Raw genomic sequence first — 56,584 nt, forward strand, 5'->3', positions numbered from 1 at the left:
AGCGAGGTGCCGACAGGCGGGGCAGAGCGTTTTGGTTACTTTGCCGCTTTTGCAAAGTGACTCGCTGTAAGAGCGAAACCCTAAGTAGCCGTTACCGCAGCAACGGATATGTACACCGCCAGCCGTAAAAAACCCGTATAGATTCAACCCAAGCCATAACGTTTACGTCGTCTCTATTGAGCAACTAATCCCCCCTAAACTACTGTGAACTCCACACCAATCACCCCCGCAGGAAGTCATCGTGGAAAGTTCAACTTTAGGCATGATCGTCCTCTCAATGATCGCCCTGTTCGGCGCCGCCGCCTTTTGCTTCGAACAACTCGCCACCCGCGAATCAAAGAAAAAGAAAGCCAAATAAGCTGATCATCAAAAGCAGCAGAACCCCAGACTTTCAAGGGATACCCCACCCCCGGGCTATCCCTTGTTTTCGTTCGCCCACCACAAATCCATCTATACACCGTCTTAATACCCGCACCGGCAATCAGTGCCCGAACTTGATACCCAACCTCTTAACCTCCCCGCGTCCGCAATCGCGGCTTATTAATCAGGGGAGTTCCACCGTGCTCACACTCAAGTTCATCTATATCGCCAGCGGCTTATGCGCCGTCGGGCTGTTCGCTTATCTGGGCTACGCCCTCATCCGCGCCGAAAAGTTCTAGGGAGCCCGCCATGTTAGACGTGATTTTTATCGCCCTCTCCCTGGTGTTTTTCGCCGCGACAGCCATGGCCATTGTCGCCATGGGCAAGATTTGAACGGAGCCTCGACATGCTAAGCACTTTGCTGGAATTTGCGCTGGTCCTGGCCTTGATGACCGGGCTCGCCGCGCTGATGGGCAAGTGGCTGACCCGGGTCTTTACCGGGACCCACCATGCCCTGCCGGAACGCTGTACCTATCGCCTGCTGGGCATTGACCCGCACGAAACCATGGGCTGGGCCCGCTACGGCTCCGCCCTGCTGCTGTCGAACGCGGCGATGATGCTGCTCGGCTACCTCATCCTGCGTTTGCAGGCGGTGATGCCGATCAACCCCCTCGGGCTGGCCGCGCAAACCCCGGACCTGGCGTTCAACACCGCCGCGTCCTTTATTACCAACACCAACTGGCAGGCGTACTCAGGCGAAACCAGCCTGTCAAACTTCAGCCAGATGGCGGTGATCACCTTCCTGATGTTCGTCGGCGCCACCTCGGGCGTGGTCGCGGCCGCCGGTTTTATCCGTGGCCTGAGTCGCTCAAGCTCGGCGGATATAGGCAACTTCTGGGTCGACTTCACCCGCACGCTCTACCGCGTGATGCTTCCACTGTGCGTGGGCATGGCGCTGGTTTATGTGTGGCAAGGCATGCCACAGACCTTTGCCTCGCAAGCCCTGGCCACAACGCTTGAAGGCGTACAACAGCAGTTGATTGTCGGCGCCGTGGCGAGCTTCGAATCGATCAAGCATATCGGCACCAACGGCGGCGGCTTCTTCAGCATGAACGCCGCGCACCCGTTCGAGAACCCCACACCGCTGACCAACGCGCTGCACATCCTCAGCATGTTGCTGATCCCGTCAGCACTGACTTACACCTTCGGCAGCATGCTGCTGCAACGCCGTCAGGGCTGGGTGTTTTTCGGCACGTTCCTGGTGATGTTCTTAGGCTTCCTCGCGCTGGTGTATGGCGCCGAGCAAAACGGCAACCCGCTGCTGACCCAGGCCGGTGCCAACCAGACGCTGTCCATCGAGCAAAGCGGCGGCAACATGGAGGGCAAGGAGCTGCGTTTCGGCATCGCCGACAGCAGCCTGTTTATCGCCACCACAACGGCTGCCACCACCGGCTCGGTCAACGCGATGCACGACTCATTGACCCCCATGGGCGGCTTCGTGCCCCTGGCGCAGATGATGCTCAACTGCGTGTTCGGCGGCGACGGCGTGGGCTTTATCAACCTGATCCAGTACGCGCTGCTGACGGTGTTCCTGGTGGGCATGATGATCGGCCGCAGCCCGGAATTCCTCGGCAAGAAGATCGAGGCCCGGGAGATGAAACTGGTGATGCTCTCGGTGCTCGCGCACCCCATCAGCATCCTCGGTTTCACCGCCCTCGCCGCCCTGTGGCCCGACACCATGGCCAGCCTCAACAACCTCGGCCCTCACGGCTTCAGCGAGGTGCTCTACGCCTACACCTCGGGCACCGCCAACAACGGTTCGGCGTTCGCCGGGTTGAACGCCAACACGCCGTTTTTCAACACCACCATTGGCCTCGCGATGTTGATCGGGCGCTTCTTCACCATGCTGCCGATGCTGGCCGTGGCCGGTTCCCTGGCGATGAAAAAGACCGTGCCTGCCGGTGCCGGCACCATCCCCACCGCGACCCCATTGTTCATGGTGCTGGTGGTGTTTGTGGTGCTGGTAGTAGGCGGCCTGACTTTCCTGCCGGCCCTCGCGCTCGGCCCGCTGGTGGAGCAACTGCAGTTGCTGTCCGGCCAGACGTACAACTAAGGACACCTTGATGACGACTCAATCGATATTCAAAGGGCTGTTGCGCCCGGTGCTGGTTTCGGCGGTGTTTTTCATGGCGCTGACCGGCCTCGCGTATCCGGCCTTCACCACCTTGGCTGCGCAGTTGCTGTTCCCGTTCCAGGCCCAGGGTTCGCTGATTGAACGTGACGGGCTGGTAATCGGCTCAGCGTTGATCGGCCAGGATTTCAACCAGCCCGGCTACTTCCATGGCCGCCCGAGCATGACCCTCGGCGCCGACCCGCAAGACCCAAGCAAAAGCGTGTCGCAGCCGTACAACGCAGGCTCAAGCGGCGCCAGCAACCTGGGCCCTACCACCCAGAAACTAGTGGACCAGGTCGCCGCCCGAGTCAAAGCGTATCGCCAGGACAACGGTCTCGCCGCCGACGCCCAGGTACCGGTGGATGCGGTCACCGCCTCCGCCTCCGGCCTGGACCCGCATATCTCGGTGGCCAACGCGCGCATCCAGCTGGCCCGGGTCGCCCGCCTGCGGCAGATCCCCGAAGCCGAACTGCTGCAACTGGTGAACGAAAACACCGCCGCCCGCACCCTCGGTTTGCTCGGCGAACCACGGGTCAATGTGCTGCAACTCAACCTCGCGCTGGACGCTCGCCTGCCTCTGCGTCAGCCCCCCTATTGCGGCCAGTGAGTAAGAGATTCCCCCATGATCAAGAATGCTCGTTTACCTCTGTTTGACCGCGCCATCGTGCTCACTGCCTGCGCCGATGCGTTCAAGAAACTGCTGCCCCAGGCGCAGTGGAAAAACCCGGTGATGTTCGTGGTGTACCTGGGCAGCCTGCTCACCACGCTGCTGTGGTTCCAGTCCCTCGGTGGCCAGGGTGAAGCGCCCAGCGGGTTTATCCTCAGCATCTGCTTGTGGCTGTGGTTCACCGTGCTGTTCGCCAACTTCGCCGAGGCCCTGGCCGAGGGCCGCAGCCGGGCCCAGGCCGCCAGCCTGCGGGGGATGAAACGCCAGACCCTGGCCAAGCTGCTGCAACAACCCAAGCACGGCGCGGCCTGGCTGCCCACCGAGGCAACGCTGTTGCGCAAGGACCAGGTGGTGCTGATCGAAGCCGGCGACCTGGTGCCGCTGGACGGCGTGGTGATCGAAGGCGTGGCCTCGGTGGATGAAAGCGCAATCACCGGCGAATCGGCGCCGGTGATTCGTGAAGCCGGTGGCGACTTTTCCTCAGTCACCGGCGGCACCCGCGTGCTGTCGGATTGGCTGGTGGTGCGCATCAGCGTCAACCCGGGCGAGTCGTTCCTCGACCGCATGATCTCCATGGTCGAATCCGCCAAGCGCCAGAAGACGCCCAATGAAGTCGCCCTGACGATTTTACTGGTGGGCCTGACCCTGTTGTTCCTGCTGGTGATCGCCACCCTGAGCCCGTACTCGATTTTCGCCGTGGCCATGAGCGGCAGCGGCAGCGTGGTCAGCGCCACGGTGCTGGTGGCGCTGTTGGTGTGCCTGATCCCCACCACCATCGGCGGCCTGCTCTCGGCCATCGGCGTGGCGGGCATGAGCCGGATGATGTCGGCCAATGTGATCGCTACCTCGGGCCGGGCCGTTGAGGCAGCGGGTGACATCGACGTGTTGCTGCTGGACAAGACCGGCACCATCACCCTGGGCAATCGCCAGGCCAGCAGCTTCCTGCCTGCACCGGGCATCAAGGAAGCCGAGTTGGCCGACGCCGCGCAACTGGCCTCCCTGGCCGACGAAACCCCGGAAGGCCGCAGCATCGTGGTATTGGCCAAGCAGAAATTCGACATCCGCGCGCGGGACATCAACGCCCTGGGCGCAAGCTTTGTGCACTTCACCGCACAGACCCGCATGAGTGGCGTCGACCTGCCCGAAGGCCGAGGCATCCGCAAGGGCGCCGCGGATGCCATCCGCAGTCATATCGAAGCGTTGGGCGGTAGTTTTCCGACAGCCCTGCAGGCCAAGGTCGACGAAGTATCGCGCCGCGGCAGCACCCCACTGGTGGTGTCCGACGGTGCAAAAGCCCTGGGCGTGGTGGAGCTCAAGGACGTGGTCAAGGGCGGCATCAAGGAGCGTTTTGCCGAACTGCGGCGCATGGGCATCAAGACCGTGATGATCACCGGCGACAACCGGCTGACCGCCGCCGCGATTGCGGTGGAAGCCGGCGTGGATGACTTCCTCGCCGAGGCCCGCCCGGAAGACAAGCTGCAACTGATCCGCGACTACCAGGCCCAGGGCAAGCTCGTGGCCATGACCGGCGACGGCACCAACGATGCACCGGCGCTGGCCCAGGCCGACGTGGCGGTGGCGATGAACAGCGGCACCCAGGCGGCGAAAGAGGCCGGCAACATGGTCGACCTCGACAGCAACCCGACCAAGTTGATCGAGGTGGTCGAGGTCGGCAAACAGATGCTGATGACCCGCGGCGCGCTCACCACCTTCAGCGTGGCGAATGACGTGGCGAAGTACTTCGCAATCATCCCGGCGGCGTTTGTCGCGACTTACCCGCAACTCGGCGCGCTGAACGTGATGCACCTGACCAGCCCCAACTCGGCGATTCTCAGCGCAGTGATTTTCAACGCGCTGATCATTGTCGCGCTGATTCCGCTGGCACTGCGCGGCGTGACCTATCGCGCGATTGGCGCGGCGGCGCTGCTCAATCGCAACCTGCTGATCTATGGCCTGGGCGGCGTACTGGTGCCGTTTGCCGGGATCAAGCTGATTGACATGGTGCTGACCGGGCTGGGCCTCGTGTAGCACCCGATCCACTGTAGGAGCGAGCTTGCTCGCGAAGGGCGTCAACGATAACGCGGGAAACCTGACACCCAACGGCGCTCTCCTGTTTTTCGCGAGCAAGCTCGCTCCTACAGTCCATTTGAGGAATGACATGCCCGCATTAAATGAAGAACGCCCCGACCCCGACGCCCTCCTCGCCCGGGTCCAGCAGGAAGAACAGGCCGCCTTGCGCGGCAAATTGCGTATCTACTTCGGCTCCAACGCCGGCGTGGGCAAGACCTGCGCCATGCTCGACGCAGCGCAACGGGAAACCAGCCTCGGCCGCGACGTACTCGCCGGCGTGGTGGAAACCCACGGCCGCCAGGAAACCGCCGACCTGCTCGACGGCCTCGAACAACTGCCCCGCGCCCAGCGCCTGCACCGCGACTTTGCCCTCACCGAATTCGACCTCGACGCCGCCCTGCAACGCCATCCCGCCGTGCTGCTGGTGGATGAACTGGCCCACAGCAACGTGCCCGGCTCGCGCCACCCGAAACGCTGGCAAGACGTGGAAGAGCTGCTCAGTGCCGGCATCGATGTGTGGACCACTCTCAACGTCCAGCACCTGGAAAGCCTTAACGATCTGGTGAGTGGGATCATTGGCATTCGGGTGCGGGAAACCGTACCCGACCACGTGTTCGACAACGCCCACGAAGTGGTGGTGGTCGACCTGCCGCCGGATGACCTGCTGCAACGCTTGAAGGACGGCAAGGTGTACCTGGGCCTCCAGGCCGAGCGCGCGTCGCGGCACTTTTTCCGCAAGGGTAACCTGCTGGCTCTGCGGGAACTGGCCCTGCGCCGTACCGCCGACCGGGTCGACACACAGATGCGCGTGTACCGTCGCGAACAGTCGATCAAGACCCTGTGGCCCGCCCGCGAGCGGTTGCTGGTGGGCGTGGCCGGTGACGCCGGGGATGAGCGCCTGGTGCGCGAAGCAGCGCGCCTGGCGCAAAAGCTTGAGGCGGACTGGATCGTAGTGCACGTCGCTGCAGCCCAAGGTCGCGGCGCCAAGCGTTACCTCACCGCGATGAAAACTCTGGCCCTGGCCGCCGAATTCGGCGCCGACACCGCAACATTGCCGGGCATGGACGTCGCCGAAGCGCTGGCCGCGTGTGCCCGGGAACACAACGCCAATCGCCTGGTGCTCGGCCATCACCCGCGCCGGGCGTGGCGGTTCTGGCATCAGTCGGTGGGCGACCGGATCAGCCGGCACCATCCGCAGATCGACCAGATCGTGATCGCCCATGGCGTGTTGCCGGGCACGGCTCCCGTCATTGAAAAAACCGCGCCCGCACCTGGCCGAACCCTGGCCTATATCTGGGCCACCCTCGCCTGTTTCACCGCCAGCGCCATCGCCTCGCTGCTGCTGCAAGTGTTCGAGCTGGCCAACGTGGTGATGCTGTTCCTGCTCACGGTGGTGCTGGTGGCCCTGCGCTTTGGACGCGGCCCCGGCGTCTGGGCGGCAATGCTGGCGGTGCTGTGTTTCGACTTCTTTTTCGTCCAGCCACGCTACTCATTTACGGTCAATGACACCCAGTATTTCTTCACCTTCGCGCTGATGCTCGGCATCGCCCTGATCACCGGGCAACTCACCGCCCGCCTGCGCCACGAAGCCCGCACCGCCGCCGCCCGGGAGCGTCGCGCCACCTCACTGGCACGGCTGGCCCGGGACCTGTCGGCGGCGCTGACCGTGGAGCAGATCAGCGAAGTGGCGCTGCGCACCTTCAGCGGCGTGTTCGAGGCGCGGGTCGGCCTGGCCTTGCCGGACGCCGCCGATGGCGTGCACAGCGTGGGCGCGGGCGGGCTGCCGATCGACGACAGCATCGCCCAATGGACCTACGACCACGGCCAGTCAGCCGGCCAGGGCACCGACACGTTATCCGCCGCCAAGGGTTGCTACCTGCCGCTCAAGGCACCGATGCGCGTGCGCGGCGTGCTGGTGCTGGAACTGGCGCAAAGCGAACGCTTGAACGAGCCCGAAGAACGCCGCCTGCTGGAGGCCTGCATGAGCCAGTTGGCGATTGCCCTGGAGCGTGTGCACTTCGTCGAAGTGGCGCAAAGCACGCTGGTGCAGATGGAAGGCGAGAAGATGCGCAACACCCTGCTCGCGGCGATTTCCCACGACCTGCGCACACCGCTGACCACCCTGATCGGCGCTGCCGACACCGCCCTGCCCCATGCGCCGCCAGGGCCGCTGACCGAGTTGCTGCACGGCATTCACGAGCAGGCGACCTCAATGCAACGCCTGATCGAAAACCTGCTGGACATGGCCCGCATGCAAGAGCGTGGCGTGCGGCTCAACCGGCAATGGCATTCCCTGGAAGAGATCGTCGGCAGCGCCCTGCGCCAATTGCGCGAACCACTGGCCCGGCATGTGCTGCATGCCACGCTGGACCGGCAGTTGCCACTGGTGGAAGTCGACGCGCTGCTGATCGAACGGGTGCTGGTCAACCTGCTGGACAACGCCGCCAAGTACACCCCGGCTGGCACGCTTATCACCGTGGCCGCCAGTGCCGTGTCGGACAGCATCCTCCTGGAAGTCAGCGACACCGGCCCGGGCAGCGCGCCGGCCAATCTGTTCGAACCGTTTGCCCGTGGCCAGCAGGAATCCTCCGTCGCCGGGATCGGCCTGGGCCTGGCCCTGGCCAAACGCATCGTCGAAGCCCACGGCGGGCGCATCGAAGCCAAGCCTGGCCGCGAGCGCGGCATGCATTTCGTCATCACTTTACCGGCGGGCACCCCGCCCTCAATGGACGCCCTATGAGCACTGCACGCATTCTGATTGTTGAAGACGAGGCCAATATCCGCCGCTTTGTCGGCATCGCCCTGCAGGATGAGGGCTTCCAGGTGTTCGAGGCCGACAGCGTCAAGCGCGCGTTGATCCACGCCTCCAGCCGCCAGCCGGACCTTGTGATTGTCGACCTCGGCCTGCCGGATGGCGACGGCAAGCAGTTGATCAGTGAGCTGCGGGGCTGGCTGGCGGTGCCGATCCTGGTGTTGTCGGCACGGGATCGCGAAGAAGAAAAAGTCGCCGCCCTGGACGCCGGCGCCGACGACTACCTGACCAAACCCTTCGGCGTGCCCGAGTTGCTCGCGCGCATCCGTGCGCAGCTGCGTCGACACGGGCAAACCGGTACGGTGGCGGCCACCAGCAAAGTGGCGTTTGGCGAGATTGAAGTGGACCTGGCGACCCATGAAGTGTGGCGCCAGGGCCAACCGGTGCACCTGACGCCTATCGAATACCGCCTGCTGTGCGCGATGATCCGCGGGCAGAGCCGGGTGCTGACCCATCGCCAATTATTGCTGGAAGTGTGGGGCCTGGATTACGTGGACCGCGCCCACTATCTGCGGGTGCATATGGCGCATCTGCGGCAGAAGCTGGAGGCGGACCCGGCCCAGCCGCAGTACTTCATTACCGAGTTGCAGGTGGGCTACCGGCTGGTGGGGTTGTGAACAGATGCGCGGCGGCGAAGTCGACAAATACGCGGATTTTCGGTGACAGGTGCCGGCTGGAGGGCCACAGGGCCCAGAACTGGCCCTGGTCGTCGGAGTGGCCGTCGAGCACGGTTTCCAGTTGGCCCTGGGCGAGGGCCTCGCGGGCCAGGAAGTCCGGCACGTAGGCAATGCCATGGCCATCCATTGCAGCCCTGAGCATGGCCTCCATATTGTTCAAGGTCAGGGCGGTGGGCAGGCGCAATTGGGTGATGGCCGGGTTGGCGGACAAGGTCCAGTCCATGATTTTTCCGGTGGTGGCGAAGCGGTAACGCAAACACGGGTGGTGCTCCAGGTCGCCCAGGGATTGCGGCCGACCGTTGGCGCGCAGGTACTCGGGCGACGCACACAACACAAACCTGAACGGCCCGAGCTTGCGGGCCATCAAGGTCGAATCCGCCAGGCCCCCGCTGCGGATGACCACGTCGAACCCCTCCTCGATCACGTCCACCAGATGATCGTTGAAATCCAGCTCCAGCTCGATCTCCGGGTAGGCTTTGCGGAACGCCACCATGTGCGGAAAAAGGAACCGATAGCCAATGGTGGGCAGGCTGACCCGCAGCTTGCCCCGGGGTGCCTGCATCGCATGGGAAAGCATGGCGCGGGCGTCTTGCAGGTCGTCGAGAATTTTCCGACAGCGTTCGTAGAACAACTGGCCTTCGGCGGTGAGGCTGACCTTGCGCGTACTGCGGTGCAACAGCCGCACATTCAGCGACGCCTCAAGCTTGGCGACATTCTTGCCCACCGCCGAGGCGGAAATCCCCATCGCCCGGGCCGCGCCGGTGAAGCTCAAGGCTTCTGCCGTTTTTACGAAGGCGAGCACACCGCTCAGGTTATCGGTCACGTCATTGCATCCATCAAGTCCGTTATGAACGGAATGTAAGCCCGTTTATCCACGATTGCATCCTGATTAGAGTCTTTGAATCTTCAGACCTGCGGGAGTGCCCCATGAACACTGCAACCGAATCCGCGCCCGACCATGGCCGCTATTCCATCCTCGCGGCGATTTGCCTGGCGGCCCTGGTATTGCCCATGAGCTTCACCGGCGGTGCCGTCGCCACGCCCTTTATCGGCCAGGCCTTTGCGGCCCAGCCAAGCCAACTGGCGTGGATCACCAACGCGTTCATGCTGAGTTTCGGCAGCCTGTTGATGGCCGCCGGCACCCTCGCCGATCTTTATGGGAGAAAGCGTCTGTTCCTGTGGGGCATGGCGCTGTTTGCTGTGGTCTCCCTGCAGCTGGCAGCGGCGCCGGGCATTTTCTGGCTGGATGTATTGCGCGGGGTACAGGGCGTGGCAGCGGCCACCGCATTGGCCAGTGGCTGCGCCGCCCTCGCCCAGGAGTTTGACGGCCACGCCCGCACCCGCGCCTTCAGCTTGTTGGGCACGACGTTCGGCGCCGGCCTGGCGTTTGGGCCGTTGCTCTCGGGGTTGCTGATCGAACACTGGGGCTGGCGCGCGATTTTCCTCGGCACCGCCCTGCTCGCCGGCCTCTCGCTGCTGTTTGCCGCGCCGAAAATGCGCGAAAGCCGTGACCCGCAAGCATCGCGCCTGGACACTCCTGGCGTGCTGACGTTTTCGGCGATGCTGGTGGCCCTGACCACGGCGGTGATCCTGGCCCCGGAGCATGGCTGGGCGTCGCCGCTGGTTGATTCACTGCTGGTGGCGGCGGCAGTGTTTTTGCTGGTGTTTATCATCGTCGAAAACCGCTCAAGCCAGCCGATGCTGGACCTGCGGCTATTTCGCTTCCCGCGTTTTCTTGGCGTGCAACTCCTGCCAATCGGCACCTGCTACTGCTACATCGTGCTGATCGTGTTGCTGCCCCTGCGGTTTATTGGTGTGGAAGGCACCAGCGCGCTGGAGGCGGGCCTGATGATGCTGGCGCTGTCGGCACCGATGCTGGTGGTGCCGATGATTGCGGCTTCGCTGACACGCTGGCTGTCGGCCGGTGTGTTGTGTGCCATTGGCCTGCTGATCGCGGCGGCGGGCCTGTGGGGGTTGAGCCTGGCTGAGCAGCCCGGGCAAACCGTCGCTGCGATGCTGGTGATCGGGATCGGCACCGGGCTGCCGTGGGGCTTGATGGATGGCCTGGCGATCAGCGTGGTGCCGAAAGAGCGCGCGGGAATGGCGGCGGGGATTTTCAATACGACGCGCGTTGCCAGTGAAGGCGTGGCGCTGGCGATTACGATGGCGGTGTTGGGGGCATTGGTGGCGCATCACCTGAAGGGTCGCGCGGGGGTCGACGTTTCAGTGATTGCCCAAGGCTTGGTCATGGGTAACGTGCAACTGGCCTCGGCGGTCATCCCGCTGGAAGCACTGCGCAGCGCCTACATCGCGGGGTTCAACACCTTGCTGCAACTGCTCGCGGGACTCACCGTGCTGACGGCGATGGTGGTTCTGGTCTTCATGGGGCGAAACAGCATGGCGACAGTGCAAACCGAGCCGGGGGTTCAGTCGTTGAGCTGAATCCCGGGCACAAAAAAGCCCGCTCAATGAGCGGGCTTTGCGTGGTACCTGGCGTTCAGCATTCCAGGTGACCGAATATGGCGCAGCGGACGGGACTCGAACCCGCGACCCCCGGCGTGACAGGCCGGTATTCTAACCGACTGAACTACCGCTGCGCGTAACACTAAGAAGCGAATGGTGGGTGATGACGGGATCGAACCGCCGACCCTCTGCTTGTAAGGCAGATGCTCTCCCAGCTGAGCTAATCACCCTTCACTTTCGGTGTGGGGCGCATTCTATAGCAATTTTTCGTAATGTCATGATTTAAATGCAATTTATTTAAAATATTTTGCCTGTGACTGAGCGCACCCCGCAAAACCGGTGCTTTGGGTGCAAACGCGAGTCTATTGCGTTTGCCCAAGCCTTGGCCCCACAATTAACAATTATTCTCAATAACACCTGGGTCGCGCCTTATGTCTGTGGGTGAACCGCCGTTCCAACGGGAGATTACCGAGTTGTACAGCGAGCATCACAGCTGGCTGTTCACTTGGTTGCGCCGAAAACTGGGCTGTACCCACAACGCCGCCGACGTAGCGCAGGATACCTTCGCGCGGATTCTGCACACACGCGAATCGGTGACCGGCATTCGCGAGCCCCGGGCCTATTTGAGCACCACTGCCCGGCGGCTGATCATCGACCAGGCCCGGCGCAAGCAGATTGAGAACGCCTACCTTCAGGAACTGATGCTGACGGTGGAGACCCTGGAAGGGTTTCAGTCGCCTGAACGGCTCCACGCCACCCTGGAAGCCCTTGAGCACATCGCCTTCATTCTTGAAGGCATGCACGACAACATGCGTCAGGCGTTTGTGCTGTATTACCTCGAAGACCTGACCCAGCAACAAATCGCCCGCCAACTGAAACTGTCGGAGCGTACGGTGCGCAAATACCTGATCCAGGCCCTGCTGCATTGCAGCCACAGCGTGGACATCTGAGCCGCGCATGACTGATTCCCGCCAACAGATCGACGAACAAGCCGCCGAATGGATGATTCGCCTGCACGAAGGCGAATTGACCGAGGCCCAGCGCCAGGCGTTCGAACGCTGGAAGCAGCAAGGCCCGCAACACGCGGCCTCAGCGGCACGCATGGAGGGCGTGGTTGCGCGGATGCAGGCCCTGCGCGGGCAAAAAGCCCCGGCGCGGGCGGCCTTGAATGCGGCGTTTCCACGGCACGGAAAAACCCGCAAGCACTACGGCCGCGCACTGGTATTGGCCGGCAGCCTGGCCCTTCCCGCCGCGGCGCTGCTCTATAGCCCTTACCCACAACAGTGGATGGCCGATGTGCACAACGGCCCCGGCGAATGGAAAACCCTGCGCCTGGCAGACGGTTCCACGCTGAAGTTGAACGGCATCAGTGCGGCAAACCTGCACTTCGACAGCCGGCAGCGGCGCATCGAGTTGCTGCAAGGCGAGATCCTGGTGGAGGTGGCTCATGATCGCGAGCGGCCGTTTGTGGTGCAGACCGCCCAAGGCACCTTGCGCGCGCTGGGCACACGGTTTGTGGTGAAGCGCGAGGGTGATGTCACCGTATTGAGCATGCTCGAATCCCGCGTTGCCGCCCAAAGTGCGAATGGCCAGCAGACCCTGAAAGTGGACGCGGGCTCACAGGCGCGGGTCAGCAAGGATGCAGTGAGCCTCTCGGGCAGCGTCGATACGGCGAGCGTCAATGACGCCTGGCATCGCCACCAACTGGTGGTGGATAACCGGCCGCTGCCGGAAGTGCTGGAGGAGATCGCCCGTCACCGTTCGGGGCGCTTGCAGTTTGATCGGGCCGCACTGGCGAACCTCAAGGTCTCCGCCGTACTCCCTCTGGACGACACCGACCGCACCTTGCAGATGCTGGCCCAAACCCTGCCGATCACACTCAAAACCTTTACGCCGTGGCTGATGATCGTCAGCCCGAGTGCCGAGAGCAAAAAATAATTATTCGCATTGCTTCCGCTTTTTTTCGGGCTGCCCGTCAAGGAAGGTATATCGATCACTAAAGGACTGCCCTCGCCATGCCCGCCCGTTCCCACCCTCGCAGACGCCTGCTGAGTTGCGCACCGCTGACCCTTACATTGCTCGCGACGACGTTGCTGGATATCCACCTGGCCCAGGCCGACACGGTAAACGTTGCGGCACACGCCTACGACATCCCCGCCGGGCCGCTCGGCGCCACCCTCAATCGGTTTGCCCAGCAGGCAGGCGTGGCGATTGTGTTCCAGTCCCACAACCTGGAAGGGCTGAACGGGCCTGGGCTGAAAGGCACTTACAGCGTGGACGCAGGGTTCGACAGGTTGCTTCAGGGCAGCGGCTACCGGGCGATCAAAGGCGACCAGGTGTACGCACTGGAAGCCATTCCTGCGGCCACTGGCGCCATGGAACTGGGCACCACTCAAGTCAGCGCCAACCAACTCGGCACGGTTACGGAGGGCACCGGTTCCTACACCCCAGGTACCATCGCCACCGCCACCCGCCTGGTGCTGACGCCACGGGAAACACCGCAATCGATCTCGGTAGTGACCCGCCAGGTGATGGACGATTTCGGCCTGACGGCCATCGACGATGTGATGCGCCACACACCCGGCATTACCGTATCGACCTATGACTCCGAGCGGACCAACTACTATTCCCGCGGTTTCTCCATCGTCAACTTCCAATACGATGGCATCCCGACCCTACGTGACACCCAGTACTCGGCAGGCCAGACCCTGACCGACATGGCCATTTATGACCGCGTCGAAGTGCTCAAGGGAGCTACCGGCCTGCTCACCGGTGCGGGCGGCGCCGGCGGCACCATCAACCTGATTCGCAAGAAGCCTACCGCCGACTTCCAGGGCAACATCGAACTCGGCGCCGGGACCTGGGACAACTACCGCACACAGGTTGACGTCAGTGGCCCGCTGACCGAAACCGGAAACGTGCGCGGCCGGGCAGTAGCGGCCTACCAGGACAAAAAATCTTTCCTCGACCACTATTCACGCAAGACCGGCGTTTACTACGGCATTCTTGAAGTAGACCTGGACGAAGATACCCTTCTGACGCTGGGCGCAGACTATCAGGACAGTGATCCAAAAGGCTCCAGCTGGACGGGCTCGCGTACCGTCTTCGACCCCATGGGTAACCGCCTTAACCTGCCGCGCTCATTCAATAACGGCCCGAAATGGAGCTCCTGGGCACAGTACAGCCGCACGGCGTTCGCCACCCTCGAACACACCTTCGACAATGGCTGGGTGACCAAAGGCCAGTACCACCATCAGGTCAACGGCTATGACTCGCCCTTGGGCTACATTTCCCAGGACAGCGCAACCGAGAGTTCGATCTGGGCGCAAAAGTACACCGGCGAAACCACCGCCGATAGCCTGGATGTCTACGCTTCGGGGCCATTCGAATTGTTAGGCCGCGAACACCAACTGGTGGTGGGCCAGTCACTGTCCATCTCCAAATGGAAAGGCAAGGACTATGGCAGAGCGACCTATTTTGATAACTCCTATGACTTTTACCAGTGGCATGGTGAAGCGATTGAGCCGCTGTGGAACCAACCCACCAAGATCAATGATCTGACCACCCGCCAGACGGGGTCGTACATCACGGGACGCTTCAGCCTGATGGACGAACTGCACCTGTTGCTGGGAGGCAGGGTCGCCAACTACCAAGTCACAGGCACCCGAGAGAGCCAGGAGAGCGGCAAGGTTGTGCCCTATGCCGGCCTGGTGTATGACCTCAACGACAACTTCTCCACCTACGCCAGCTACACCGAGATCTTCCAGCCCCATACCGAGTACACCGACCGTACAGGCAAAATGCTTGACCCCAATGAGGGCAAGAACTATGAACTGGGTATCAAAGGCGAGTTCTTCGGCGGGCGCCTGAACACCAGCCTCGCCTATTTCGAGGTGCATGAAAAAAATCGCCCGCTGGCCGACACACTCTTCAACTCGATTCCGGGAAACGACCGAGCTTATGTAGGCACCGAGACCAAGACCAAAGGCTACGAAGCGGAAATCTCCGGAGAACTTAAACCCGGCTGGCAGCTGCAGGCGGGCTATACCCACAAAATCGCACGTGATGCCGAAGGCGAGAAAGTCTCCACGTGGGAGCCGCAAGACCAGATCAGCTTCTACACCAGCTACAAACTCAAAGGCAGCCTGGACAAACTCACCCTCGGCGGGGGCGCACGCTGGCAAAGCGCTGGCTGGCAGACTCTCTACAACAGCGGCAAACAGGCGTCCGAGAAATTCACTCAAGACCCGTACTGGCTGGTGGATCTGATGGCACGCTACCAAGTCACTGAAAACCTCTCAGCGACCCTCAACGTCAACAACCTGTTCGATAAGGTGTACTACACCAATATCGGCTTCTACACCTCGGCCTACTACGGCGACCCGCGCAATGTGATGGTTACCACCCGCTGGGATTTCTGAACCCAATAAAAAACGCCCCCGATCACTGCACGTGATCGGGGGCGTTTTTATGGCCAAGGCTTTTTACAAACCCCAGACAGCAAAAAGCCCGCTCGATGAGCGGGCTTTGCGTGGTACCTGGCGTTCAGCATTCCAGGTGACCGAATATGGCGCAGCGGACGGGACTCGAACCCGCGACCCCCGGCGTGACAGGCCGGTATTCTAACCGACTGAACTACCGCTGCGCGTAACACTAGAAGCGAATGGTGGGTGATGACGGGATCGAACCGCCGACCCTCTGCTTGTAAGGCAGATGCTCTCCCAGCTGAGCTAATCACCCTTCACTTTCGGTGTGGCGCGCATTCTACGGAGCGACCCAGGGTCTGGCAAGCACTTTCTTAAATAATTTTTTTCAGGCCTTCCAATGGCTTAGCGAGGGTTGGCCTATGGCGCCATGAGGAGAATAATGCCCCCCTTTGTATATAAGGAGAGACTCACCCCATGTGGTTCAAAAACCTGCTTATCTATCGCCTGACCCAAGATCTGCCTGTTGATGCCGAGGCGTTGGAAACTGCACTGGCCACCAAACTGGCGCGCCCTTGTGCAAGCCAGGAGTTGACCACTTACGGTTTCGTCGCCCCTTTCGGTAAAGGCGAAGACGCGCCTCTGGTGCACGTCAGCGGTGATTTCCTGCTGATCGCGGCGCGCAAGGAAGAACGTATCCTGCCGGGTAGCGTGGTGCGTGACGCGGTGAAGGAAAAGGTCGAAGAGATCGAAGCCGAGCAAATGCGCAAGGTCTACAAAAAGGAACGCGACCAGATCAAGGATGAAATCATCCAGGCTTTCCTGCCGCGCGCGTTTATCCGTCGCTCGTCGACCTTCGCCGCCATCGCGCCGAAACAGGGCCTGATCCTGGTGAACTCGGCCAGCCCGAAACGTGCCGAAGACCTGCTGTCCACCCTGCGTGAAGTGATCGGCACCCTGCCGGTTCGTCCGCTGACCGTGAAGACCGCGCCAACCTCCATCATGACCGACTGGGTCACCACCCAGAAGCCGGCCGATGACTTCTTCGTGCTCGACGAGTGCGAACTGCGTGACACCCACGAAGACGGCGGCATCGTGCGCTGCAAGCGCCAGGACCTGACCGGCGAAGAGATCCAGCTGCACCTGACCACCGGCAAAGTCGTGACCCAATTGTCCCTGGCCTGGCAGGACAAGCTGTCCTTCATGCTGGACGACAAAATGACCGTCAAGCGCCTGAAGTTCGAAGACCTGCTGCAGGATCAGGCTGAACAGGACGGCGGCGACGAAGCCCTGGGCCAACAAGACGCCAGCTTTACCCTGATGATGCTGACGTTCGGCGACTTCCTGCCCGCGTTGGTGGAAGCCTTGGGCGGTGAAGAGACCCCACAGGGCATCTAAACACCAGCCTTATGTGGACACAGTCAATGTGGGAGCTGGCTTGCCTGCGATGCGGGCACCTCGGTTTATCAGGAGAAACCAGGTGATGCTATCGCAGGCAAGCCAGCTCCCACAGTTGATCGGGTTAGCACTTCCAGCATTCTAATAACAAGGACCCTCCCCATGCGTGCACTCGCCGCCTTGAGCCGTTTCGTCGGCAACACCTTCGCCTACTGGGTGCTGATTTTTGCCGTGCTCGCGTTCCTGCAACCGGCCTGGTTTATCGGCCTCAAAGGCGCCATCGTGCCGCTGTTGGGCCTGGTGATGTTCGGCATGGGGCTGACCCTCAAACTTGAAGATTTCGCTGAAGTCGCGCGCCACCCGTGGCGCGTGGCATTGGGTGTGGTCGCGCATTTCGTGATCATGCCTGGCGTTGCCTGGCTGCTATGCCAGGTCTTCCACCTGCCGCCGGAAATTGCCGTCGGCGTGATCCTCGTCGGCTGCTGCCCAAGCGGCACGTCCTCCAACGTCATGACCTGGCTGGCCCGGGGCGACCTGGCGCTGTCGGTGGCGATCGCCGCCGTCACCACCCTCCTCGCCCCACTGCTGACGCCCGCGCTGATCTGGCTGCTGGCTTCGGCCTGGTTGCCGGTGTCGTTCATGGAGTTGTTCTGGTCGATCCTGCAAGTGGTGTTGCTGCCGATCGTGCTTGGCGTGGCGGCGCAGCGACTGCTGGGCGCCCGAGTGCGGCATGCGGTGGAGGTATTGCCGTTGGTGTCGGTGGTCAGCATCGTGGCGATCGTTGCCGCGGTAGTGGCCGCCAGCCAGGCGAAGATTGCCGAGTCGGGCCTGCTGATCATGGCGGTGGTGATCCTGCACAACAGCTTTGGTTTCCTGCTGGGCTACTTCACCGGCCGCGTGTTCGGGCTGCCCCTGGCGCAACGCAAATCCCTCTCGCTGGAAGTGGGCATGCAGAACTCCGGCCTGGGCGCTGCCTTGGCGAGCGCGCACTTCTCGCCACTGGCCGCAGTGCCGAGTGCGCTGTTCAGTGTCTGGCACAATATTTCCGGGGCATTGCTGTCGACGTACTTCCGGCGGATGAGCGAAAAGGAAGACCGCGATCAGTTGGCGCACAAGTCCGAAACTTGATCACCTGATCAATATTCGGCACTCTAGCGACCTTCGCGGGGACGACCTCGCGACGCCATCAAGCGATTAATCAGGGGACGACCCCACCTTGCAAGGGAGGTCATCATGTCCTGGATCATTCTGTTTTTTGCCGGACTGTTTGAAGTCGGTTGGGCCGTCGGACTGAAATACACCGACGGTTTCAGCAAGCCACTGCCCACGGCCCTGACCATTGCCGCCATGGCCATCAGCCTTGGCCTGCTGGGGCTGGCCATGAAGGAGTTGCCGCTGGGCACCGCCTATGCCATCTGGACCGGTGTCGGTGCAGTGGGCACGGTGATTGCCGGGATTATCCTGTTTGGGGAATCCATGGCACTGTTTCGGCTGGCCAGTGTGGCGTTGATCATTTGCGGGCTGATCGGGCTCAAGGTCAGCGCTTAGGCCACTACCGCTATCGCGGGCAAGCCCGCTCCCACAGTTGGAATGTGTTCACACATCAAAATGTGGGAGCTGGCTTGCCTGCGATGGGGCCAGGGAATCCAACAAAAAACTACCTGACACTCCCACGTAACTTCCCCACCACCCCATGCAACGCCTCGGGCGTCGCCGCCTCCACCGTCACCGGCGCGCCGGCCACCAGCGTCACCCGTGACCAGATGCGGTGAAAGAAACCCTTGTTCGGGTCACGACTGAAGAAACTCCCCCACAACCCCTGCAACGCCATCGGAATCACCGGCACCGGCGTCTCTTCAAGAATCCGCGTCACCCCGCTCCGGAACTCGTTCATCTCGCCATCAGAGGTCAACTTGCCTTCCGGGAAGATGCACACCAACTCGCCGTCTTTCAAATACTGGGCAATCCGCTGGAAGGCCTTTTCGTAGATCTGGATATCCTCATGCCGCCCGGCAATCGGCACCGCCCCGGCGGTACGGAAAATGAAGTTCAACACCGGCAGGCGGTAGATCTTGTAGTACATGACAAAGCGAATCGGCCGACGCACCGAACCGGCAATCAGCAGCGCATCGACAAACGACACGTGATTACACACCAGCAGCGCCGCGCCCTCGTCCGGAATCAGCTCAAGGTTTTTATGCTCGACGCGGTACATGGAGTGGCCCAGCAGCCAGATCATGAAACGCATGGTGAACTCGGGCACGATCTTGAAGATGTAGGCGTTGACCGCGATGTTCAGCAGCGACACCACCAGGAACAGCTCTGGGATCGACAGCTTGGCCACGCTCAGCAGCAGGATCGACACAATCGCCGAGACCACCATGAACAGCGCGTTGAGAATATTGTTGGCCGCGATCACCCGCGCCCGCTCGTTCTCGGCAGTACGCGACTGGATCAGCGCGTACAACGGCACGATATAGAAGCCGCCGAATACGCCGAGGCCGAGGATATCGAACAACACCCACCACGCCTGGCCGTAGCTCAGCACCTCGATCCAGTCGTTGGCCTGGACGTTCTGCGGGAAACCGCCGGAATGCCACCACAGCAGCAGGCCGAACACGGTCAGGCCGAAGGAACCAAACGGCACCAGACCGATTTCCACCTTACGCCCGGACAACTTCTCGCACAGCATCGAGCCCAGGGCGATGCCCACCGAAAACACCGTGAGGATCAGCGTCACCACGGTCTCATCGCCGTACATCCACTCCTTGGCGTAGGCCGGGATTTGCGTCAGGTAGATCGCGCCGACAAACCAGAACCACGAGTTGCCGACAATCGAGCGCGACACTGCCGGCGTCTGCCCCAGGCCCAGCTTCAAGGTAGCCCAGGACTGGCTGAAGATATTCCAGTTCAGGCGCATCTCGGGGCTGGAAGCCGCCGCCCGCGGAATGCTGCGGCTGGCCAGGTAGCCCAGCACCGCAATCCCCACGATGGCCGTCGAAACCACCGGCGCGTAATGGGTGGAGGACATCATGATCCCGGCGCCGATGGTGCCGGCCAGGATCGCGAGGAACGTGCCCATTTCCACCAGGCCGTTGCCGCCCACCAGCTCATCCTCATGGAGCGCCTGGGGCATGATCGAGTACTTCACCGGCCCGAACAGGGCCGAATGCGTGCCCATGGCAAACAGCGCCAGCAGCATCAGTTCCAGGTGGTTGAACATGAAGCCCACCGCGCCCACCGACATGATCACGATCTCGCCGATCTTGATCACCCGGATGAGCGCGTCCTTGTTGAATTTCTCGCCAAATTGCCCGGCCAGGGCCGAGAACAGGAAGAACGGCAGGATAAACAGCAAGGCGCACAGGTTGACCCAGATCGAGCGGTCGCCCTCGATGGTCAGCTTGTAGAGAATCGCCAGGATCAACGACTGCTTGAAGATATTGTCGTTGAACGCCCCGAGGGACTGGGTAATGAAGAACGGCAGGAAGCGCCGTTTGCGCAGCAAAGTGAATTGCGAGGGGTGGCTCATCGTCCGTGTTCCTGCGTGGCCTGAGACTGTTATTGCCTTTAGGCTGTTATAGAAAGTCAGGCCACGACTTTACCTAATCCCGATTACTTATTCGCTAGTCCTGCAATGCAGGGCGATACAAAAAGCTCGCCTTTATAGGCGCCCTGCACAGTGCGCTTGGCCACGATCAACCACATCAGCGCCAGCGCCGCCACCAACCCACAGCCTGCGATGCTGAAAAAATTCAGGTGCAGGGTGCTCGCCAGCTTCAGCGTGGCCAGCGAGTACACGCCCAACGGGAAGGTAAATCCCCACCAGCCGAGGTTGAACGGAATGCCGGCCCGCAGGTAACGCACGGTGATCAGCACCGCGATCAACATCCACCACAAGCCGAAGCCCCACAGGGTTATGCCGGCGATCAGACCAATACCATTGGCCATTTCACCGACGCCGGGCAAACCGTTCGCCGCAAAGATGGCCGGCGCATCACCGCCCAGCACCAGCATGCCCAGGGCGCCGGTGCCGATAGGGCCGAGCGCCAGCCAGCTCGACGCGGCCATATTGGCGTGGGGCAGTTTATGCAGGGCCATGCGCAGCATCAGGATGGTCAGGATGCTGAACGCCACCGGCAGCGAAAACGCCCACAACACGTAGCTGGTCACCAGCATCACCAGTTGCGAATGAGCGTCGGCCAGGTGCGGCGCCAGCAGGCCACCGCTGGCGGCGGCCACTTCGGCAGCCACCACCGGCAACAGCCACACGGCAGTCATCTGGTCGATGCTGTGTTCCTGGCGGGTGAACATCATGAACGGGATCAACACTCCGCAAGCCAGTGCCATCGCCACGTCCAGCCACCACAGCACTTCGGCCAGGTGCACCACGCCGCCGCCCCAACGTGGGAGACCGAACAGCAGGAAGCCATTGATGATGGTCGCCAGGCCCATGGGGATGGTGCCGAAGAACATCGATACCGTGGAATGCCCGAAAATGCGCCGGGCCTCGTGGAAGAACATCACCCAGCGCGCCGCATACAGCACGCTGAACAACACAAACAGGCCGATGGTAAACAGCCACAGCCCTTCGGCCACGGCATGCAAGCCCGGCACGTTGACCGGCAATTGCGCCAGCGCCAACGCCAGCACCCCGGTGCCCATGGTGGCGGCGAACCAGTTGGGGGTGAACTGGCGAATCACTTCCCGGGGACGGGTCAGGTGACTGAAAGGTTTCAAGCGGCTGTGAAGCGTATTCGGGCAAGTCATGGTGAATTCCTCTTCCTCGCATGAGGTTGAGACCATGGTAGAACCGAATCGAATATCTATATAACGGGTAATATCTCTAACTGTTATCTGTTTTGCAGATATACAGTTAAACGCTGCCTTCAGATTCAATCACCAGGATCCGCGCCGGGCCCTGTGGATGAGCCACATGCTCGGTGCCGACGCTGGCATAGAAGATGTCGCCTACCTGAAGCAAGGCCATCTGTTCGGCGCCATTTTCGCGGTAGTGCATCTGCACCTGGCCATCGAGCACAACGAACACCTCTTCCCCATCGTTGACGTGCCAGCGATAGGGCTGGTCGGTCCAGTGCAAACGGGTGGTGATGCCGTTCATGTTGGCGATGTCCAGCGCCTCCCAGGCGCGGGTGCCGGTGAAGTCTTTGCTGCGGATGATCTTCATGGATGAATCCCAAGGCATACAGGTGGCGGATTATTACCGAATCAACTGCCCGCCGTCGCCCTGCTCCTGGCCAGATCCTGCAACAGCAGCGCCACCAAAGCGCCGAGCGCCAGTACGATCAGCACTACGCCATAACCGTCCGTGGTGGCGATCAAGCCGAAGCTGCGGGTGAGGTTGCCCGCCAGCAGCGACGGCACACAGAACGCCAGGTAACTCAGCACATAGAACGCCGACATCAAACCGGCCCGTTCATGGGGCAAGGCCAACGGCAAGACGCTGCGCAGTGCGCCGAGGAATCCCGAGCCAAAGCCGCCGCCGGCAATCAGCGTGGCGACAAAAAACAGCGGCAGGCTGGCGCTGTGGACGGCTGTGAGGATCAGCGCAACCCCCACCGCCAGCAGTACCGCGCCCAAGCGCAGGACCTTGTCCGCCGGGCGGTTGCGCAGGCTGAAGATCATCACCGCACCACTCAACGTCAATACCGCGACAAGCCCGCCACCGATCAGGTTCGAGGTGGAGCCGGTCGCCGCCCGCACCAGCGAGGGCGCAAGGGACAGGTAAAAGCCGCCCATGGCCCACACCGCCACGTCCACCGGCAACGAGATCCACAACGCACGCCGCGCCTGGGGCGGCACATGCAAGGTGGGCCACAGCGAGGCCAGCGCGCCGGGAATCCGGCTGACCGTTTCCGGCAGGCGCCAGACGTAGAGCGCCTGGGCCAGCATCAAGCCGAGCAAGGTCCAGTAGATCAACGTGGTCGGCATCGGCGCGAACTCCACCAGCAGGCTGCAGCCCATGGCGCCACAGGCCATGCCCAGCAAAGGCGCCACGCTGTTGACCAACGGGCCTTGCTGGCGGTCGGTGTCGAGCAGCGCGGCGCCCAATACGGCAGTGGCCATGCCGGTGGCAAAGCCTTGTACCGTGCGGGCTGCAATCAGCCAGCCGACGCTGTCGGCATTGATAAACAGCAGCATCGCCAGCATATCCAGGAGCAGCGCGGCGAAAATCACCGGCTTGCGTCCCAGGTGGTCCGACAAAGAACCTACCGTCAGCAACGCAGCCAGCAGGCTCAAGGCGTAGATGCCGAACACCAGGGTCAGCATCGCAGCCGAAAAGTGCAGGCCTTCCTGATAGAGGTGGTACAACGGCGTCGGCGCGCTGGAGGCGGCGAGGAACGTCAGCAAGGTGATCGCCAGGAACACCAGGCTGGAACGATGGGAAGTAACGCTGGACATGGGCACGCTCCGCTAAAGCTAATATTTTGCTTTTGCTGAGTGTGCTACTGGAGGGCGCTTAAAGCAAATTCTTTGTGTTAAGGTTTTACGCATGGCGATAAAAGAAGGCCTCCGCCCGGGGGGCCGTAGTGCCCGGGTACAAGAATCCGTTCATTCTGCTGTGCGTGAATTGCTCGAGGAGCAGGATCGCTCCAGCGTGACTGTGCCGCAGATAGCCACGCGCGCCGGCGTCACACCTTCGACCATCTACCGCCGCTGGGGTGACCTGGCTGCGCTGCTGGCTGATGTCGCCATGGCTCGTCTGCGTCCGGACAGTGAGCCGGCCAACACTGGCAGCCTGCGCGGTGACCTGCGGGCCTGGGGTGAGCAATATCGCGATGAAATGAGTTCGGACCTGGGTCGCGAGATGATGCGTGATGTGCAATGCAGCCAGGCGCCGGGGTATTGCGTGGGGATTCTCACCGGGCAGTTGGAGATGATTCTGGATCGCTATCCGGGCGACGCTGAAACTGCGCCCAGTGTGGACCGGCTGATTAACCTGATCGTGGCGCCCACCGTGTTTCGCAGTCTGTTTTCTACCGTGCCGCTGCAGGTGGAAGAGCTGCATGAGTTGATTGAGTTGGCTTTGCGGCGGTGAGTGGGGGTTGTGGGTTGGGTGTATATCCGTTTTTTGGGTGATGGCCGCCTATGGTTCCGCTCTTACAGCGGCTCACTTTTGAACAGCCGGAATGCCGGCCCAGTCAAAAGTAAGCAAAACGCTCTTGCCCCACCACTCGGCACCTCGCCTAGGCTCGGTGTGCCCGAACGCAGGCAGCGTGGTTTAACGGGGCGCCTAAGATCAAGATCAAAAGCTACAGCGGGCACGATCCCCTGTAGGAGCTGGCTTGCCGGCGATGGTCGTTAACGATGACGCTGGCGTCCTGAATGAACGCGGCGTTCTCAGGTTCTTCGCCGGCAAGCCAGCTCCTACAGAAAAGCGGCTTTTGATCTGGCTTTTAACACTCAGGTCGGCTTTCAGGCCGCCGTGCTTGTGATCTTGATCTTGCTCTTGATCTGACTGCCCCACTCAGCCCGAGGCCGAACGCAGGGATTGAGAGCGGGTAAACCGGCAGGACGCCGGTTTAGCCGCGACGGGGCAGAGCGTTTTGGTTACTTTGCCGCTTTTTTGCAAAGTGACTCGCTGTAAGAGCGAAACCATAAGCTGCCGTTACCTAAACAACGGATATGCCCCCAACCAAACACAAAAAAAACGGCCTCATCTGAAGGCCGTTTTTCATTACACCTCAACGCTTAGGTGCGCATCCCACGCCCACTCACCAGCAACCGCGCACAGCCCACATACAGCACCACAGTTGCCACCAGCATAAACGTAATCGCCACACTGATCTTGATATCCGACACGCCCAAGATGCCGTAACGGAAGGCGTTAACCATGTGCAACACAGGGTTGGCCAACGACACCGTCTGCCAGAACGGCGGCAACAAGGTGATCGAATAAAACACCCCACCCAGATACGTCAGCGGCGTCAGCACAAACGTCGGAATAATCGAAATATCATCAAAGTTGCGCGCAAACACCGCGTTGATGAACCCCAGCAACGAAAAAATCGTCGCCGTCAGCACCACCACCAGCAGCGTGATCCCAAGGTGATGCACCTGCAAATGGGTAAAGAACAGTGACAGCAGCGTCACGATCACCCCGACCATCAACCCGCGCAGCACGCCGCCCAGGGTGTAGCCGATCAAAATCGTATGAGGTGACACCGGCGATACCATCAATTCCTCGATGGACCGCTGAAACTTGCTGCCAAAAAAGCTCGACACCACGTTGCCGTAGGAGTTGGTGATCACCGACATCATGATCAACCCCGGCACGATGTACTCCATATAGGTGAAACCACCCATGTCACCAATCTGCCGGCCAATCAGGTTGCCGAAGATCACGAAGTACAAAACCATGGTGATCGCCGGCGGCAGCAGAGTCTGCGGCCAGATCCGGGTAAAGCGCTTCACTTCGCGGTAGACGATGGTCTGCAGCGCGACGAGGTTGGGTTGCAGTTCCGAACTCATACCGCCACCTTCGCCAGATTTTTCTCCACCAGGGACACGAACAACTCCTCGAGGCGATTGGTTTTGTTACGCAGGCTCAGCACTTCGATGTTCTGGGTGGCCAACTGGCCGAACAACGCGGTGATGCCCACGGCTTTGTCTACCTGGACTTCCAGCGTGTGGCTGTCCACCAGGCGGTTCGGGTAGCCGATCAACTGCGGTGGCACGGACATGTTGTTTTTCAGGTCGAGCAGGAAGGTCTCGACGTGCAACTGGCTCAGCAAGTTACGCATGCTGGTGTTTTCGACGATGGTGCCGTGGTCGATGATGCCGATGTTGCGGCACAGCTGCTCAGCCTCTTCCAGATAGTGCGTGGTGAGGATGATGGTGATGCCTTTCTGGTTCAGTTCGGTGAGGAACGTCCACATCGAGCGACGCAGCTCGATATCCACGCCCGCCGTCGGTTCGTCGAGAATCAGCAGGCGCGGTTCGTGCACCAGGGCGCGGGCGATCATCAGGCGACGCTTCATGCCGCCGGACAGCGAACGCGAAGGCACGTCGCGCTTGTCCCACAGCCCCAGTTGGGTGAGGTATTGCTCGGCGCGTTCCTTGGCGATCTTCGGCGGGATGCCGTAGTAACCGGCCTGGGTCACGACGATGTCGAAGGTCTTTTCAAACTGGTTGAAATTGAACTCCTGGGGCACCACGCCAATGCTGCGCTTGAGCGCCGCCGGGGATTTGTCCAGGTCGTGGCCAAAGATATTCACCGTACCGGTGGTCTTGTTGACCAGGGTCGAGAGAATCCCGATGGTGGTGGATTTGCCGGCGCCGTTGGGGCCGAGCAAGGCGAAGAAATCACCTTCGGCGACGTCCAGATCGATACCACTCAGGGCCTGGAAACCGTTGCCGTAGGTTTTGGTTAGCTGCCGGATGGACAGAGCGGAACTCATATCGGATTACGCACCAAAGAAGAGGAATAGAATTGTTACATGAGGGCAGACCGCACGGAATACAACGGCTGCGCGTGACAAGCATGGTGCTTGTCCGCGCCGCACAAGTACAGTCACCCGTATTAATAGTGGGTATCAGGTCAACGCGGTCATGACCGATTTCTGATACGCCGGGCGCGCACGCAGGCGCTGGTACCAGGCCTCAAGGTTAGGCATCGACGGGCGTTCGATGGGCATTTCGAACCAGGCATAAATGAAGCTGCCCAAGGGGATATCACCCATGCCGATCTCGCTGCCGGACAGGTAAGGTTGCACGGCCAAGGCCTGATCCACCGTCTGCAAGACATCGATGCAGGCCTGGCGACCGGCATTGATGGTGTCCCAGTTCTGCTTTTCAGCCGGGGTTCGCAACACGCCCCAGAACACGGTCTTGAACGGTTCGGCCAGGGTCGAGGTGGTCCAGTCCATCCACTTTTCGGCATTGGCCCGGGCTTGCAGGTCGCTGGGGTACCAATTCGAATCCGGCGCATGTTTGGCGGCCAGATAACGCACGATGGTGTTGGATTCCCACAGCACAAAGTCGCCATCTTCAATCATCGGCACCCGGCCGTTGGGGTTCAGTGCGCGGTATTGCGGCGTGTCGACCACACCAAAAGCCCCGCCCGCATCAATTGCCTCATAGTCCAGGCCGAGTTCCTCGGCGCACCACAGTGCCTTCCTGACATTTGACGAATTTTTACGACCCCAGATTTTCAGCATGACCGCCCCGATTTTGAAAAAGATGGTTGGATGAATGCCGGGGCAGCATACGCCGGATCACGCCCGGCTTAAATCACTCTGCATGTCCCCCAACAGGATCGGCATCTGCTCGCCAAACAGGTGCGGGTAACATTTCTGCAGGTGGGCGAAGAAGAATTCCTCGGGCACCTCGGCAAATTGCCCATGGTCCACCACGTACTCCATGGAGCGCTGGCCCTTGCGGTTGAAGGCGTGGAAAACACTGTCGTGGATGCCGTCGAAATCCAGCGGCGGCACGTCGAACAGTTCGCACAGCTGCTGGTTGAAGGCGGGCGTGGCTTTCACCCAGCGGCCATCCAGATACAGCTCGGTGTAGCCGTGCATGGCAAATACGTCACTTCTGAGCAGTTCGATCAAACGTGGCGTCGACAAGTGGTTGCGCACGTCGGCCAGGCCGATACGCGCTGGAATGCCGCAGTGCCTTGCGCACCCTGCCAGCAGCGTCGCCTTGGGCACGCAATAACTCTCGCCGGCGGCCAGGGCGAAGCTGCCGGTGAGGGTTTGCGGGTCGCGGCTGAAGGTATAGGGGTTGTAGCGCACCGCCTCGCGCACGGCGTAGTAAAGACTGACTGCCTGGTCACGGGGTGCGGCACTCGAACCGCGATGTTTTTCGGCGAACTCCACCACCGCAGGGTGGTCACTATCGATGAAGCGGCCGGGATTCAAGTACGCATTCATGAGGTTAATCTCCGAGGCAAGCCTGGAGTCTAACCACCGCCTGCGAGCTGCGATAACGACGATTCGGCCAAATGTCGGCGCCTGATGGCGAACTTCCCCCGGCACACCACGTAACACCCTCGTCACCCTGCTTTTTCGGATGCCGACTAAGCTCAGAGGTGATTTCGCACCTGGTTTCACGGAGGATTGAATATGCTGTTGTTGTGGATACTGGTTCTGGTGGTCGGCGTTGCCTACCTGGCACACCGCCGCACCGCGCCCCTGCCCGCCATAGGCGTGGTGGCCGTCTACCTGTTGGCAATGGGCGCCTTCAGCCATGCACCAGGCTGGTTGCTGCTGATCTTCTGGGTGCTGATCGCCGTGGTGGCCGCCCCGCTGCTGCTGCCGGACCTGCGCCGCAAGTACTTCACCGCGCCGCTGTTCAACTGGTTCCAGAAAGTCCTGCCGCCGATGTCCGAGACCGAGCGCGACGCCATCGACGCCGGCACCGTGTGGTGGGACGGCGAGCTGTTCAGCGGCCGTCCTGACTGGGACAAGTTGCTGGCCTACCCCAAGGCGCAACTGACCGAAGAAGAACAAGCCTTCATCGACGGCCCCACTGAAGAACTGTGCGCGATGGTCACCGACTGGGAAATCGGCCAGGCCATGGACCTGCCGCCGGCGGCCTGGGAACACATCAAGCAGCATGGCTTTTTTGCCCTGATCATCCCCAAGGAATTCGGCGGCAAGGGTTTCTCCGCCTACGCCCACTCCCAGGTCGCGATGAAACTGGCGACCCGCAGCGGCGACCTCGCCTCCACCGTCATGGTCCCCAACTCCCTGGGCCCGGCCGAATTGCTGCTGCACTACGGCACCGATGAACAACGCAACCATTACTTGCCCCGCCTGGCCCGTGGTGACGACATCCCGTGCTTTGCCCTGACCGGCCCGCTGGCGGGCTCCGACGCGGGCTCCATGCCCGACACCGGGGTGATCTGCAAAGGCGAGTGGGAAGGCAAGGAAACCCTTGGCCTGCGCCTGAACTGGGAAAAACGCTACATCACCCTCGGCCCGGTAGCGACCTTGCTCGGCCTGGCTTTCAAGGCCCATGACCCGGACCATCTGCTGGGCGACGAAGAAGACCTCGGCATCAGCCTCGCGCTGATCCCCACCGACACCCCCGGCGTTGAAATCGGCCGCCGCCACCTGCCCCTGGGCGCCGCGTTCATGAACGGCCCCAACTCCGGCAAGGACGTGTTCATTCCCCTGGACTTCCTGATCGGCGGCCAGGAAATGCTCGGCAAGGGCTGGATGATGCTGATGAACTGCCTCTCGGTGGGCCGTTCGATTTCCCTGCCCGCCGTCGGCACTGGCGCCGCCAAGTTCACCAGCCTGGTGACCGGCCAATATGCCCAGGTGCGCGAGCAGTTCAACGTACCGCTGGCCGCCTTTGAAGGCATCCAGGAAGCCCTGGCGCGCATCGGCGGCAACGCGTGGTTGATGGACAGCGCGCGGATGCTCACCGCCAACGCGGTCGACCTGGGGGAAAAACCCTCGGTACTGTCGGCGATCCTCAAGTACCACCTGACCGAACGCGGCCGCGAGTGCATCAGCCATGCAATGGACGTGCACGGCGGCAAGGGCATCATCATGGGGCCCAACAACTACCTGGGCCGCAGCTGGCAAGGCGCGCCGATCTTCATCACCGTGGAAGGCGCGAATATTCTCTCGCGCAACCTGATGATCTTCGGCCAGGGCGCGATCCGCTGCCATCCGTTCGTACTCAAGGAAATGGCCCTGGCCGGCCGTGAAGACCATGACCAGGCGCTGAAGGAATTCGACGGCCTGCTGCTGCAACACATCGGCTTTGCCGTAAGCAACGCCGCCAGCACCCTGGTGCTGAACCTCGGTTTTGGTCACTTCGAAAAAGCCCCGGGCAACAGTTTGAGCCAGGGCTACTTCCGCGCACTCAACCGCCAAGCCGCAGCGTTTGCGATGCTGGCAGACCTGAGCATGATGCTGCTGGGCGGCGAACTGAAACGTCGCGAACGCCTGTCGGCACGTCTGGGCGATGTGCTGAGCCATATGTACCTGGCATCGGCAGCGCTCAAGCGTTACCACGACCTGGACTCGCCAGACCACCTGCGCCCGCTGTTCGCCTGGGCCATGGAAGAAAGCCTCGGCCACTCCGAGCGTGCTCTGGATGAATTGCTCACCAACTTCCCGAGCAAGGTGCTGGGCTGCCTGCTGCGGGTGATCGTGTTCCCGTTCGGCCGTCGCCATAAGGGCCCGTCCGATGCGCTGGATGCTGAAGTAGCCGCCGTGATTGGGCGTGCCAAGGGCGACCCGGCACTGGAAGCGGTGCTGGCTGGCTGCTATCGCCCGCAATCCGCCGAGGACCCGGTGGGTGCCCTGCAACATGCCTACGACCTGTTGGCCGACAGCCATCCGTTGCAGAAAAAACTCCACGAAGGCCTCAAGAGCGGCCAGGTCAAACCTACCGCTGGCGAACACGCCATCGACGCCGCGCTGCATGCCGGCGTGCTGCAACCGGCTGAGGCGCAGACCCTGCGTGACGCTGAAGCGGCGCGGCGCAAGGTGATCGACGTGGATGATTTCAGCAAGGAAGAGCTGAGCCAGGCTGAGGGAAAAGTCCGCTGAACCCAGCGGTCATATAAAAACGGGCGCTTGAGCTATATACTCTCGCGCCCGTTTTGCTCTTGAGGACTTATCTCGTGTCCAACGTCGTTGCCGATCATCTCGTCTTGCTCGACCACCTGCGCAGCATCCTGGTTGCCGTCGGCGAAGCCGAACAGGTTCCCGAGGAAAGCCACCTCCTGTTCCTGGAGCGCTTCGATGAACTGCGCGCCCTGCTGCCGATCGACCCGATCGAAAGCCAGTACCTGGGTCAGGACATGATGAGCCAGGTCATCCTGCGCTACCCGCAAATTGCCCACCTGGTGCCGCGCGACCTGCTGTGGTTCTTCGGTGGCGATTGCCTGCACTTCATGCCCGATGACGAACTGGACCTGTACCAGGCCCTGGAAGAACGTCGCTTTGAAGCTGAACAGAACGACGAACCGTTCGACTGGAACCAGGAAAAGCAGTTGTTGGCCATGTCCAATGACCAGCCAAAGCACTGATGTAAAAAACGCTGAAGATCAAAATATGTGGGAGCTGGCTTGCCTGCGATGCAGGCGGCTCGGTGTGTCAGTCACACCACGGCGTTGCTATCGCAGGCAAGCCAGCTCCCACACAAATCCGCTGCCACATTCCTACCGTTTATTCAGCGTCGGCTCCTTAGCCATGCACTCCACCAGATAATCAATAAACACCCGCAACTTCGGCGGCAGATACCGCGTCGGTGAATGCAGCAACCACGCATCCCCGTGGTACGACGCAATAAAATCCCACTCCGGCAACACCTGCACCACCTCCCCCGCCTCCAGCGCATGCCGCGCCGTGAAGTACGGCAAGCTGCCAACCCCCACGTGCTGCAACACCGCATCCAGCCGTACCCCGGTGTGATTGGCCGCGTACCGCCCGCGCACGCCCACCGTCACCGCCTTGCTGCCCTGGCGAAACTTCCAGCGCGCATCCCCCGGCGTCTCGCCCAAGTAGATGCAACTGTGCTCCAGCAAATCATGGGGATGCCGGGGCGTACCGTTCTCAGCCAAGTACTGCGGCGTGGCGCAGACCAAGTGTTCGATGGGCAGCAGTTGGCGCCCCACCAACCCCGGCGGCGGGCTGTCGGTGATGCGGATGCTCAGGTCGACATTGTCATCAATCAAATCCACGTGCCGGTCCTCCAGGATCAGTTGCACATCGACCTTGGGGTAACGCCGCAAAAACTCCGGCATATGGGGATGCACCACAAACCGCCCCACCGCCTTGGGCACACTGACCCGCACCAAGCCTTCTGCCTCATGGGTGTATTGCCCGCTGATTTCCATCACCGAGCGCGCGGCGCTGAGCATTTCCTGGCAGCGCTTGAACACCTCTTCACCGCCTTCGCTCAGGCGCAGCTTGCGGGTGGTGCGTTGCAGCAGGCGCGTCGCCAGGGCCTTTTCCAGGCGCGAGATACTGCGGCTCACGGATGACGGCGAAGCACCCAGTTGCCGCGCGGCTTCGGAGAAGCTGCCGGTTTCCACCACCTTGACGAAAATCGCCATTTCACCCAGCAGCGGCAAGGGAAGATTGATGCTCATGACGCACAAGTCCATTGAGATTTGAACGGATTATCACCCATTGGCGCACTTCTTATACTGCCCAATAGAAACCCTGATGCGGATGTAAATGATGACCCAGCGCCTGTTTTTTACCCATGACCACCTGAATGCCGAACTCGAAGTGCTGGGATGCACACCTTCTGACAACCAGTTTGCCGTGATCCTGCAGTCAACGATCTTCCATCCCCAAGGTGGCGGCCAGCCTTCCGACACTGGCTGGCTGGGGGAAAGCCAAGTACTGAAGGTGGTGCAGGAAGGCGATCATGTCGTGCATTACGTCGACCGCCCCGTGGCACTGGGCACGATACAGGCACGCGTCGATGAAGAACGCCGCACCCTGCACACGCGCCTGCATTCGGCCGGGCACCTGATCGGCAATGCCGGCGAAACCCTGGGCTGGATGCCGATCAAGGCCCATCACTGGCCCGGCGAAGGCAAGATCACCTTTATTCGCGGCACCTCGGCCCAGGCCATGGACGCGCAAGCGATTCAACAGCGCGTCGACCAATGGATTGCGGCCAACCTGCCACGCCATATGACGCTGGATGACGGCACCCGGGAAGTGGGTTTTGGCGAACTGCCGGCCTATGCCTGCGGCGGCACCCATGTGCAGGCCCTGGGGGACGTGGGCCAGGTAACGATCCTGGCCCTGTCCGAGAAAAAAGGTGCATTGTCGGTGCGCTACAGCCTCGACTGACTAGACCGCAATCGCCCCCGCCCTGCCCGGCTCCACCACAAATGACTTGAGGGTCGAGACACTGGCATGTGGGTCCCGGGGATCGGAAATCACCCGGAAGTTCGTCAGCATAGTCTTCTCCTCAAGTGCCACCGACACATAGCCGCGCTGGCGGCTGTCGAAAAACTTCACATGGGGGTTAAGCGGCAGGATCGAACTGAAGGCCTCGAATGGCGGCCCGTCGGAGGTCACCGACGTGCCGACGAACTCGGTGGCGATTACCGGCGAGTCCGGGTTATTGGCATCGGTGTGCAGGTCGGTGGTCCAGAACGAGTGAATATCACCGCCCCAGAACACCGGATTATTCACCCGGCGGCGCTCGATAGAGGCCAGCACCCGCTCGCGGGTCGCGATATAGCCATCCCAGCCATCCGTCCAATGGCCCAGCGCCTTGCTCTCGGGGTCACGTTGAATCAGCGGCGCCACCAGCAGGTCCTGGGCGATCACGTTCCACTGTGCCCGGGACTCGGCAAAGCCCCGGTCCAGCCACGCTTCCTGCTCCCAGCCAAGCATGGTGCGCCGGGGGTTGCGCAGGTCAATGCAGCTGTCATCCGCGATATGCCCCTTGCGACTGCCGTTTGCTGAAATACACGGTTGCTCGGAGCGATACTGCCGGCCGTCCAGCACGTGGAAACGTGCCAGTCGCCCGTAGTCCAAACGCCGATAGACACGCATGTCCGGCCCGCGCGGCAGGCTGCTGGCCCGCAGCGGCATATGTTCATAGAACGCTTGGTAAGCCGCTGCACGCTGCTTGAGAAACGCCGCCACCGGAATGCTCGGGTCCTGGGACCACTGGCTGGCGTAGTCGTTTTGCACTTCGTGATCGTCCCAGGTCGCCACGCTGGGCGCCGCAGCATGCAGCGCCTGCAAATCCGGATCGGTCTTGTACAGGGCGTAGCGGTTGCGGTAATCCGCAAGATTCAGCGCATTGCCGCTGCCGTGGGGACGAATGATCTTGCCGGAGTCGGCCGCATAGGAACTGTCGTAGATGTAGTCACCAAGGAAAAACACCAGGTCCGGCTGCTCAGCGGCCAAATGGCGATAAGCGCTGAAGTAGCCTCGCTCCCAATGGGAACAGGAGACAAAACCCAACCGGGCCGACGCCATGGCATGCAACGCTGGCGCCGTGCGCGACTGGCCTACCGGGCTTTGCGCACCGAGGCCTTCAAACTGGTACCAGTAAGGCCGGCCTGCCTCCAACCCGGCCACTTCCACATGCACCGAATGGGCGAAACGCTCGCGGGCCATGACCTCACCCCGACGCACAATGTGGGTCATCGCCGCATCACTGGCCACTTTCCAGCGTACCGGCACCGCCCGGCTCAATCCGCCGCGGCCATCTGCGGCATTGAACAGCGGCGCGAGGCGTGTCCAGATCACGAAACCATCGGGCAATGGATCGCCTGAAGCCACCCCCAGGGTGAAGGGATAGTCGATGCCCGCACTGCGGGCGAACGGGCTGAGGATCGAAAACGCCGTGGCAACCGCCAGGCCGCCCAGGACCCTGCGGCGACCTGGGTCTGGCAGATGGCTCATAGCGGGTACTCGCTGGGTTCGAGCGGATTCTGCCAATCCTTGCGCAATACGCCGAACATCGACAGGTCTTCGTAGACCCCGTCCTTGAGGAAAGCGCCTTGCTGGCAGCCCTCGTAACGCAAGCCGATTTTCTGCATCACCCGGGCCGACGCTTTATTACGGGTAAAACACTGCCCTGCGATACGGTGCAGCGCCAATTCGCTGAAGCCAAAGTGCATCAGCCCACAGGCGGCTTCGGCGGCGTAGCCACGGTCACGGCAATGCGCCGCCATCCATCCACCCAGCAGCCCGCTGTGATGATTGGCCGACAGGCGAATGCTGGCCATCCCCACGAACTCTTGCGTTTCCCGCAGGTGAATGCCGAGGCCCAGCGCCGTCCCCGAACGATACTTTTCTTCAAGTTCACCGATAAACGCGTGGGCCACGTCAAGGGTATAGGGCGATGGGATAGTCGCAGTGTTTTCGGCAATCAGCGGCCCGTTGGCCAGGGCACAAAGCAGCTCGGCCTGGTCCTTGTGTAACGCTTTCAACACCAATCGCGGCGTGGATAAAAAAGGTAGGGCAACGCTCATGACAGAGGGCTCTGGAAATAAATTCTCCCAGAATGTACGCGCACCGTGTCAGTTTCATTACGTACATAAATAATCCGCATGCCTGCTTGTGAGTGCCGTAATAGAGCCTTAAAAGCTTAAATTAATGTTAACCATTCGGTCATTTTTCGTTGCTAGCGTGTCGCCCCTAATCAACAACGGGGTAGCGGCATGAGAACTTGGGATGAACCCAAAAAGCGCAAGGCACACATCGAACTGATCCCGATGATCGACGTGATGATGTTTCTTTTGGTGTTTTTTGTACTGGTGAGTTTGAACGTGATTCCCGCCCTGGGCATGAAGACACAATTGCCGAGCGCCAGCAGTTCACAGCAGCTCAAGCCACAAAATAAATTCATCTTGACCCTGGGCCTGGACGGCCAGCTGCAGCTCGATGGCAAGGACATGACGGTCGACGCGCTGGTGCCTGCACTCAAGGCCGGCGAGAAGCCAGACACCAAGTCGACCATCATCGTCAACAGCGACAAAGGCGTGGAAGTGTCGCGCCTGGTTGAAGTCATGGACACCCTGCGCCTGGGTGGCTTTACCTCCGTCTCCATCGCCACGAAAAAGTCCTGATCATGTATGCCTTGTTTCGTGCGCGTCGGCTGCTGGGCAGTGTCCCGGCCCTGATCGCCCTGGTGCTGATTGCACTGGGTATCCAGTCCCAACCCCTGAAAATCCAGCCGCAGTACGACGAGTCGGCGGTTGAACTCGCCCTGGTCGAGCCCGAGCCGGAAGTGGTGCCCGAGCCCGTGGTTGAAGAACCTCCGCCACCGGTGATCGAAGACGAAGAGGCCGAGCCTGCCCCGCCGCCTCCACCACCCAAGCCAGTGCCAAAACCACTGCCAAAACCTGAGCCAAAACCAAAACCGGTCCCCAAGCCGGTGGCCGCCAAACCAACGCCAGCACCTGCGCCGGCCCCGGTCGCCGCCAAGCCCGTGCAAGCCGCTCCCGCCCCTACCCCGGCACCCGCCGCGCCACCGGCACCGCCGAAAGTCGACGGCCAGGCGCTGGAAGGCGGTTACCTCAAGGGTTTGCGCAACGAGCTGGACACGTACAAGCAATACCCCACCGGGCGCCAGGCGTCCCTTGAACGCCCCAGCGGCGAGGTGGTGGTCTGGTTAATGGTGGACCGCCAAGGCCGCGTCCTCGACTCCGGGATCCAGACCCCGGCGCCGAGCATGCTGCTCAACCGGGCCGCCACCAACAGCCTGCGCCGTATCAAGCAGGTGAAACCGTTCCCCGAACAAGCCTTCGGTGGACGTAACGAGCAGCGCTTCACCGCCACCTTCAACTACAGCGTGCAATAAGCACACACCACCAGGACGACAGTGATGAAGTTCACCCGGATTCATCTGGCACTCGTTGCCGCGACGAGCATGACCCATGGAGTGGTCATGGCAGACACCAGCGACAGTGACGTCGGGACTATTGGGGTACAGGGCAAGGCAACCGCGGGGGGCGGTTACATGGTCCAGGAAGAGAGCGCGAAGGGCCGCTCGACCATCACCAAGGAAGCGTTGGACAAACAGACCGCCACCGGCAACGCGATCGACAAGCTCAAGTACACGCCGGGCCTGAACATCTCCAGCGAAGACAACACCGGCCTCTCGGGTTTCCGCTTCACCATGCGCGGCATGAACTCCGACCAGGTGGGCATGTCGGTGGACGGCATGCCGATCAACGACTCCGGCAACTACGCGCTGTACTCCAACCTGTTGGGCGACCCTGAAAACATCGACCAGATCTTCGTCACCCAAGGCTCGTCGGAAGCCGACGGCCCGCACATCGGTTCCAGCGGCGGCAACATCGGCATCGTGACCATTCGCCCCACCAAGGAAACCGGTGCCTTCGTCAAGCAAGTGGTCGGCAGCAACGCCACCCGCAAGACCTTTGCCCGCCTCAACACCGGTGAAGTCAACGGCCTGAGCAACTGGCTGTCGGCCTCCCACACGGAAGGCCAGATGTGGCGCGGCTCGGGTGCCGTGCGCGCGGACAAGGTGGAGTGGAACAGCTTCTTCGACGCCGGCAACGGCAACACCGCCAACCTGATCCTCAAGTACCACGAGCAGGACAACAACAGTTACAGCCAGTTGACCAAGTCACAGTTCCAGCAGTATGGCCGCAAGTACGACCCGTACCCGGCGACACCGGCGGTGGGCTCCAACGGCAAGATCAGCAGCTACTACGACCTGGCGCAGAACCCGTTCCAGACCTTCACCGCCGTACTCAACACCCAGTACAAATTGAGCGACAACCTGTCCCTCTCGGTGATCCCGTATTACTACTACGGCAACGGCAGCGGCGTGGGCTCCTCCGCCTACGCGCTGAACAGCGGCTCGAACAAGGGCGGCGTGTTCGACCTCGGCAACCTGCCGACGCAGGCTCAATACAACGCCGACGGCTCCGCGACGACCGGCGTCTACTACCGCCCTTCGCGCACCCAGACCTGGCGCCCGGGCATTACCACCAAGCTGAACTGGGACCTGGGCGACCACAGCCTGCAATTCGGCTACTGGTACGAACGCGCCCGCCAAAGCCAGACCCAACCGTTCATTGCCCTCAAGAACAACGGCAAGCCAAGCGACACCTGGCCTGACGGCAACTCCGTGGTCGACGCCAACGGCAACACCGTACAAGGTCGCGACCGCTATACCGTGACCCCGGCGCAGAAAGTCTGGGCCCAGGACACCTGGTACATCAATTCGGACTGGACCCTGATCGCCGGCCTTGCCTACATGAATGTCGAACGTGAAGGCACCAACCACGGCAGCCTCACCGAGCAACCGGGCAAAGCCGACCAGACCTACAACAAATTGCTGCCCAACGCCGGCCTGAAATACCAGATCGACGAGCGTGACCAGTTGTTCTACAGCCTGTCGCGCAACATGCGTATTCCGCAGAACTACGTGCTGTACGACAAGGGCGTGGGTTCGCTCGACTCCAAGCCGGAACTCAGCTGGAACCAGGAACTGGGCTGGCGCTACACCGGCGAAGACAGCACCCTCGCCGCCACCCTGTTCTACATGCAGTTCAAGAATCGCCAGTTGACCTCCCTGGACAGCAACGGTGATTCGGCCGACATCAACGCCGGCACCGTCATCAACAAAGGCCTGGAGCTGGAGTGGAGCGGCAAGCTGCCGCACAACTTCAACTACTACACGTCCTACACCTACACCAGTTCCAAGCAGCAGGACGATTTGACGGTGTACAGCGCCGGCAAGCCGATCGTCTTGCCCACCAGTGGCAAGCAGTTCGCCAACGTGCCGACCAACATGCTCGCGGCAAACATCGGGTATGACGACGGGCGCTTCTACGGCACCTTCGGCGGCAAGTTCACCAGCAAGCTCTACGGCGACCTGACCAACGACGAAGCCATCTCCGCCCGCACCATTTTCAACCTCGGCGCCGGTATCTACCTGCCGGTGGACAAGAAAGTGGTCAAGGACGCAACCCTGCGCCTGAACGTCGACAACCTGTTCGACAAGAAGTACCTGGACGGCGTGTACACCACCAAGACCAACTCGGCGAGCTACAGCGGTTTCCGCGATGGCGACCCGGCTTACATCGTTGGCCTGGACCGCACCGTAACCGTTTCCCTTGAAGCCAATTTCTAACTGCGAGGCTCAGAATCATGGACATGAACCTGCTTCACCAAATCACCTTTTATGTGATGTACGCCGCGCTGGCGATTGCGATCTTCATCACCATCGAACGGGGCATCTACTTCGCCTACGTGCGCCGCCAGGCCCGCGCGCTGACTGAAGTGCTCGGCGCCAACGTGCACAGCGAACGCGACCTGCCGCAAAACCTGACCCGCCGCGACAGCCTGCCGTTGAACATGGTGCTGCCGATCCTCGCGCAGAAGTCTTCCCATGGTTCGCGCAAGGACCTGGACGACGAAATCGAAACCCAGTACCTCAAGACCCGCGCGCCGCTGTCCCGCAGCCTGTGGATCATCGAGACCATCACCACCGCCGCGCCGTTGCTGGGCCTGCTGGGCACCATCCTCGGCATCATCGACACCTTCAAGGCGCTGGCCAGTGCCGGCGTGTCCGACCCGGGCCAGATTTCCGGTGGCATCGGTACGGCCTTGTTCGCCACCGGCCTGGGTATCGCCATCGCGCTGTTCTGCGTGGTGTTCCACAACTTCTTCCAGGACAGCCTGGAGCGCATCAACGACCAGCTGAAAATCCTGCTGATCCGCGCCGCAACCGGTGCCCGCGTACAGGGTGAAGTGCCGCACCTGGTGCCGACGCCGCTGCACACCCGCACTGCGTGACCTTCCCGGGGCGGGCGCAGCACGCGCCCGCCCCTTCTTTTTGCCCGATGAGACGCCTATGTCCATATCGCTGAAGTTCCGTATCGCCGGCCTCGCAGGCCTGCTCCTCAGTCCGCTTGCCCAGGCGGACTTTTCAATTCCGGGGTTTGAGCTGGTGCACACCGTGCCGGTGGACACCCAACTGGGAACCGCAGACCTGCGCCAACCAGGCCCGGTGTGGATCGGGCTGTTCGACGGCGCGAAAAGCCGGATCGACATCGGCCAGTTCTACGCGGCGGACCATCCCGGCTCGGTGATGGACACGGTGATTGAACACCTGGAAGCCGCCGGCAAACGCGGGGTGAAAATTCGCTTCCTGCTGGAAGAAAAAGGCGTGCGGCTGTCGGAAGCCTCCACCCTGGAACGCCTGAAAGCGATTCCCAACCTGACCTTCCGCATCCTGTCCTACGGCAAGCTGAGCGGCGGGATCATCCATGCCAAATACATGGTGGTGGACGGCAAGCAGGCGTTTATCGGCAGCCAGAATTTCGACTGGCGCTCCCTGGAGCATATCCACGAAACGGGACTGTTGATCAGTGATGCCAACGTCGTCGCCCAGACCCAGGCCATCTTTGACCAGGATTGGCAGGCCCAGGCGGCACTGACCGACAACAAGCCTGTGCCCCTGCCCGCAGCGGGCGCTCTACCTGCGCGCACCGGCAACTACCTGGTAGCCAGCCCACAGCGCTACAACCCGCCGGGTGTGGGTGATTCACAGCTGGAACTGCCACGCCTGCTGGGCGAGGCGAAAAAGGAAGTGCGGGTGCAACTGCTGGACTACGCGCCGCTCTCCTACGGGCCTGACAGAACCCGGCCTTACTACGCGATGATCGACAACGCGGTGCGTGCGGCGGCGGCCCGAGGGGTGTCGATCAAGTTGATGGTGTCCAACTGGAACACCGAAGCGCTGGAATTGCCGTACCTGAAAAGCCTGGCAGTGCTGCCGAATGTCGAGGTCAAGATCGTCACGCTGCCCGAGGCCAAGCAAGGATTCATTCCTTATGCGCGGGTGATCCACAGCAAGACCATGGAGATCGATGGGCAAGTGGCGTGGGTGGGCACCAGTAACTGGCTGGGGGGTTATTTCGATAACTCGCGCAACCTGGAAGTGGTGATGCGCAGTGAAGCGATGGCCAAGCGTGTGGGAGATTTACACGAACAGCTGTGGGACGGGCCGTACGCCAAGGCACTGGAAGTGACGAGTGAGTACCCGCAGCCGCATCCGGGCAAACCTTAAGCTGTTGCCCGCAAATGGCATGGCTTTGCGGGCAATATCACATCGCCAGATATCCAGGTTGCACTTTTTCGCCTTTGCGCTGACCAACCCTGCATAACTCATGGAGGGAGAGCAGGGATGAACAACACACGCAATGGACTGTATGGGGCCGCGCTGGTTTGGGCGGCCATCGGGCTTGGCGGCTGCGCCAATTCGATGACCACCACCGGTGAGCCCGGGGTGAAGATGGGCGAGAGCTATGAGCAGGTGCTTGCCGTGGTCAGCCGCAACAATACGGTGACCAGGAAGATCGACGGGGAAGCATTCCGCGCTGAGGGTTACTCGGAGGCGTTCAAGGATTGTCGCAACAAATATTTTATCTTCCAGGGTGCTAATGGCTTGCAGATGGTCAAGCTTGAGCCCGCGCCGCATCTGTCGGTCAGCCAGAACTGCCGCCAGCCATGAGAACCTTACGTGTAATTCCCGCCCTGCTCCTGGTTTTTCTCAGCGGTTGTGGCCAGGTATATAACGTCCGCTCCCTCAACACCGCCTATACAGCACCGCCGTCTGCCGAGACGGCCCGCTTGCGCATTATCAGCGACGGCATGGTGCGCGCAGTGCCCGGGCGCGATTGCCTGGACTGGAATGTTCCCGGCGCTGGCGTGATGGTGTCAGCCAAATCCGGCTTCGCCGACCGCAATGGCGCAAGCCTGGGGATGCCGGGGCCGATTTACACCTGGGACGGTGCGGTGTCGTCCGAACAGGTGATTCCGGCGAACACGCCCATTGCCTTTCATTACCTTGGGTTGCCGCAATATGGCCGGCAATGTTTCAACACCATGACCTTTATCCCCAAGCCCGGCATGGACTACATGGTGCGAGCGTCAATGTCCGGGAGTTGCTCATTCGAGCTTGCTGAGCTGGCGAAGGGTGCTGAACGCTGGACGCCGATTGAACCAACGCCGTCGGGAAGGCTGTCGATGTGCCACGCGATGGATAATTTCTAGGGTTCCGGGCGCAGCGTGGGTCGAGACGTTGCGTCCCGGCCCACAAATAACGCACAAACAAAAACGCCGATCATTGCTGATCGGCGTTTTCGTTGAATATGGAGCGGGAAACGAGACTCGAACTCGCGACCCCGACCTTGGCAAGGTCGTGCTCTACCAACTGAGCTATTCCCGCAAATGGCGTCCCCTAGGGGACTCGAACCCCTGTTACCGCCGTGAAAGGGCGGTGTCCTAGGCCACTAGACGAAGGGGACACGCTACTGAAACACATGGTGTGTGTTTCAGTGCCCAGAGATTAGATCCTAAGATCATGCCCTGGTTTCACTCAGTGTCGCCCGAAAGCAACACTGCTTAAATTTGGAGCGGGAAACGAGACTCGAACTCGCGACCCCGACCTTGGCAAGGTCGTGCTCTACCAACTGAGCTATTCCCGCAATATGGCGTCCCCTAGGGGACTCGAACCCCTGTTACCGCCGTGAAAGGGCGGTGTCCTAGGCCACTAGACGAAGGGGACACACGTACAACATTCACTCCCTACCGCGTTTCGCTGTGTGCTTTACGCTGTAAGTGGCGCGCATTCTATGGATGGATTGGGAGGTCGTCAACCCCCAAGGATAAATTTATTTAAATCAATGACTTCGCCGTGGTTTACGGGGGTTGCGGGGGTTTCTCGCCGTCCAGGCTTTGACGCCTATATTCTGGCGTTCGACAAGGCGCTATAGTTCGCCACAGCAAATGATGGCAATGTGCATCTACGCAGGGACTGCCTACTCATATAGAAGAAACTACTGACGCAACTGGTCGCTCAGTCCTATCCGGCCAGTGCCCCAGTCACTACACTTCAACGCAAACCCCATAAAGAGGTCACACCGGTGACACCACTCATGATCACCCTGCTGGTAATAGCCGGGATCGTAATACTGATCGCCATTGGCTACATGAACCACGTGGTGGAAAACAATAAGCTGGAAAAGAACCGGACCCGGATCGAACTCAATGACCGGCTGCGTCGCTGCGGTGAAATCACCGAGACGTTCCCGGGGCAGTTGATGACGCCGCGGCTCAAGTTGCTGCTGACCCGCCTGGAGCTCAATGTCAATCAGCGGCTGTTGAACCTCGACAAGTCCAATGCATCCTTCAAGGCGCGCATCACCGAGCTCAACGCACTGGTAGCCCAGGGCGAATCGATCCCGGTGAACAATCCGCCCAGCCCGATCCAGACCGAAGCCAAGGCCAAGGATGTACGTTTCCTGCTGGAAGCACTGCATGGCCAAGTGACCCGTGCGGCCCAGGACGGCTTCCTGCCGACCAATGAAGCCAAGCACTGGATCAAGGAAATCCGCCACATCCTGGTGCTGCTGCACATCGAGTTCTTCAACAACCTGGGCCAGCACGCGCTGCAACAGGGTCAGCCAGGCCAGGCACGCCTGGCGTTCGAACGCGGCGCGCAGTACCTGCGCAAACAGCCGGAGCCGGTGGTGTATAGCCAGCAACTGCAATTGCTCGAGAAACAACTGGCCCGCGCCAACTCCATGGTGCTGACCAACATCCAGCCGGCTGAAGACGAGGTCAACGAATTGACCGAAGGCTTGAAAGTGGTGGATGCGGATGCGGACTGGAAGAAGAAAGCCATCTACGACTGATCCGCCTGCCCCTTGGCAAAAGAGACCATTGTGGCACTGCCAGTATTTTCCGCAGTGCCATCACTCTGCACCTATCCCCCGCCCCGCGAGTAGCGTAAAAAAGGCCCCTCTCTCCGTTAACGAAAAGGGCCTCGCCATGCCTGTCGTGCTTATCGATGGACAACCGCTGCACTACCTCGACCAGGGCACCGGCCCGGCCGTTCTCCTCGGTTCCAGCTACCTGTGGGACAGCCAGATGTGGGCGCCGCAGATCGAAGCCCTTTCGCAACAGTACCGCGTGATCGTCCCCGAATTATGGGGCCACGGCGAGTCCGGCCCACTGCCTGCAAACACCGCGTCCCTGGACGACCTCGCACGCCAGCACCTGGCCCTGCTGGATCACCTGGACATTACCCAGGTCAACCTCGTGGGCTTGTCCGTCGGCGGCATGTGGGGCGCACGCCTGGCGCTGCTGGCCCCTGAGCGGGTCAACAGCCTGGTGCTGATGGACACACACCTGGGCGCCGAGCCGGAAGCCACTCGCCAGTACTATTTTTCGCTGTTCAAGATGATCGAGGACGCCGGCGTCATTCCGGAACCGCTGCTGGATGTGGTGGCGCCAATCTTTTTCCGGCCCGGCATCGACCGGGAATCGGCCTTGTACCAGGACTTTCGCAACGCACTGAAGGCCTTCCCGAAAGAGCGCCTGCTGCAAAGCATCGTGCCCCTGGGCCGGATTATCTTCAGCCGCGCCGATGTACTGGAGCAGCTTTCGCGCCTCGACGCCGATACCACCCTGGTGATGTGCGGGGAGCAAGACAAGCCACGCCCGCCCGCCGAGTCAGAAGAGATGGCAGCCTTGATCGGCTGCACACTGACGTTGATTCCAGACGCCGGGCATATCTCCAGCCGGGAAAACCCCGACTTCGTCAATGAAGCCCTGCTGACCTTCCTCGCCAACAACGCCTGACCGCCCTGCCCTTTGATCACCGCATGCCTGCGGTGATCAAAGGCGGAAGTGCCCGACCATCCCTTTCAGCTCCGTGCCCAACTGCGCCAGCTCAATGCTCGACGCCGCGTTGCCCTGCATGCTCAACGCCGATTGATCGGCACTGGCACGGATGCTGGTGACGCTGCGATTGATCTCCTCGGCCACCGAGCTTTGCTGTTCGGCCGCTGCGGCAATCTGCTGGTTCATCTGCTGGATCAACGACACCGCCGCCGCGATGCTGCCCAGGGCGCTTTCGGTTTCCAGGGCATCACTGACCGCCAGCTTGACCAACTCGCCGCTCTGTTTGATCTGCTGCACTGAAGACTGCGCCGAGCTGCGCAAGGTGCTGACCAGCCGTTCGATTTCTTCGGTGGATTGCTGGGTGCGCTTGGCCAGTGCCCGCACCTCATCGGCCACCACGGCAAAACCACGGCCCTGCTCGCCGGCCCGCGCCGCCTCGATGGCCGCGTTCAGCGCCAGCAGATTGGTTTGCTCGGCCACGCTTTTGATGACTTCAAGCACGGTGCCGATATTCTGGATCTCCGCACTCAGGCTTTCGATGCTGGTGCTGGCGGAGGTGGCGGAATTGGCCAGCAACTCGATACGTTGCAGGCTCTGGCGCACCACCTGCTGGCCGCTGTCGACCTTGTCGTCCGCCGTCTGCGCAGCCTGCGCCGCCTCTTCGGCGTTACGCGCCACATCGTGCACAGTGGCGGTCATCTGGTTCATCGCCGTGGCCACCTGCTCGGTTTCTTCCTTCTGGCTGCTGACCTCGATATTGGTCTGCTCGGTGACACTGGACAGCGAATGGGCAGAACTGGCCAGTTGTTCGATACCCGCCTGCAACCCGCTGACCATACTGCTCAGGCCACCGCTCATCTGTTGCATCGCGAGCATCAACTGGCCCATCTCGTCGCGGCGGCTGACCTCCATGCGCCCGCTGAGGTCGCCGGCAGCAATCTGCTGGGCCACCGCAATCACGCTGCGCAGCGGTGCAACGATCAACCGGGTAATGATCCACGCGGCAATCAACCCCACCAGCAAGGCCAGGGCTGAAGAGCCAATAATCAGCAACGCGCTTTTCTTCAATTGCGCCTGCATCGACAGGTCTTCTGCGTCGTAGGCCTGATTGACCCGCGTCACCACCTCGGCGGCACGCTCGTGCAGTTGCTTGTAGACCACCTTTTCCTGGGCCAGCAGGCCGGTGTATTCGCCGAGTTTTTCGCTGAAGGCCGCGATATGCCCCGACACTTCGTTAAGCACGGTTTGATAGCCGGAGTCCTTGACCGAGGTTTTCAACTGTTCGACCTGGGCCAGGGCCTGGTCGGCCTGCTCGATCTTGCCCTGCTCGGCGTTCTCGTCATCGCCCTTGCGGCTCTGGTCCAGGCGCACGTGCGCTTCGTTCATGGCTTGCAGCATCAGGCGCGAGACCTGGCTGACCTGCCCGGCCTGCTCGATAAATTCGGCGCCTTCCTTGCCCTGGCTTTCCTTGAGCCCATAGGCGCCATCGTCCGCCAGCCCGGCCTGCAGCACATCGAGGTTGTTGGCCACACTGGAGACCGACCAACTGGCCATCTCCAGTGCCAGGTCCTTGGTCTGGGTCAGTTCGACAAACTCATCGAAAGCCTTGCGATAGGCCACCAGCGCCTGCTCGACGTCGGTCATCACCGGGACGTTGGCGGGCGACTGGCCCTTGAGAATCACCGCCTGGGCGGCCAACGCGTCGACACTTTCGTGCAAGGCGTCCACCGACTTGGGGTCGGCATGCAACGCGTAGTCCTGCTCGATCAAGCGCACCTTGAGCAGGCCACTGTTGAGCGCCGACATGGCTTTAAGCCCCTCGAAGCGCTGACCAACGGTTTGCAGCGACCACACGCCAATCGCCGCCACCAGCGCCGTCAACAGCAGCACCAAGGCGAAGCCCAAGCTCAGTTTCTTTGCCATACCGAGGTTGGCAAAACGTCGTTGCACGGCAGAAATCATTGCACTGAAGTCCTCTTGCAATGGCGAATGCCATCAAGCCCGGTTTCGATGCAGCGAGATTCGCAACCCCGGGGCACTGAACACAAGCATTTGGCGCCACAATAATGGCAAAAAGCTACATCCTCGTCGTTTTCAGAATGGTGGAGGTCGATCCTGCCGGACCCATCGCCTTGAACAGCGCGAGGGCACGCTGGTCAGCAGCATAGGCCACGTTGATCCGCAGCCAGTCACTGTGTTCGCCCGTCGGGCTGAAAAGCGCCCCGGGTGACAGCAATACCCCCAGGCGGCGGGCCCGTGCCTGCAACGTCGAACGGTCGCCCACGCCAGGGCGGGCCCACACAAACATGCCACCGGCAGGTACCGCAAACACCTCCCACTCCTCGTCTTCCAGCACCTGCAGGGTCATGGCCATCTCCGTGCCCAGGCGTCGGCGCAGGCGTTGCACCCACTTGCGGTAGGTGCCGTTGGCCAGCAACGCAGCCACCACCGCCTCGGCAAACCGCGAGGTGCCGATGCCGGTCAAAGTCTTGACCTTGACCAGTTGCGCGATGATCGCCCCGCTGGCGGTGAGATACCCCACGCGCAGGGCGCTGCTGAGGGTCTTGGAGAAACTCGAGATATAGATCACCCGGTCCTCGTGGGGCAACGCCGACAGCCGGGTGCAGGTGGCATGTTGCAGGTCGCCATACACGTCTTCCTCGACAATGAAGAAGTCTTGGGAGTGGGCCAGCTGCAACAAGCGCTCGGCCACGGACGGGGACAGGCTGGTACCGGTGGGGTTGTGATACAGGCTGTTGATGAACAGGCACTTGGGCCGATGCCCACGCAACAGCGCCTCCAGTGCCGTCAGGTCCGGACCGCCACGTGTGCGGGGCACTTCCAGCAACTTGATGCCATGAAACGCCAGTAGACGGTACAGGTTGCCGTACCCGGGGCTCTCCACCACCACGGTGTCGCCGGCCTTGAGCAGCGTGCGGATCAGCAGGTCCTGGGCGTGGCTCGCGCCCTGGGTGGTGAGGATATGCTCGACCCGCGTCGCCACGTGAATGTGAGTCAGGCGCTTGAGCAACTGTTCCCGCAGGGCTGGCAGGCCCAGCGGGGTGCTGTAGTTGAAGACGGCGGCAGTATCGGTGCGGGTGACTTCACGGATCGCGTAGCTGATGTCAGCACTTTCGCGCCAGGTGTCCGGCAGCCAGCCGCACCCCAGTTTCAGTTCACCCAGCTGATTATCGACGAAGGCGCCCCAGCCGGACTCGGCGCCCTCATACCATTGGTTTTCGCTACTCAGCCCGCGCTCGGCGGGTGGCTGGGCCACAAAAAAAACCGCGCCTTGACGCGAAACCAGTACGCCCTGGGCAACCATCCGCTCGAACGCCTCAATCACGCTGGACTGGCTGAGCAGGTTCTCGTGGGCCAGTTGCCGAACCGAGGGCAACCGCGTCCCGGGGCCGACCCCGCTCTCGCGAATCCAGGCCGCCAACCCACTGACGATTTGCTGCACTACCGGTACAAGGGCTTGTCGATCGATCCCTAAATCCATGAGCCACTCACCTAAACTGTTGTCATTTAACCCAAACCAGTTAAGCACAGAAGCTCAGTGACAGCCGTCACGAAGATTTATTAAATCATTGATTTAATTGAATTATTTACCTACTGATACACATTCAGCCAAGGCATCTGGCCACCTGCGGAAAAGCCCCACAGTACCTACAACGCTTTTCTGAATGGAATCAGCATCAGGTCCTAAATGGCGGTCGCACCGCCGTCCACCGCCAAGGCCTGGCCCGTGGTGAAGGCCGCGCCGTCGCTGCACAGATACAGCACTGCACTGGCGATTTCCTCGACCTTGCCGATACGCCCGACCGGGTGCATGGCGGCGGCAAATTCAGCTTTGCGCGGGTCGGCCTCATAGGCACGGCGGAACATATCGGTGTCGATCACCGCCGGGCATACCGCGTTGACGCGGATTTTCTTTTTCGCGTACTCGATCGCCGCCGACTTGGTCAGGCCGATCACCGCATGTTTGGACGCGGCGTAGATACTCATCTTCGGCGCCGCCCCCAGCCCGGCCACCGACGCGGTGTTGACGATGGCACCACCGCCCTGGGCCAGCAGCAGTGGCAACTGATACTTCATGCACAGCCACACACCCTTGACGTTGACCCCCATGATGGCGTCGAACTCATCCAGGCTGCCGTCGGCCAACTTGCCCTTTTCGATCTCGATCCCGGCATTGTTGAAGGCATAGTCCAGCCGGCCATAGGTGGCCACGGTCTGCTGCATCAACTGCTGCACGTCGGCCTCAAGGGTGACATTGCAGCGCACAAACACCGCCTCGCCACCGGCCTGGTGAATCAGCGCCACAGTGCCCTCGCCGCCCGCCACGTCCAGGTCGGCGACCACGACTTTCAAGCCTTCAGCGGCGAACGCCAGGGCGGTGGCGCGGCCAATGCCGGCGGCCGCACCGGTCACCAGGGCGACCTGGCCGGAAAATGTCATGCTCATGGGGATGTCCTTCGATGGATGCTGGATGACCCCAGTCTAGCCAGAGCCTCCATGGGCGCGTCAGCACTATCAAACGCCCGGTTGGCGACCCATGAGCCGCAGTGATAACACCACCGGCCTCACTATCATCAGAGTGGATCGACGGGCATTCGCAGCTGCCGCGTACCTTGCCGCTGCGGCCCGAAGGGTCTATCACTCAAGGTCCATTTCCCAAGAGTCCCTGCCATGACTGCCCAGACCAACCGCCAATTCCTGCTCGCCAAACGCCCGGTCGGCGCTGCCACGCGGGACACCTTCACCTACCAGGAAGTGCCGGTGGGCACGCCCCAGGACGGGCAGGTGCTGGTGCACAACGAATACCTGTCCCTGGACCCGGCCATGCGTGGCTGGATGAACGAGGGCAAATCCTACATTCCGCCGGTAGGAATCGGCGAGGTCATGCGCGCCCTGGGCGTAGGCAAGGTGATCGCTTCGAACAACCCGAAATTTGCCGTGGGGGATTACGTCAACGGTGCCCTAGGCGTGCAGGATTACTTCCTCGGCGAGCCGCGAGGTTTCTACAAGGTCGACCCGAAACTGGCACCGTTGCCGCGCTATTTGTCGGCGTTGGGGATGACCGGCATGACCGCCTATTTCGCCCTGCTGGACACCGGCGCCCCCAAGGCCGGCGAAACCGTGGTGATTTCCGGCGCGGCGGGTGCGGTGGGCAGCATTGCCGGGCAGATTGCCAAGATCAAAGGCTGCCGCGTGGTGGGCATTGCCGGCGGCGCCGACAAATGCAAGTTCCTGGTGGACGAGCTGGGGTTTGATGCGGCCATCGACTACAAGAACGAAGACGTGCACGCCGGCCTCAAGCGCGAATGCCCGAAAGGCGTGGACGTGTATTTCGATAACGTCGGCGGGGACATCCTCGACGCCGTGCTCAGCCGCCTGGCGTTGAAAGCCCGCGTGGTGATTTGCGGTGCAATCAGCCAGTACAACAATAAGGAAGCCGTCAAAGGGCCATCCAACTACCTGTCATTGCTGGTCAATCGGGCGCGCATGGAAGGGTTTGTGGTGATGGACCACGCGGCGAACTTTGCCGCTGCCGGGCAGGAGATGGCCGGCTGGATGGCGCAGGGCAAGCTCAAGAGCAAGGAAGATATCGTCGAAGGACTGGAAACGTTCCCGGAAACGCTGATGAAACTGTTCAACGGTGAGAACTTTGGGAAGTTGGTGCTGAAAGTCAGCTGACACACCGCAGATCGTTCTGCACACCCGGTTAATGTGGGAGCCGGGCTTGCCCGCGATGCAGGCGACTCGGTGTTTCAGTGATACCGAGGCGATGCTATCGCAGGCAAGCCAGCTCCCACAGAGACCGTGGCCGCTTCAGTCAGGCGATCTCGGCAACCACCGCCGCCAGCGCCTTGGCCGGGTCGGGCGCCTGGCTGATCGGGCGACCGATCACCAGGTAATCGGAACCGGCGTCCAGGGCCTGGCGCGGCGTCAGGATGCGACGCTGGTCGTCCTGGGCGCTGCCCGCCGGACGAATCCCCGGGGTCACCAGTTGCAGCGACGGGTGGGCGGTCTTCAATGCCTGGGCTTCCAGGGCCGAGCACACCAGGCCATCAAGGCCGGCCTTTTGCGCCAGAGCTGCGAGGCGCAGCACTTGTTCCTGTGGCTCGATGTCCAGGCCGATGCCGGCCAGGTCTTCACGTTCCATGCTGGTCAGCACGGTCACGCCAATCAGCAGCGGCTTGGGGCCGTTGCGCTGATCAAGCACTTCACGGCACGCAGCCATCATGCGCAAGCCGCCGGAGCAGTGCACATTGACCATCCACACGCCCATTTCGGCGGCGGCCTTGACCGCCATCGCGGTGGTGTTGGGGATGTCGTGGAATTTCAGGTCGAGGAACACCTCGAAGCCTTTGTCACGCAGGGTGCCGACAATTTCCGCGGCGCAACTGGTGAACAGTTCCTTGCCGACCTTGACCCGGCAAAGCTTGGGGTCCAACTGGTCAGCCAGCTTCAGTGCGGCGTCACGAGTGGGGTAATCCAGGGCGACGATGATAGGAGTCTGGCAGACGGACATTGGAATGGGCTCTCAGGCAAGTCGAAATCGGCGCGGATTGTAGCGCAAGCAGCGCGTTTGCGGGATCCGATGATCGGTAATTCGCGATTTAGCCGCCAGATTGCGGGCTCCCGGGCAATTGTGTCGGAACCGATACATTCCCGACATGCCTGCAATACCCCCGAAGATTAGCCTCGCACACGTGAACCGCCGTACAGAACTTCCAGCCCCGAGGCTGGGCGCCTATGCTGAACGCAACAACCTCGCCGCCGATCTTCGGTCCGGCGGCCCACCAGGTAGATGATCGCACCATGCAAACCCTGACTCCTGCGCTGAATGACGATCAAAAAGGCTCGCTTGTGGGTGAAGACAAGCGCTGGAACACCCGCGCGCTGATCGTCGACGACGACGTGCCGATCCGCGAACTACTGATCGACTACCTGGCGCGCTTCAACATTCTCGCCAGCGGCGTGACCGACGGCGCCGCCATGCGCCAGGCCATGCAAGCCGAGACCTTCGATGTGGTGGTGCTCGACCTGATGCTGCCAGGCGAAGACGGCCTGTCGCTGTGCCGTTGGCTGCGGGCGGAATCGGACATCCCGATCCTGATGCTCACCGCTCGCTGCGAACCTACCGACCGCATCATCGGCCTGGAGTTGGGGGCCGACGACTATATGTCCAAGCCCTTCGAGCCCCGCGAGCTGGTGGCACGCATCCAGACGATCCTGCGCCGGGTACGGGATGACCGCACCGAGCAACGGGCGAATATCCGCTTCGACAACTGGCGCCTCAACAGCGTGCTGCGCCAACTGGTGGCCGATGATGGCCTGGTAGTGCCGCTGTCCAACGCTGAATTCCGCTTGCTGTGGGTGTTTATCGAGCGCCCGCGCCGGGTGCTGAGCCGCGAACAACTGCTGGACGCGGCCCGCGGTCGCTCCATCGAAGCCTTTGATCGCAGCATTGACCTGCTGGTCTCGCGGCTGCGCCAAAAGCTCGGCGACGACCCGAAGGCACCGCAGTTGATCAAGACCGTACGCGGTGAAGGCTATCTGTTCGACGCCCGGGATATTGGCTGATGCGCAACGCCTTCAACACCCTGTTCGGGCGGCTGTTCGGTGTGTTGCTGGTGGCGATTGTGCTGGCCCACGTGCTGGCATTTTTCTGGTTTCACCACTACGGCCCGCCGCCGCCACCGCCCCGCGAGACCTTCATCGAGCAACCGGACGGCACCCTCACGCCAGCGCCGAAGGAGCATCACAGGCCCTGGTTCGGCGGGCCCGTGGTGCCGCTGACTTTCCAGTTCTTCTCGCTGATCATCGCCGCCTGGTACGGCGCCAAGCTGCTCAGCCGGCCGATCCAGCGCCTGAGTGCCGCAGCCGAGCGCTTGAGCCTGGACCTCGACAGCCCGCCGTTGAACGAGTCCGGCCCACGGGAAGCACGGCAGGCGGCGTCGACCTTTAACCTGATGCAAAAACGCATCCGTGAACAGGTCACCCAGCGTGCCCGCATGCTCGGCGCCGTGTCCCATGACCTGCGCACGCCACTATCGCGGCTCAAGCTGCGCCTGGAACAGATCGAAGACACCAAGCTGCAGGGCCAGATGCGCCAGGACCTGGACGACATGATCGGCATGCTCGACGCCACCCTGAGCTACCTGCACGAACAACGCACCAGCGAAACCCGGCATTGGCTGGACGTGCAGGCATTAGTGGAGTCCTTGAGTGAAAACGCCCAGGACCGTGGCTCCGACGTGCAATGCAGTGGTGAATGCGCGCCGCTGCAGGTGCAACCGATGGCCCTGCGTTCGTGCCTCAACAACCTGATCGACAACGCCCTGCGCTATGCCGGCACCGCCCGTATCGAACTGGCGGACAGCCCCCAGGCGCTGGTGGTCAAGGTGATCGACCATGGGCCGGGGATTGCGGCGGATAAACGCGAGGCGGTGTTTGAGCCGTTTTATCGGCTGGAAGGCTCACGCAACCGGAACTCCGGCGGCGTGGGTTTAGGGATGACGATTTCCAAGGAAGCGGTGGAACGCCTCGGTGGGCGGTTGAGCCTGGAGGAAACCCCAGGCGGTGGCCTGACGGCCGTGATGTGGTTGCCGAGGGCTTGAGCCATACACCCATCAACTGTGGGAGCTGGCTTGCCTGCGATGCGGGCGCCGCGGCACGCCAGATATACCGAGGTGATGCCATCGCAGGCAAGCCAGCTCCCACATTAATCTGCAGCCGCCTCAAAATCCTCGCCAATCAGCCGGCTTTATCTTCCCGCCGCACTTGAGCCTGGCTGGCGCTCCAGTCCGTCAGCAGGCTATACGCCACTGCCAGCAAAGTCGGGCCGATAAACAGGCCGATGAAGCCGAACGCGATCAACCCGCCAAACACCCCCAGTAGCACGATCACCAGCGGCAGGTTGCCACCACGGCTGATCAGGTACGGCTTGAGCACGTTGTCCACGCCGCTGATGATGAACGTGCCCCAAACCCCGAGAAACACCGCGTAGGTGTAGTCGCCCTTCCAGGCCAGCCACGCTGTGGCCGGGATCCACACCAATGGTGGCCCCATGGGAATCAGGCTCAGCAGGAACGTCACAATGCCCAGCACCAGCGCCCCCGGCACCCCGGCAATCAGGAAGCCGATCAGCGCCAGCACCGCCTGGGCGGCTGCGGTGCCGATCACGCCATTCACCACGCGTTGCACGGTGCCCGCCACCAGTTCGATGTAATAACCGGCACGTTCGCCGATCAAACGTTCCAGCAAGCGGTGCACGAACATCGCCAGACGCGGCCCGTCCCGGTAGAAAAAGAACACGAATACCAGGCTCAGGGTCAGCTCCAGGATGCCGCCGCCGATCTGCGCACTGCGGGCCAGCAACCAGTTGCCCACCTGCCCCAGGTACGGCTTGAGGCTGACCATCAGCGCCGCGCCCTGCTGGTCGATGCTGTCCCACATCGCCACCAACCGCTCGCCGACGAAAGGAATGGAGCCGAGCCACGCTGGCGCCTCGGGCAAGCCATCCACCTGGATATCCTTGATCAGGCCCACGGCATCGCGCACATGGTCGGCCAGGTTGAACCCCAGCCATACCAGCGGCAATGCCACCAACAGCATCCAGACCAGGGTCAGGATCCCGGCCGCCAGGGATTCGCGCCCGCCCAGCCAACGGGTCAGCAGGCGCATCACCGGCCAACTGGCAAACGCCAGCACCGCGCCCCAGAACAGCGCCGACCAGAACGGCGCCATCACCCAGAAGCTGGCACCAAACAACACCAGCAGCAGGATCTGCACCAGCAGGCGATCGTTATTGAGCATGTGGTTTCTCGAAAAGAAGTCTGTAAGAGGAAGAGCTTAGGCGAACGGCGCGGGTCCGTTCGCCCTGGAACGGTCAGCGTATCAGATGCAGGTGTAAACCCTTGGCTTCGGCGGTGCCGGTTTCCAGGCGGGCCGCACGTACGCCCTGATCGATCAAGCCCTGGCGCCACGCCTCGGCGGTGGGCCCGGTCAAACTGACCCGCAAGGTGGCGTCCAGGTTCAATCCACGGGAAATCAGGGTGAGCCAGGTGGCGTCAGGTTCGGCGCCCAGCTTGGGGAAGTCCAGCTCACCAGTGCTTTTCAGCTCCCGCAGCAGTGTGGCGGAGGTTGGCAGCAAGTCGCCCAGTGGCGCACTGGCGTCCAATTGCTCCACATGCAGATAGGCCCGGCGATTGCCCCGAGTGATGCCGTACAGCGCGACCAGGGAGTTGTCCTGGGGAGCGGCCAGGCGCAGCAACAGGTATTCCTGCTGGCCGTCGGCGCCTACCAGCTTGGCGTTGCCAAACACCTCATTGGCCCACAGGCTGCTTTCGCCGCAATCCCGGGCCTGGCACCAGAACAGCAATTGTGCGCCCTGGTCCTGCAAAGCTTCGCGGGTGGCGGTAAAGGCGGCGCTGGAGGTGTGTTCGGCGGGCAGTTCGTAGGTGATGGCCGTGTTTAATCCACGAGCGGTGGCCTGGCCTTCATAGCGCAGTTGGCCGCTGATCTTGCGGATCGAGCCCAGCGGGTAGATGCGTTCTTTCTCTTCTGCGGGACGGTAGTCGACGATCTGTGCGTCAACCTGACGGGCCACGGCGGGCAAGTCCTGGCTACCCGGTACGTCAGCGGCGAACACCAGCGGGCTGAAACAGCACAGCCCCAGAATACGGATAAATCCCTTCGGCATACTCATCGGATCAGCGCGCCCTGGCCATTGGGGTGCGCTGCGGTGTTGAGATTGTTCATGGTTGACTCCCTTTCGATCCGCCCAGCCTCGGCAGTTGACCCCGCCAAGTCAAGGCGTGGAGAAGAACCGATTGAAACAGTCTGCAACAAGGGTAGCCCCTGGCTCGTCGTTCAGGTGCAAATGATGGCCACCAGGTAACGTGGTCACCTGGAACGGCAGCCCGGAAAGCAATTCGGAATGTTTCGCCAGCATGCCGTCTTCGGCGACCACCAGCTGTGTCGGACAGCCGACCCGGCGCACGAACGCCATCGCCTGTTCTTCTGTCAGACGCATGGGGGAAGCCAGGGTCAGGCGGCTGTCGCTGCGCCAGGTGTAACCGCCCGGCACCGGCATAAGGCCACGCTGGGCCAGCAATTCCGCGGCCTCGCGACTGACAGCCACCACGCCTTTCATCCGCGCTTCCACCGCACGGTCAAGGGTGGTGTACACCGGTTTGCGCTTGTCTTGCAGGGCCAGTTGCGCCTGCAACGCCATGCCGAGGCGTTCGGCGGCGTTATCTGCAGTGCCGGTCGGCGGGATCACGCCGTCAATCAATCCCAGGTGCGTTACCCGCTCCGGCAAGGCCCCGGCCAACACCAGGGAAACGATGGCACCGAGGGAATGGCCAAGTAATGCAAAACGTTTCCAGCCCAGTTGCTCGGCCACTTGCAGCACATCGTGGACGTAATCCCACAGGGAATACCCGGCGCCGACCGGGCGATGGGCCGAGTGACCATGGCCGGCCATGTCCAGGGCAACGATGCGCAGGCCATCGAGCTTCGGCGCGAGGCGCGCAAAGCTGTTGGCGTTGTCGAGCCAGCCGTGCAGCGCGATGACCGGCAGGCCGTCTTCGGGGCCGAACAGGTGGGCCGCCAACTCGATGTGCGGCAGCGCCAGGCGGACTTCTTCGACGGGCGCGGTCATGCGCAACTGCGCTCGCGCTGGCGGGCTTCCCAACGGGTAAACAGGTTTTTGATCAAGGTCGCGGTGTCCTGGGGGCGTTCGAGAGGAAACATGTGGCCGCCGGGCATGGTCAGCATTTCGCCCATGGGCATGCGCCCCACGCCGCTGGCATGGTGACGCATCACCACCCGGCTCTGGCGGCCACGCACCACCGCCAGTGGCACTTTCAACTGCCGGGCCTGGCCAGGGCTGGTGTGGGGCACGCCGCGGTAGATGCTGATCTCGGTGGCCGGATCAAAGCGCAGGCGCAGACGATCGCCCACCGGTTCCAGGCCGTGTTGCAGGTAAGCGTCGAAACATTCGGGATCAAAGCCTCGAAACAAGGTCTTGCCGGCGAAGTACTGACGCGCAGCCGCAAGGTCAGCGAACTCTTCACGCCGGCCCAGGGTGCGGCCCGCCGGGGTAAGACGGTCGATAAAGCCGAAGCGCTTGGCCGCGCGGATCACCCAGCGATCGGCCAGGGTCAGCACCGGGGAGTCGAGCATCACCACCCCGCGATACAACTGTGGGCAGCGCATGGCCGCATGCAGGTGCAGCACGCCACCCAACGAATGGCCCACGCCCCACACCGGCTCCGGCTGCTGCTCAAGGTGGTGGATCAGTTCGTCCACCAGGTTCTGCCAATTGTCATCCACCGGAAACCTTGGGTCGTGACCGTGCTGCGGCAAATGCGCG

Annotated in this window: 48 protein-coding genes, 8 tRNA genes and 2 pseudogenes (1 of these 58 cut by a window edge); 29 read left to right on the forward strand and 29 right to left on the reverse strand. The window is 61.7% G+C overall.

Features of this window, described 5'->3' with window-relative positions; translation table 11 throughout:
- The first annotated feature begins 560 nt into the window (after positions 1-560).
- The 6 genes and pseudogenes from kdpF (at position 561) to V3W39_RS10785 (ending at position 8,699) form a co-directional block, all read left to right on the forward strand.
- Positions 561-659 (forward strand): K(+)-transporting ATPase subunit F, encoded by a 99-nt coding sequence (kdpF, locus tag V3W39_RS10760; protein ID WP_003219423.1) that lies wholly within the window; start codon positions 561-563, stop codon positions 657-659.
- Between the two features lie 107 nt (positions 660-766).
- The gene (gene kdpA, locus V3W39_RS10765; RefSeq protein ID WP_330212615.1) at positions 767-2,473 is read left to right on the forward strand and encodes a potassium-transporting ATPase subunit KdpA; all 1,707 of its coding nucleotides are present in this window, start codon (positions 767-769) and stop codon (positions 2,471-2,473) included.
- Positions 2,474-2,483: 10 nt separating this feature from the next.
- Positions 2,484-3,144, forward strand: a pseudogene (gene kdpC / locus V3W39_RS10770) (K(+)-transporting ATPase subunit C).
- 11 nt (positions 3,145-3,155) lie between these two features.
- Positions 3,156-5,228 (forward strand): potassium-transporting ATPase subunit KdpB, encoded by a 2,073-nt coding sequence (gene kdpB / locus V3W39_RS10775; protein ID WP_177078265.1) that lies wholly within the window; start codon positions 3,156-3,158, stop codon positions 5,226-5,228.
- A gap of 130 nt (positions 5,229-5,358) precedes the next feature.
- Positions 5,359-8,010, forward strand: coding sequence for a sensor histidine kinase KdpD (locus V3W39_RS10780; RefSeq protein WP_330212617.1), 2,652 nt, complete (start codon positions 5,359-5,361; stop codon positions 8,008-8,010).
- Positions 8,007-8,699 carry a response regulator gene (locus tag V3W39_RS10785; RefSeq protein WP_177048495.1) on the forward strand — a complete coding sequence of 231 codons (693 nt, stop codon included), beginning with the start codon at positions 8,007-8,009 and terminating at the stop codon, positions 8,697-8,699. The genes V3W39_RS10780 and V3W39_RS10785 overlap by 4 nt, the downstream gene beginning before the upstream one ends.
- Here V3W39_RS10785 and V3W39_RS10790 read toward each other — a convergent pair.
- Positions 8,659-9,582 (reverse strand): LysR family transcriptional regulator, encoded by a 924-nt coding sequence (locus V3W39_RS10790; protein ID WP_177078261.1) that lies wholly within the window; start codon positions 9,580-9,582, stop codon positions 8,659-8,661. The genes V3W39_RS10785 and V3W39_RS10790 overlap by 41 nt on opposite strands.
- A 104-nt stretch (positions 9,583-9,686) precedes the next feature.
- Between V3W39_RS10790 and V3W39_RS10795 the strand changes: the two genes are divergently transcribed.
- Positions 9,687-11,201, forward strand: coding sequence for an MFS transporter (locus V3W39_RS10795; RefSeq protein WP_330212618.1), 1,515 nt, complete (start codon positions 9,687-9,689; stop codon positions 11,199-11,201).
- 78 nt (positions 11,202-11,279) lie between these two features.
- On the opposite strand, the gene V3W39_RS10800 is transcribed toward V3W39_RS10795, so the two are convergent.
- Positions 11,280-11,356 (reverse strand) — tRNA-Asp (locus V3W39_RS10800).
- Between the two features lie 20 nt (positions 11,357-11,376).
- Positions 11,377-11,452, reverse strand: a tRNA-Val gene (locus V3W39_RS10805).
- A 201-nt stretch (positions 11,453-11,653) separates the two neighbouring features.
- Between V3W39_RS10805 and V3W39_RS10810 the strand changes: the two genes are divergently transcribed.
- From V3W39_RS10810 to V3W39_RS10820, 3 genes are all read left to right on the forward strand, one after another.
- Positions 11,654-12,172, forward strand: coding sequence for a sigma-70 family RNA polymerase sigma factor (locus V3W39_RS10810; protein WP_177048512.1), 519 nt, complete (start codon positions 11,654-11,656; stop codon positions 12,170-12,172).
- A gap of 7 nt (positions 12,173-12,179) precedes the next feature.
- Entirely contained in the window at positions 12,180-13,160 is a 981-nt protein-coding gene (locus tag V3W39_RS10815; protein WP_330212619.1) for a FecR family protein, read from the forward strand.
- 77 nt (positions 13,161-13,237) lie between these two features.
- Positions 13,238-15,643, forward strand: a complete 2,406-nt coding sequence (locus V3W39_RS10820) for a TonB-dependent siderophore receptor (RefSeq protein WP_330212620.1) — start codon at positions 13,238-13,240, stop codon at positions 15,641-15,643.
- A 147-nt stretch (positions 15,644-15,790) separates the two neighbouring features.
- Here the strand turns inward: V3W39_RS10820 and V3W39_RS10825 are convergent.
- Positions 15,791-15,867: transfer RNA gene (locus tag V3W39_RS10825), tRNA-Asp, on the reverse strand.
- Between the two features lie 19 nt (positions 15,868-15,886).
- Positions 15,887-15,962 (reverse strand) — tRNA-Val (locus tag V3W39_RS10830).
- Positions 15,963-16,123: 161 nt separating this feature from the next.
- Between V3W39_RS10830 and rdgC the strand changes: the two genes are divergently transcribed.
- The 3 genes from rdgC (at position 16,124) to sugE (ending at position 18,592) form a co-directional block, all read left to right on the forward strand.
- Positions 16,124-17,044, forward strand: a complete 921-nt coding sequence (rdgC, locus tag V3W39_RS10835) for a recombination-associated protein RdgC (RefSeq protein ID WP_330212621.1) — start codon at positions 16,124-16,126, stop codon at positions 17,042-17,044.
- 162 nt (positions 17,045-17,206) lie between these two features.
- Positions 17,207-18,172: a bile acid:sodium symporter family protein gene (locus tag V3W39_RS10840; RefSeq protein WP_177122108.1), complete on the forward strand. Its 966-nt coding sequence runs from the start codon at positions 17,207-17,209 to the stop codon at positions 18,170-18,172.
- A 105-nt stretch (positions 18,173-18,277) separates the two neighbouring features.
- Positions 18,278-18,592, forward strand: a complete 315-nt coding sequence (gene sugE / locus V3W39_RS10845; RefSeq protein WP_078741662.1) for a quaternary ammonium compound efflux SMR transporter SugE — start codon at positions 18,278-18,280, stop codon at positions 18,590-18,592.
- Positions 18,593-18,701: 109 nt separating this feature from the next.
- Here sugE and V3W39_RS10850 read toward each other — a convergent pair whose 3' ends face one another.
- From V3W39_RS10850 to V3W39_RS10865, 4 genes are all read right to left on the reverse strand, one after another.
- Positions 18,702-20,576, reverse strand: a complete 1,875-nt coding sequence (locus V3W39_RS10850) for an MFS transporter (protein WP_330212622.1) — start codon at positions 20,574-20,576, stop codon at positions 18,702-18,704.
- A gap of 83 nt (positions 20,577-20,659) precedes the next feature.
- Positions 20,660-21,814 carry a TDT family transporter gene (locus V3W39_RS10855; RefSeq protein ID WP_330212623.1) on the reverse strand — a complete coding sequence of 385 codons (1,155 nt, stop codon included), beginning with the start codon at positions 21,812-21,814 and terminating at the stop codon, positions 20,660-20,662.
- A 106-nt stretch (positions 21,815-21,920) separates the two neighbouring features.
- Positions 21,921-22,232, reverse strand: coding sequence for a cupin (locus V3W39_RS10860; RefSeq protein ID WP_177048523.1), 312 nt, complete (start codon positions 22,230-22,232; stop codon positions 21,921-21,923).
- Positions 22,233-22,273: 41 nt separating this feature from the next.
- A complete protein-coding gene (locus tag V3W39_RS10865; protein WP_177078249.1) occupies positions 22,274-23,467 on the reverse strand; it encodes an MFS transporter in 1,194 nt (397 codons plus the stop codon).
- Between the two features lie 91 nt (positions 23,468-23,558).
- On the opposite strand from V3W39_RS10865, the gene V3W39_RS10870 reads away from it, so the two are divergent.
- A complete protein-coding gene (locus V3W39_RS10870) occupies positions 23,559-24,104 on the forward strand; it encodes a TetR/AcrR family transcriptional regulator (protein ID WP_177048527.1) in 546 nt (181 codons plus the stop codon).
- Positions 24,105-24,757: 653 nt separating this feature from the next.
- Here V3W39_RS10870 and V3W39_RS10875 read toward each other — a convergent pair.
- The 4 genes from V3W39_RS10875 to V3W39_RS10890 all read right to left on the reverse strand — a co-directional run bounded on the left by V3W39_RS10875 (position 24,758) and on the right by V3W39_RS10890 (position 27,942).
- Positions 24,758-25,537: an ABC transporter permease gene (locus V3W39_RS10875; protein ID WP_003217229.1), complete on the reverse strand. Its 780-nt coding sequence runs from the start codon at positions 25,535-25,537 to the stop codon at positions 24,758-24,760.
- Positions 25,534-26,466: an ABC transporter ATP-binding protein gene (locus tag V3W39_RS10880; protein ID WP_177042728.1), complete on the reverse strand. Its 933-nt coding sequence runs from the start codon at positions 26,464-26,466 to the stop codon at positions 25,534-25,536. The genes V3W39_RS10875 and V3W39_RS10880 overlap by 4 nt, the downstream gene beginning before the upstream one ends.
- Positions 26,467-26,601: 135 nt before the next feature.
- Positions 26,602-27,225 (reverse strand): glutathione S-transferase family protein, encoded by a 624-nt coding sequence (locus V3W39_RS10885; protein ID WP_201124968.1) that lies wholly within the window; start codon positions 27,223-27,225, stop codon positions 26,602-26,604.
- A gap of 57 nt (positions 27,226-27,282) precedes the next feature.
- A complete protein-coding gene (locus tag V3W39_RS10890) occupies positions 27,283-27,942 on the reverse strand; it encodes a transglutaminase-like domain-containing protein (protein WP_330212624.1) in 660 nt (219 codons plus the stop codon).
- Positions 27,943-28,134: 192 nt separating this feature from the next.
- Here V3W39_RS10890 and V3W39_RS10895 point away from each other — a divergent pair, with 192 nt between their 5' ends.
- Positions 28,135-30,582: an acyl-CoA dehydrogenase gene (locus V3W39_RS10895; RefSeq protein WP_177121613.1), complete on the forward strand. Its 2,448-nt coding sequence runs from the start codon at positions 28,135-28,137 to the stop codon at positions 30,580-30,582.
- A gap of 74 nt (positions 30,583-30,656) precedes the next feature.
- Positions 30,657-31,064: a PA2817 family protein gene (locus tag V3W39_RS10900; RefSeq protein ID WP_003217220.1), complete on the forward strand. Its 408-nt coding sequence runs from the start codon at positions 30,657-30,659 to the stop codon at positions 31,062-31,064.
- A gap of 132 nt (positions 31,065-31,196) precedes the next feature.
- Here V3W39_RS10900 and V3W39_RS10905 read toward each other — a convergent pair whose 3' ends face one another.
- A complete protein-coding gene (locus V3W39_RS10905) occupies positions 31,197-32,129 on the reverse strand; it encodes a LysR family transcriptional regulator (protein WP_330212625.1) in 933 nt (310 codons plus the stop codon).
- A 91-nt stretch (positions 32,130-32,220) separates the two neighbouring features.
- Here V3W39_RS10905 and V3W39_RS10910 point away from each other — a divergent pair, with 91 nt between their 5' ends.
- On the forward strand, positions 32,221-32,847 hold the full coding sequence (locus tag V3W39_RS10910; protein ID WP_177135083.1) for an alanyl-tRNA editing protein: 627 nt from the start codon (positions 32,221-32,223) through the stop codon (positions 32,845-32,847).
- Here the strand turns inward: V3W39_RS10910 and V3W39_RS10915 are convergent, their stop codons facing one another.
- Both V3W39_RS10915 and V3W39_RS10920 read right to left on the reverse strand, forming a co-directional pair.
- The gene (locus V3W39_RS10915) at positions 32,848-34,422 is read right to left on the reverse strand and encodes an alkaline phosphatase D family protein (protein WP_330212626.1); all 1,575 of its coding nucleotides are present in this window, start codon (positions 34,420-34,422) and stop codon (positions 32,848-32,850) included. It lies immediately after the preceding gene.
- Positions 34,419-34,994 carry a GNAT family N-acetyltransferase gene (locus tag V3W39_RS10920; protein ID WP_330212627.1) on the reverse strand — a complete coding sequence of 192 codons (576 nt, stop codon included), beginning with the start codon at positions 34,992-34,994 and terminating at the stop codon, positions 34,419-34,421. Before V3W39_RS10920 ends, V3W39_RS10915 begins: the two co-directional genes overlap by 4 nt.
- A 189-nt stretch (positions 34,995-35,183) precedes the next feature.
- Between V3W39_RS10920 and V3W39_RS10925 the strand changes: the two genes are divergently transcribed.
- From V3W39_RS10925 to V3W39_RS10955, 7 genes are all read left to right on the forward strand, one after another.
- Complete coding sequence (locus V3W39_RS10925; protein WP_177042736.1) at positions 35,184-35,591, forward strand: ExbD/TolR family protein; 408 nt, start codon at positions 35,184-35,186, stop codon at positions 35,589-35,591.
- 2 nt (positions 35,592-35,593) lie between these two features.
- Positions 35,594-36,325 carry an energy transducer TonB family protein gene (locus tag V3W39_RS10930; RefSeq protein WP_177079829.1) on the forward strand — a complete coding sequence of 244 codons (732 nt, stop codon included), beginning with the start codon at positions 35,594-35,596 and terminating at the stop codon, positions 36,323-36,325.
- A gap of 24 nt (positions 36,326-36,349) precedes the next feature.
- Entirely contained in the window at positions 36,350-38,632 is a 2,283-nt protein-coding gene (locus V3W39_RS10935; RefSeq protein ID WP_177079828.1) for a TonB-dependent receptor, read from the forward strand.
- Positions 38,633-38,649: 17 nt separating this feature from the next.
- Positions 38,650-39,297, forward strand: coding sequence for a MotA/TolQ/ExbB proton channel family protein (locus V3W39_RS10940; protein ID WP_177079827.1), 648 nt, complete (start codon positions 38,650-38,652; stop codon positions 39,295-39,297).
- A gap of 58 nt (positions 39,298-39,355) precedes the next feature.
- Positions 39,356-40,573, forward strand: a complete 1,218-nt coding sequence (locus tag V3W39_RS10945; RefSeq protein ID WP_330212628.1) for a phospholipase D-like domain-containing protein — start codon at positions 39,356-39,358, stop codon at positions 40,571-40,573.
- 117 nt (positions 40,574-40,690) lie between these two features.
- Positions 40,691-41,017, forward strand: a complete 327-nt coding sequence (locus V3W39_RS10950; protein WP_177079825.1) for a hypothetical protein — start codon at positions 40,691-40,693, stop codon at positions 41,015-41,017.
- A complete protein-coding gene (locus V3W39_RS10955; RefSeq protein ID WP_177116060.1) occupies positions 41,014-41,559 on the forward strand; it encodes a hypothetical protein in 546 nt (181 codons plus the stop codon). The genes V3W39_RS10950 and V3W39_RS10955 overlap by 4 nt, the downstream gene beginning before the upstream one ends.
- Before the next feature lie 99 nt (positions 41,560-41,658).
- Here V3W39_RS10955 and V3W39_RS10960 read toward each other — a convergent pair.
- The 4 genes from V3W39_RS10960 to V3W39_RS10975 form a co-directional block, all read right to left on the reverse strand.
- A tRNA-Gly gene (locus V3W39_RS10960) sits at positions 41,659-41,734 on the reverse strand.
- 3 nt (positions 41,735-41,737) lie between these two features.
- Positions 41,738-41,813: transfer RNA gene (locus V3W39_RS10965), tRNA-Glu, on the reverse strand.
- Between the two features lie 104 nt (positions 41,814-41,917).
- Positions 41,918-41,993: transfer RNA gene (locus V3W39_RS10970), tRNA-Gly, on the reverse strand.
- A gap of 4 nt (positions 41,994-41,997) precedes the next feature.
- Positions 41,998-42,073, reverse strand: a tRNA-Glu gene (locus V3W39_RS10975).
- A 370-nt stretch (positions 42,074-42,443) separates the two neighbouring features.
- Here V3W39_RS10975 and V3W39_RS10980 point away from each other — a divergent pair.
- Both V3W39_RS10980 and V3W39_RS10985 read left to right on the forward strand, forming a co-directional pair.
- On the forward strand, positions 42,444-43,202 hold the full coding sequence (locus V3W39_RS10980; protein WP_177042743.1) for a hypothetical protein: 759 nt from the start codon (positions 42,444-42,446) through the stop codon (positions 43,200-43,202).
- Between the two features lie 136 nt (positions 43,203-43,338).
- Entirely contained in the window at positions 43,339-44,151 is an 813-nt protein-coding gene (locus tag V3W39_RS10985; RefSeq protein WP_177116061.1) for an alpha/beta fold hydrolase, read from the forward strand.
- Between the two features lie 36 nt (positions 44,152-44,187).
- On the opposite strand, the gene V3W39_RS33760 is transcribed toward V3W39_RS10985, so the two are convergent.
- The 4 genes and pseudogenes from V3W39_RS33760 to V3W39_RS11000 form a co-directional block, all read right to left on the reverse strand.
- Complete coding sequence (locus V3W39_RS33760) at positions 44,188-45,105, reverse strand: methyl-accepting chemotaxis protein (protein ID WP_371317286.1); 918 nt, start codon at positions 45,103-45,105, stop codon at positions 44,188-44,190.
- Positions 45,097-46,155 (reverse strand): annotated as a pseudogene (locus V3W39_RS33765) (HAMP domain-containing protein); the annotation flags it as partial. The pseudogene V3W39_RS33765 and the gene V3W39_RS33760, both read right to left, overlap by 9 nt.
- Positions 46,156-46,270: 115 nt before the next feature.
- Positions 46,271-47,695: an aminotransferase-like domain-containing protein gene (locus tag V3W39_RS10995; protein ID WP_177042746.1), complete on the reverse strand. Its 1,425-nt coding sequence runs from the start codon at positions 47,693-47,695 to the stop codon at positions 46,271-46,273.
- 203 nt (positions 47,696-47,898) lie between these two features.
- Positions 47,899-48,660 (reverse strand): SDR family oxidoreductase, encoded by a 762-nt coding sequence (locus V3W39_RS11000; RefSeq protein WP_003217185.1) that lies wholly within the window; start codon positions 48,658-48,660, stop codon positions 47,899-47,901.
- Positions 48,661-48,885: 225 nt separating this feature from the next.
- On the opposite strand from V3W39_RS11000, the gene V3W39_RS11005 reads away from it, so the two are divergent.
- Positions 48,886-49,893: an NADP-dependent oxidoreductase gene (locus V3W39_RS11005; RefSeq protein ID WP_330212630.1), complete on the forward strand. Its 1,008-nt coding sequence runs from the start codon at positions 48,886-48,888 to the stop codon at positions 49,891-49,893.
- 139 nt (positions 49,894-50,032) lie between these two features.
- Here the strand turns inward: V3W39_RS11005 and pyrF are convergent, their stop codons facing one another.
- Positions 50,033-50,731, reverse strand: a complete 699-nt coding sequence (pyrF, locus tag V3W39_RS11010) for an orotidine-5'-phosphate decarboxylase (protein WP_330212631.1) — start codon at positions 50,729-50,731, stop codon at positions 50,033-50,035.
- A gap of 290 nt (positions 50,732-51,021) precedes the next feature.
- Here pyrF and V3W39_RS11015 point away from each other — a divergent pair, with 290 nt between their 5' ends.
- Positions 51,022-51,786 carry a response regulator gene (locus V3W39_RS11015; RefSeq protein ID WP_076015347.1) on the forward strand — a complete coding sequence of 255 codons (765 nt, stop codon included), beginning with the start codon at positions 51,022-51,024 and terminating at the stop codon, positions 51,784-51,786.
- The gene (locus tag V3W39_RS11020; protein ID WP_177042749.1) at positions 51,786-52,823 is read left to right on the forward strand and encodes a sensor histidine kinase; all 1,038 of its coding nucleotides are present in this window, start codon (positions 51,786-51,788) and stop codon (positions 52,821-52,823) included. Before V3W39_RS11015 ends, V3W39_RS11020 begins: the two co-directional genes overlap by 1 nt.
- A 136-nt stretch (positions 52,824-52,959) precedes the next feature.
- Here the strand turns inward: V3W39_RS11020 and V3W39_RS11025 are convergent, their stop codons facing one another.
- The 4 genes from V3W39_RS11025 to V3W39_RS11040 all read right to left on the reverse strand — a co-directional run.
- The gene (locus V3W39_RS11025) at positions 52,960-54,021 is read right to left on the reverse strand and encodes an AI-2E family transporter (protein WP_177042750.1); all 1,062 of its coding nucleotides are present in this window, start codon (positions 54,019-54,021) and stop codon (positions 52,960-52,962) included.
- Between the two features lie 73 nt (positions 54,022-54,094).
- Complete coding sequence (locus V3W39_RS11030) at positions 54,095-54,913, reverse strand: DUF4892 domain-containing protein (RefSeq protein WP_177121620.1); 819 nt, start codon at positions 54,911-54,913, stop codon at positions 54,095-54,097.
- Between the two features lie 102 nt (positions 54,914-55,015).
- The gene (locus V3W39_RS11035) at positions 55,016-55,870 is read right to left on the reverse strand and encodes an alpha/beta hydrolase (protein ID WP_330212632.1); all 855 of its coding nucleotides are present in this window, start codon (positions 55,868-55,870) and stop codon (positions 55,016-55,018) included.
- Positions 55,867-56,584, reverse strand: the 3' portion of a protein-coding gene (locus tag V3W39_RS11040; RefSeq protein ID WP_177042752.1) for an alpha/beta fold hydrolase. It continues 92 nt past the right edge of the window; only the last 718 of its 810 coding nucleotides appear in the window; the start codon falls outside the window, past its right edge; the stop codon is at positions 55,867-55,869. Before V3W39_RS11040 ends, V3W39_RS11035 begins: the two co-directional genes overlap by 4 nt.

It is taken from the genome of Pseudomonas sp. Z18(2022) (genome assembly GCF_036346535.1).
GTDB lineage: Bacteria > Pseudomonadota > Gammaproteobacteria > Pseudomonadales > Pseudomonadaceae > Aquipseudomonas > Aquipseudomonas yamanorum_A.

Excerpts from the sequence above, each read along its gene's own strand:
- kdpA (WP_330212615.1), top strand. The coding sequence starts at position 767 with ATGCTAAGCACTTTGCTGGAATTTGCGCTGGTCCTGGCCTTGATGACC.
- kdpB (WP_177078265.1), top strand. The coding sequence starts at position 3,156 with ATGATCAAGAATGCTCGTTTACCTCTGTTTGACCGCGCCATCGTGCTC.
- V3W39_RS10780 (WP_330212617.1), top strand. The coding sequence starts at position 5,359 with ATGCCCGCATTAAATGAAGAACGCCCCGACCCCGACGCCCTCCTCGCC.
- V3W39_RS10785 (WP_177048495.1), top strand. The coding sequence starts at position 8,007 with ATGAGCACTGCACGCATTCTGATTGTTGAAGACGAGGCCAATATCCGC.
- V3W39_RS10795 (WP_330212618.1), top strand. The coding sequence starts at position 9,687 with ATGAACACTGCAACCGAATCCGCGCCCGACCATGGCCGCTATTCCATC.
- V3W39_RS10810 (WP_177048512.1), top strand. The coding sequence starts at position 11,654 with ATGTCTGTGGGTGAACCGCCGTTCCAACGGGAGATTACCGAGTTGTAC.
- V3W39_RS10815 (WP_330212619.1), top strand. The coding sequence starts at position 12,180 with ATGACTGATTCCCGCCAACAGATCGACGAACAAGCCGCCGAATGGATG.
- V3W39_RS10820 (WP_330212620.1), top strand. The coding sequence starts at position 13,238 with ATGCCCGCCCGTTCCCACCCTCGCAGACGCCTGCTGAGTTGCGCACCG.
- rdgC (WP_330212621.1), top strand. The coding sequence starts at position 16,124 with ATGTGGTTCAAAAACCTGCTTATCTATCGCCTGACCCAAGATCTGCCT.
- V3W39_RS10840 (WP_177122108.1), top strand. The coding sequence starts at position 17,207 with ATGCGTGCACTCGCCGCCTTGAGCCGTTTCGTCGGCAACACCTTCGCC.
- sugE (WP_078741662.1), top strand. The coding sequence starts at position 18,278 with ATGTCCTGGATCATTCTGTTTTTTGCCGGACTGTTTGAAGTCGGTTGG.
- V3W39_RS10850 (WP_330212622.1), bottom strand. The coding sequence starts at position 20,576 with ATGAGCCACCCCTCGCAATTCACTTTGCTGCGCAAACGGCGCTTCCTG.
- V3W39_RS10855 (WP_330212623.1), bottom strand. The coding sequence starts at position 21,814 with ATGACTTGCCCGAATACGCTTCACAGCCGCTTGAAACCTTTCAGTCAC.
- V3W39_RS10860 (WP_177048523.1), bottom strand. The coding sequence starts at position 22,232 with ATGAAGATCATCCGCAGCAAAGACTTCACCGGCACCCGCGCCTGGGAG.
- V3W39_RS10865 (WP_177078249.1), bottom strand. The coding sequence starts at position 23,467 with ATGTCCAGCGTTACTTCCCATCGTTCCAGCCTGGTGTTCCTGGCGATC.
- V3W39_RS10870 (WP_177048527.1), top strand. The coding sequence starts at position 23,559 with ATGGCGATAAAAGAAGGCCTCCGCCCGGGGGGCCGTAGTGCCCGGGTA.
- V3W39_RS10875 (WP_003217229.1), bottom strand. The coding sequence starts at position 25,537 with ATGAGTTCGGAACTGCAACCCAACCTCGTCGCGCTGCAGACCATCGTC.
- V3W39_RS10880 (WP_177042728.1), bottom strand. The coding sequence starts at position 26,466 with ATGAGTTCCGCTCTGTCCATCCGGCAGCTAACCAAAACCTACGGCAAC.
- V3W39_RS10885 (WP_201124968.1), bottom strand. The coding sequence starts at position 27,225 with ATGCTGAAAATCTGGGGTCGTAAAAATTCGTCAAATGTCAGGAAGGCA.
- V3W39_RS10890 (WP_330212624.1), bottom strand. The coding sequence starts at position 27,942 with ATGAATGCGTACTTGAATCCCGGCCGCTTCATCGATAGTGACCACCCT.
- V3W39_RS10895 (WP_177121613.1), top strand. The coding sequence starts at position 28,135 with ATGCTGTTGTTGTGGATACTGGTTCTGGTGGTCGGCGTTGCCTACCTG.
- V3W39_RS10905 (WP_330212625.1), bottom strand. The coding sequence starts at position 32,129 with ATGAGCATCAATCTTCCCTTGCCGCTGCTGGGTGAAATGGCGATTTTC.
- V3W39_RS10910 (WP_177135083.1), top strand. The coding sequence starts at position 32,221 with ATGACCCAGCGCCTGTTTTTTACCCATGACCACCTGAATGCCGAACTC.
- V3W39_RS10915 (WP_330212626.1), bottom strand. The coding sequence starts at position 34,422 with ATGAGCCATCTGCCAGACCCAGGTCGCCGCAGGGTCCTGGGCGGCCTG.
- V3W39_RS10920 (WP_330212627.1), bottom strand. The coding sequence starts at position 34,994 with ATGAGCGTTGCCCTACCTTTTTTATCCACGCCGCGATTGGTGTTGAAA.
- V3W39_RS10925 (WP_177042736.1), top strand. The coding sequence starts at position 35,184 with ATGAGAACTTGGGATGAACCCAAAAAGCGCAAGGCACACATCGAACTG.
- V3W39_RS10930 (WP_177079829.1), top strand. The coding sequence starts at position 35,594 with ATGTATGCCTTGTTTCGTGCGCGTCGGCTGCTGGGCAGTGTCCCGGCC.
- V3W39_RS10935 (WP_177079828.1), top strand. The coding sequence starts at position 36,350 with ATGAAGTTCACCCGGATTCATCTGGCACTCGTTGCCGCGACGAGCATG.
- V3W39_RS10940 (WP_177079827.1), top strand. The coding sequence starts at position 38,650 with ATGGACATGAACCTGCTTCACCAAATCACCTTTTATGTGATGTACGCC.
- V3W39_RS10945 (WP_330212628.1), top strand. The coding sequence starts at position 39,356 with ATGTCCATATCGCTGAAGTTCCGTATCGCCGGCCTCGCAGGCCTGCTC.
- V3W39_RS10950 (WP_177079825.1), top strand. The coding sequence starts at position 40,691 with ATGAACAACACACGCAATGGACTGTATGGGGCCGCGCTGGTTTGGGCG.
- V3W39_RS10955 (WP_177116060.1), top strand. The coding sequence starts at position 41,014 with ATGAGAACCTTACGTGTAATTCCCGCCCTGCTCCTGGTTTTTCTCAGC.
- V3W39_RS10980 (WP_177042743.1), top strand. The coding sequence starts at position 42,444 with ATGATCACCCTGCTGGTAATAGCCGGGATCGTAATACTGATCGCCATT.
- V3W39_RS10985 (WP_177116061.1), top strand. The coding sequence starts at position 43,339 with ATGCCTGTCGTGCTTATCGATGGACAACCGCTGCACTACCTCGACCAG.
- V3W39_RS33760 (WP_371317286.1), bottom strand. The coding sequence starts at position 45,105 with ATGGAGGTCAGCCGCCGCGACGAGATGGGCCAGTTGATGCTCGCGATG.
- V3W39_RS10995 (WP_177042746.1), bottom strand. The coding sequence starts at position 47,695 with ATGGATTTAGGGATCGATCGACAAGCCCTTGTACCGGTAGTGCAGCAA.
- V3W39_RS11000 (WP_003217185.1), bottom strand. The coding sequence starts at position 48,660 with ATGAGCATGACATTTTCCGGCCAGGTCGCCCTGGTGACCGGTGCGGCC.
- V3W39_RS11005 (WP_330212630.1), top strand. The coding sequence starts at position 48,886 with ATGACTGCCCAGACCAACCGCCAATTCCTGCTCGCCAAACGCCCGGTC.
- pyrF (WP_330212631.1), bottom strand. The coding sequence starts at position 50,731 with ATGTCCGTCTGCCAGACTCCTATCATCGTCGCCCTGGATTACCCCACT.
- V3W39_RS11015 (WP_076015347.1), top strand. The coding sequence starts at position 51,022 with ATGCAAACCCTGACTCCTGCGCTGAATGACGATCAAAAAGGCTCGCTT.
- V3W39_RS11020 (WP_177042749.1), top strand. The coding sequence starts at position 51,786 with ATGCGCAACGCCTTCAACACCCTGTTCGGGCGGCTGTTCGGTGTGTTG.
- V3W39_RS11025 (WP_177042750.1), bottom strand. The coding sequence starts at position 54,021 with ATGCTCAATAACGATCGCCTGCTGGTGCAGATCCTGCTGCTGGTGTTG.
- V3W39_RS11030 (WP_177121620.1), bottom strand. The coding sequence starts at position 54,913 with ATGAGTATGCCGAAGGGATTTATCCGTATTCTGGGGCTGTGCTGTTTC.
- V3W39_RS11035 (WP_330212632.1), bottom strand. The coding sequence starts at position 55,870 with ATGACCGCGCCCGTCGAAGAAGTCCGCCTGGCGCTGCCGCACATCGAG.